Annotated in this window: 40 protein-coding genes; 14 read left to right on the top strand and 26 right to left on the bottom strand. The window is 71.8% G+C overall.

Features of this window, described 5'->3' with window-relative positions:
* Positions 1–272: 272 nt before the first annotated feature.
* The 9 genes from HAV40_RS36325 to HAV40_RS36285 all read right to left on the bottom strand — a co-directional run bounded on the left by HAV40_RS36325 (position 273) and on the right by HAV40_RS36285 (position 11967).
* A complete protein-coding gene (locus tag HAV40_RS36325) occupies positions 273–1289 on the bottom strand; it encodes a LacI family DNA-binding transcriptional regulator (protein WP_166388843.1) in 1017 nt (338 codons plus the stop codon).
* Between the two features lie 115 nt (positions 1290–1404).
* Positions 1405–2907, bottom strand: coding sequence for an L-arabinose isomerase (araA, locus tag HAV40_RS36320; protein ID WP_166388842.1), 1503 nt, complete (start codon positions 2905–2907; stop codon positions 1405–1407).
* A 28-nt stretch (positions 2908–2935) separates the two neighbouring features.
* Entirely contained in the window at positions 2936–3925 is a 990-nt protein-coding gene (gene yjfF, locus HAV40_RS36315) for a galactofuranose ABC transporter, permease protein YjfF (RefSeq protein ID WP_166388841.1), read from the bottom strand.
* Positions 3922–4992 carry an ABC transporter permease gene (locus HAV40_RS36310; RefSeq protein WP_166388840.1) on the bottom strand — a complete coding sequence of 357 codons (1071 nt, stop codon included), beginning with the start codon at positions 4990–4992 and terminating at the stop codon, positions 3922–3924. The genes yjfF and HAV40_RS36310 overlap by 4 nt, the downstream gene beginning before the upstream one ends.
* A 67-nt stretch (positions 4993–5059) precedes the next feature.
* The gene (locus HAV40_RS36305; protein WP_166388839.1) at positions 5060–6604 is read right to left on the bottom strand and encodes a sugar ABC transporter ATP-binding protein; all 1545 of its coding nucleotides are present in this window, start codon (positions 6602–6604) and stop codon (positions 5060–5062) included.
* Between the two features lie 171 nt (positions 6605–6775).
* Positions 6776–7777 (bottom strand): ABC transporter substrate-binding protein, encoded by a 1002-nt coding sequence (locus HAV40_RS36300; RefSeq protein ID WP_203671496.1) that lies wholly within the window; start codon positions 7775–7777, stop codon positions 6776–6778.
* 128 nt (positions 7778–7905) lie between these two features.
* Positions 7906–8586, bottom strand: coding sequence for an L-ribulose-5-phosphate 4-epimerase (locus HAV40_RS36295; protein WP_166388838.1), 681 nt, complete (start codon positions 8584–8586; stop codon positions 7906–7908).
* The gene (gene araB, locus HAV40_RS36290) at positions 8583–10250 is read right to left on the bottom strand and encodes a ribulokinase (RefSeq protein WP_166388837.1); all 1668 of its coding nucleotides are present in this window, start codon (positions 10248–10250) and stop codon (positions 8583–8585) included. Before araB ends, HAV40_RS36295 begins: the two co-directional genes overlap by 4 nt.
* A 433-nt stretch (positions 10251–10683) precedes the next feature.
* Positions 10684–11967 (bottom strand): L,D-transpeptidase, encoded by a 1284-nt coding sequence (locus HAV40_RS36285; protein WP_166388836.1) that lies wholly within the window; start codon positions 11965–11967, stop codon positions 10684–10686.
* 294 nt (positions 11968–12261) lie between these two features.
* Between HAV40_RS36285 and HAV40_RS36280 the strand changes: the two genes are divergently transcribed.
* Positions 12262–12819, top strand: coding sequence for an RICIN domain-containing protein (locus HAV40_RS36280; protein WP_166388835.1), 558 nt, complete (start codon positions 12262–12264; stop codon positions 12817–12819).
* A gap of 31 nt (positions 12820–12850) precedes the next feature.
* Here HAV40_RS36280 and HAV40_RS36275 read toward each other — a convergent pair whose 3' ends face one another.
* From HAV40_RS36275 to HAV40_RS36265, 3 genes are all read right to left on the bottom strand, one after another.
* The gene (locus tag HAV40_RS36275; RefSeq protein WP_166388834.1) at positions 12851–15199 is read right to left on the bottom strand and encodes an ATP-binding protein; all 2349 of its coding nucleotides are present in this window, start codon (positions 15197–15199) and stop codon (positions 12851–12853) included.
* 114 nt (positions 15200–15313) lie between these two features.
* A complete protein-coding gene (locus HAV40_RS36270; protein ID WP_166388833.1) occupies positions 15314–15685 on the bottom strand; it encodes a hypothetical protein in 372 nt (123 codons plus the stop codon).
* 129 nt (positions 15686–15814) lie between these two features.
* Positions 15815–19813, bottom strand: coding sequence for a choice-of-anchor A family protein (locus tag HAV40_RS36265; RefSeq protein ID WP_166388832.1), 3999 nt, complete (start codon positions 19811–19813; stop codon positions 15815–15817).
* 462 nt (positions 19814–20275) lie between these two features.
* Here HAV40_RS36265 and HAV40_RS36260 point away from each other — a divergent pair, with 462 nt between their 5' ends.
* From HAV40_RS36260 to HAV40_RS36240, 5 genes are all read left to right on the top strand, one after another.
* Positions 20276–22933, top strand: a complete 2658-nt coding sequence (locus HAV40_RS36260) for a ricin-type beta-trefoil lectin domain protein (protein WP_166388831.1) — start codon at positions 20276–20278, stop codon at positions 22931–22933.
* Positions 22934–23083: 150 nt separating this feature from the next.
* The gene (locus tag HAV40_RS36255) at positions 23084–24403 is read left to right on the top strand and encodes an alpha-lytic protease prodomain-containing protein (RefSeq protein WP_239086430.1); all 1320 of its coding nucleotides are present in this window, start codon (positions 23084–23086) and stop codon (positions 24401–24403) included.
* A 211-nt stretch (positions 24404–24614) separates the two neighbouring features.
* Positions 24615–25661, top strand: coding sequence for a hypothetical protein (locus tag HAV40_RS36250; protein WP_203671498.1), 1047 nt, complete (start codon positions 24615–24617; stop codon positions 25659–25661).
* Between the two features lie 148 nt (positions 25662–25809).
* Positions 25810–27843, top strand: a complete 2034-nt coding sequence (locus HAV40_RS36245) for a vWA domain-containing protein (RefSeq protein WP_166388830.1) — start codon at positions 25810–25812, stop codon at positions 27841–27843.
* A 59-nt stretch (positions 27844–27902) separates the two neighbouring features.
* Positions 27903–28451 (top strand): DUF1440 domain-containing protein, encoded by a 549-nt coding sequence (locus HAV40_RS36240; RefSeq protein ID WP_166388829.1) that lies wholly within the window; start codon positions 27903–27905, stop codon positions 28449–28451.
* Between the two features lie 35 nt (positions 28452–28486).
* Here HAV40_RS36240 and HAV40_RS36235 read toward each other — a convergent pair whose 3' ends face one another.
* The 8 genes from HAV40_RS36235 to HAV40_RS36205 form a co-directional block, all read right to left on the bottom strand.
* Positions 28487–29098 carry a TetR/AcrR family transcriptional regulator gene (locus tag HAV40_RS36235; protein WP_166388828.1) on the bottom strand — a complete coding sequence of 204 codons (612 nt, stop codon included), beginning with the start codon at positions 29096–29098 and terminating at the stop codon, positions 28487–28489.
* A gap of 20 nt (positions 29099–29118) precedes the next feature.
* Entirely contained in the window at positions 29119–30273 is a 1155-nt protein-coding gene (locus HAV40_RS36230) for an acyl-CoA dehydrogenase family protein (protein ID WP_166388809.1), read from the bottom strand.
* A complete protein-coding gene (locus tag HAV40_RS36225) occupies positions 30270–32249 on the bottom strand; it encodes an acetyl/propionyl/methylcrotonyl-CoA carboxylase subunit alpha (protein ID WP_166388827.1) in 1980 nt (659 codons plus the stop codon). The genes HAV40_RS36230 and HAV40_RS36225 overlap by 4 nt, the downstream gene beginning before the upstream one ends.
* A gap of 4 nt (positions 32250–32253) precedes the next feature.
* Positions 32254–33849 (bottom strand): acyl-CoA carboxylase subunit beta, encoded by a 1596-nt coding sequence (locus tag HAV40_RS36220; RefSeq protein ID WP_203671501.1) that lies wholly within the window; start codon positions 33847–33849, stop codon positions 32254–32256.
* Complete coding sequence (locus HAV40_RS38205) at positions 33846–35540, bottom strand: acyclic terpene utilization AtuA family protein (RefSeq protein WP_203671503.1); 1695 nt, start codon at positions 35538–35540, stop codon at positions 33846–33848. Before HAV40_RS38205 ends, HAV40_RS36220 begins: the two co-directional genes overlap by 4 nt.
* A gap of 34 nt (positions 35541–35574) precedes the next feature.
* Complete coding sequence (locus HAV40_RS36215; protein WP_166388825.1) at positions 35575–36387, bottom strand: TIGR03084 family metal-binding protein; 813 nt, start codon at positions 36385–36387, stop codon at positions 35575–35577.
* 112 nt (positions 36388–36499) lie between these two features.
* The gene (locus HAV40_RS36210) at positions 36500–36901 is read right to left on the bottom strand and encodes a YchJ family protein (protein WP_166388824.1); all 402 of its coding nucleotides are present in this window, start codon (positions 36899–36901) and stop codon (positions 36500–36502) included.
* A gap of 99 nt (positions 36902–37000) precedes the next feature.
* The gene (locus HAV40_RS36205; protein ID WP_239086434.1) at positions 37001–37495 is read right to left on the bottom strand and encodes an anthrone oxygenase family protein; all 495 of its coding nucleotides are present in this window, start codon (positions 37493–37495) and stop codon (positions 37001–37003) included.
* A gap of 186 nt (positions 37496–37681) precedes the next feature.
* On the opposite strand from HAV40_RS36205, the gene HAV40_RS36200 reads away from it, so the two are divergent.
* On the top strand, positions 37682–38584 hold the full coding sequence (locus HAV40_RS36200) for a carbohydrate kinase family protein (protein WP_166388823.1): 903 nt from the start codon (positions 37682–37684) through the stop codon (positions 38582–38584).
* Between the two features lie 67 nt (positions 38585–38651).
* Here the strand turns inward: HAV40_RS36200 and HAV40_RS36195 are convergent, their stop codons facing one another.
* Both HAV40_RS36195 and HAV40_RS36190 read right to left on the bottom strand, forming a co-directional pair.
* Positions 38652–39482: an oxidoreductase gene (locus HAV40_RS36195; RefSeq protein WP_166388822.1), complete on the bottom strand. Its 831-nt coding sequence runs from the start codon at positions 39480–39482 to the stop codon at positions 38652–38654.
* 32 nt (positions 39483–39514) lie between these two features.
* Positions 39515–40138 carry a TetR/AcrR family transcriptional regulator gene (locus HAV40_RS36190; protein ID WP_166388821.1) on the bottom strand — a complete coding sequence of 208 codons (624 nt, stop codon included), beginning with the start codon at positions 40136–40138 and terminating at the stop codon, positions 39515–39517.
* Positions 40139–40210: 72 nt separating this feature from the next.
* On the opposite strand from HAV40_RS36190, the gene HAV40_RS36185 reads away from it, so the two are divergent.
* Both HAV40_RS36185 and HAV40_RS36180 read left to right on the top strand, forming a co-directional pair.
* Complete coding sequence (locus tag HAV40_RS36185) at positions 40211–41203, top strand: aldo/keto reductase (RefSeq protein ID WP_166388820.1); 993 nt, start codon at positions 40211–40213, stop codon at positions 41201–41203.
* Between the two features lie 138 nt (positions 41204–41341).
* Positions 41342–41887 carry an EF-hand domain-containing protein gene (locus HAV40_RS36180; protein ID WP_166388819.1) on the top strand — a complete coding sequence of 182 codons (546 nt, stop codon included), beginning with the start codon at positions 41342–41344 and terminating at the stop codon, positions 41885–41887.
* A gap of 70 nt (positions 41888–41957) precedes the next feature.
* Here HAV40_RS36180 and HAV40_RS36175 read toward each other — a convergent pair whose 3' ends face one another.
* Positions 41958–42404: a hypothetical protein gene (locus HAV40_RS36175; protein WP_166388818.1), complete on the bottom strand. Its 447-nt coding sequence runs from the start codon at positions 42402–42404 to the stop codon at positions 41958–41960.
* Positions 42405–42586: 182 nt separating this feature from the next.
* Between HAV40_RS36175 and HAV40_RS36170 the strand changes: the two genes are divergently transcribed.
* Positions 42587–42919 carry a DUF952 domain-containing protein gene (locus tag HAV40_RS36170; protein WP_166388817.1) on the top strand — a complete coding sequence of 111 codons (333 nt, stop codon included), beginning with the start codon at positions 42587–42589 and terminating at the stop codon, positions 42917–42919.
* Positions 42920–42923: 4 nt separating this feature from the next.
* Here the strand turns inward: HAV40_RS36170 and HAV40_RS36165 are convergent, their stop codons facing one another.
* Entirely contained in the window at positions 42924–43307 is a 384-nt protein-coding gene (locus HAV40_RS36165; RefSeq protein WP_166388816.1) for an MmcQ/YjbR family DNA-binding protein, read from the bottom strand.
* Between the two features lie 41 nt (positions 43308–43348).
* Positions 43349–44677, bottom strand: coding sequence for an MFS transporter (locus HAV40_RS36160; RefSeq protein ID WP_166388815.1), 1329 nt, complete (start codon positions 44675–44677; stop codon positions 43349–43351).
* Positions 44678–44743: 66 nt separating this feature from the next.
* On the opposite strand from HAV40_RS36160, the gene HAV40_RS36155 reads away from it, so the two are divergent.
* The 3 genes from HAV40_RS36155 (at position 44744) to HAV40_RS36145 (ending at position 47631) form a co-directional block, all read left to right on the top strand.
* The gene (locus tag HAV40_RS36155; RefSeq protein ID WP_166388814.1) at positions 44744–45388 is read left to right on the top strand and encodes a TetR/AcrR family transcriptional regulator; all 645 of its coding nucleotides are present in this window, start codon (positions 44744–44746) and stop codon (positions 45386–45388) included.
* Positions 45389–45454: 66 nt separating this feature from the next.
* Positions 45455–46819, top strand: a complete 1365-nt coding sequence (locus tag HAV40_RS36150) for a flavin-containing monooxygenase (protein WP_166388813.1) — start codon at positions 45455–45457, stop codon at positions 46817–46819.
* Positions 46816–47631 carry an SDR family NAD(P)-dependent oxidoreductase gene (locus tag HAV40_RS36145; RefSeq protein ID WP_166388812.1) on the top strand — a complete coding sequence of 272 codons (816 nt, stop codon included), beginning with the start codon at positions 46816–46818 and terminating at the stop codon, positions 47629–47631. The genes HAV40_RS36150 and HAV40_RS36145 overlap by 4 nt, the downstream gene beginning before the upstream one ends.
* Before the next feature lie 226 nt (positions 47632–47857).
* On the opposite strand, the gene HAV40_RS36140 is transcribed toward HAV40_RS36145, so the two are convergent.
* The gene (locus tag HAV40_RS36140; RefSeq protein ID WP_166388811.1) at positions 47858–48208 is read right to left on the bottom strand and encodes a S24 family peptidase; all 351 of its coding nucleotides are present in this window, start codon (positions 48206–48208) and stop codon (positions 47858–47860) included.
* Between the two features lie 156 nt (positions 48209–48364).
* Here HAV40_RS36140 and HAV40_RS36135 point away from each other — a divergent pair, with 156 nt between their 5' ends.
* Complete coding sequence (locus tag HAV40_RS36135) at positions 48365–49396, top strand: extracellular catalytic domain type 2 short-chain-length polyhydroxyalkanoate depolymerase (RefSeq protein WP_166388810.1); 1032 nt, start codon at positions 48365–48367, stop codon at positions 49394–49396.
* Positions 49397–49644: the final 248 nt, after the last annotated feature.

The following is a 49644-nucleotide window of genomic DNA, read 5'->3' as shown; positions in this document are numbered from 1 at the left end:
GTCGCGGCCTCAGGGTCTGCCTGAGGCCGCGACTCTTTAAGAGTTGCGGCAGGGGGTGGGGGCGAGGCGTCGTTGACGCCGCGCGGAAGGCCCGCCGGGGCGCGGGCCGGGCCGTGTCGGTTGGAGATCGCCGTTTCGGGTCGGGACCTCGGGTCCAACCGCAGATCTTGACCCAAAACAGCGATCTTGTATCGCACGAGCCAGGGCATCCGCGGAGCGAGGGCGTTGCGGGCGCGGATTACGCAATCGGCGCGACGCGGAGCTGGGGTGGGTCAGGAAGGGGGGCCGCTGCTGGCGCGGACCATGAGGGTGGGGGCGACGCGGGGGTGGGGTGGGGCGTCGAGGGTGTCGTGGGCGTCGAGGAGGTCGAGGAGGGCGGCGAGGCAGCGGCGGCCCACCTCGTCGAAGTCCTGGCGGACCGTGGTCAGCGGCGGGGACAGATACTCGGCTTCGGGGATGTCGTCGAAGCCGACGACGCTGACGTCCTCGGGCACCCGGAGGCCGCGTTCGTGCAGCGCCCGCAGCATGCCCAGGGCCTGCTGGTCGTTGGCGCAGAAGACGGCGGTGACGTCGGGGCCGATCCGGTGGCCCGCCTCGTATCCCGAGCGCGGGCTCCAGTCCCCGACGATCGCCGCGGGCACCCGGCGGCCAGCGGCCTCCAGTGCCTGCCGCCAGCCGTCGACGCGGTCGCGGGCTTCGAGCCAGTCGCGCGGCCCGGTCAGGTGCCAGACGGTCTCGTGGCCGAGTGCGAGCAGGTGCTCGACGGCGAGCCGGGCCCCGGCGACCTGGTCGACGGAGATGGTGGGCAGGTCACCGGCGATGTCGGACTCGACCACCACGGCGGGTACGCCGGTCGGCAGGCTGTGCGCGGCGGCGGCCGCGGTGAGCAGCGGCGCGATGATGACGACGCCCGCGACGGACTGCTCGGTGAGCCGGTTGACGGCCTCGGTGACCCCGGCCCGGTCCAGTTTCTCCAGCGCGACGATGCTGATGCCGTATCCGGCGTGGCGGGCGGCCCGCTCGACGCCGAGCAGGGTCGCGGCGGGGCCGTACAGGATGGTGTCGAAGCTGACCACGCCGATGACGCGCGAGCGCCGCCCGGCCAGGCCCCGGGCCAGCGCGTTGGGGCGGTAGTTGAGCTGCTTGACGGCCACCAGGACGCGCTCGCGGGTCTCGTCGCGTACGCTCGGGTGGTTGTTGAGCACGCGGGACACGGTCTGGTGCGAGACCCCGGCGAGGCGGGCGACGTCGTTCATCACCGCCGCGCGGGCGGCCGGCTGCTGGCTCATCGTGACTCCCCTGACGGCACATCGTATCGCATGTTGATCATCTTTCGTCGCGGACGGCCGACAGTGCCGGTGGACGCGCACGGGTGCGCATCCACCGGTCAGGGGCGGTAGGGGGTCAGAAGCCGCGGGCCAGCCGGTAGTAGGCCTGGTTCCAGCGGATCTCGTCGGCGAACCGGCGGGTGGTGGTGTCCGCGTCGATGACGACGAGTTCGGTGCGCGACATCTCGGCCAGGTCGTGCAGCTCCTCGACGCCGACGGCCTGGGACAGCACGGTGTGGTGCGGGGCCCCGGCGGTGATCCACGCCTCGGCGGATCCGGCCAGCGACGGCCGGGGCCGCCACACGGCGCGGGCGACGGGCAGCTTCGGCAGCGGCTGCGGCGGGGGCACCACGTCGATCTCGTTGGCGACCAGCCGGAACCGCTCGCCCATGTCGGCCAGGCCCATCACGACGGCGGGGCCGGGCTGGGCGTCGAACACCATCCGGACCGGGTCCTCCCGGCCGCCGATGCCGAGCGGGTGGATCTCGACGTGCGGGGTGTCGGCGGCGATCGTCGGGCAGACCTCCAGCATGTGCGCGCCGAGCACCAGCTCCTGGCCGGGGGTGAGGTCGTAGGTGTAGTCCTCCATGAACGAGGTGCCGCCGGTGGTGCCGACCGACATCGCCTTGAGGGTGCGTACCAGCACCGACGTCTTCCAGTCGCCCTCGCCGCCGAAGCCGTAGCCGTCGGCCATCAGCCGCTGCACCGCGATGCCGGGCAGCTGGCGCAGGCCGCCGAGGTCCTCGAAGTTGGTGGTGAAGGCGCGGAAGCCGCCCGCTTCGAGGAAGTTGCGCAGGCCCGCCTCGATCCGGGCGGCGTAGCGCAGCGAGTCGTGGCGCTCGCCCCCGGCGCGCAGCTCGGCGGTGACGCGGTAGCTGTCCTCGTACACCTTGACCAGGTCGTCGATCTGCGAGGCGGGCACCGCTTCGACGGCGTCGACCAGGTCGTTGACGCCGTACGTGTTGACCGAGACGCCGAAGCGCAGCTCGGCCTCGACCTTGTCGCCCTCGGTCACCGCGACGTCGCGCATGTTGTCGCCGAACCGGGCCAGCCGCAGCGAGCGCATCGCCGACCAGCCGATCGCCGCGCGGGTCCACGCGCCGACCCGGGCGACGACGCGCGGGTCGGACACGTGGCCGGCGACGGTCTTGCGGGCGACGCCGAGCCGGGTCTGGATGTACCCGAACTCGCGGTCGCCGTGCGCGGCCTGGTTGAGATTCATGAAGTCCATGTCGATCTCGTCCCAGGGCAGCAGCACGTTCGCCTGGGTGTGCAGGTGCAGCAGCGGCGTCGTCAACGCATCCAGCCCGGAGATCCACATCTTCGCCGGGGAGAAGGTGTGCATCCACGCGATCACCCCGACGGCGCCCTGCGCGGCGGCCTCGCGACACACCTGCAGGATCTCGCCGCTGGAGGTGAGCACGGGCTTCCAGACCACCCGCGCCGGGATGCCCGGCGACTCGTCGAGGATGCGGGCGATCTCCCGGGACTGTCCGGCGACCTGGCGCAGGGTCTGCTCGCCGTACATGCCCTGGCTGCCGGTGAGGAACCAGACCTCGGGCTGGGAATGCGTTGTCATGTTCGTGCCTTCCGCGAAACGGGTGGGGTTACTTCTTGCGGATGCCGATGAGGCGTTGGAGCAGGATGAACGCGAACAGCAGCCCACCGATCACGATCTTGGTCCACCAGGAGTTGAGGCTGCCGTCGAAGGTGATCAGGGTCCGGATCACGCCGAGCACCAGCACGCCCAGCACGGTGCCGAAGACGTAGCCGGAGCCGCCGGTCAGCACGGTGCCGCCGATGACGACGGCGGCGATGACGTCGAGTTCCATGCCGACGGCGATCAGCGGGGCGCCCGACAGGGTGTAGAACGACAGCAGGATGCCGCCGATCGCCGAGCACAGGCCGCTGATGGCGTACACCGCGATCTTGGTGCGGCCGACGGGCAGGCCCATGAGCAGCGCCGACTGCTGGTTGCCGCCGAGCGCGTAGACGTTGCGGCCCAGCCGGGTGTACGCGAGTACGAACGCCCCCACCAGCACGACCACGAACGCGATCAGCACGCTCGTCGACACGAAGTTGCCCTTCGGGTCGCCGATGCGCTCCTGGGCCATGGAGGTCCAGAACGGATCGGTGATCGGGATCGACGACTTGCTGATGAACGTGCACATGCCGCGGGCGAAGAACATCCCGGCCAGGGTCACGATGAACGGCTGGATCTCGAAGAAGTGGATGACGCAGCCCATGCCGAAGCCCAGCGTCGGGCCGACGAGCAGCGCGATCAGCAGCACCGGGGCGGGATGCATGCCGCCCTGCAGCAGCCACGCCGACATCATGGCCGTCATCGCGACCACCGAGCCGACGGACAGGTCGATGCCGCCGGTGAGGATCACGAACGTCATGCCGACCGCGACGACGAGCAGGAAGCCGTTGTCGATGAAGACGTTGAAGACGACCTGGATGTTGGAGAAGGCGCGGTACTGCGAGACGCCGACGGCGTACATGACCAGCAGCAGGGTGAGCGTGGCCAGCACCGGAACGTACCGCTGCGGGATGCGCCACCAGGCGCGGGTGGGGGCCAGTGAGGTCGTGGTCATGCCGGCACCTGCTCCTTGGGCTGGTCGGCCGCGATCGGGGCGGCGGGCGCGGCGGGTCGGCGGCGCGCGAACTTGGCCCGGAAGGCGGGGGCCTGGACGAGGCAGACGATGATCACGACCACGGCCTTGAACAGCAGCGCCGTCTGCGGCGAGATGTTCATGGCGTACACGGTGGTGGTCAGGGTCTGGATGAGCAGCGCGCCGAGGATCGTGCCGCCGAGCGAGAACCGCCCACCGGCCAGCGACGTGCCGCCGATCACGACGGCGAGGATCGCGTCGAGCTCGATCCACAGCCCGGCCGCGTTGCCGTCCGCACTGGACACGTTCGCGGTGACCATGAAGCCGGCGATACCGGCGCACACGGCGCTGATGACGTACACCAGGAAGGTGATCCGGCCCGAGCGGATGCCGGCCAGACGGCTGGCCTCGGCGTTGCCGCCCACCGATTCGATGATCATGCCGAGCGCGGTGCGCCGGGTCACCGCGGCGACCAGCAGCGCGACGCCCGCCGCGATGAAGATCGCCAGGGGCAGGGTGAGCAGGTAACCGACGCCGACGGCCTTGTACGGCTCGGAGTTGATGGTGATGATCTGGCCCTCGGTGATCAGCTGGGCCAGGCCGCGCCCGGCCACCATGAGGATCAGCGTGGCGATGATCGGCTGGATGCCGATGATCGAGACGAGTGCGCCGTTCCACGCGCCGAGCACCAGCGACAGCCCGACGCCCAGGGCCAGCGCGACGAGCACGCCGCCGAGCGCGTTCTGGTCGGGCTGCCCGCTGATGTGCAGGCAGGCGATGGCGCCGCTGATCGCGCACATCGAGCCGACCGACAGGTCGATGCCGCCGGTCGCGATGACCAGCGTCATGCCCATGCCGACCAGGATCAGCGGCGCGGCCAGCCGCAGGATGTCGATGAGGCTGCCGTACAGGTGGCCGTCCTTCATCTCCACCGACAGGAACCCGGGGCGGTAGATCGTGTTCGCCACCAGCAGCGCGATCAGCGCGACGACGGGCCAGAACAGGGCGTGGCCGGTGACGGCGGCCCACCGTGCCTTCGAGGTGCTCATGCCTTCTCCTCGCTTCGCTCGTCGACGGCATGTGGGCTGAGCCTGCTGATTCGCTCGCTGCGCTCGCTCATGCCTTCTCCGGCCCTTCGTGGCGCGTGCCGCTGGCGATGGTCTGCATGACGCGGTCGGCGTCGACGGTGTCGTCGTTGGCCAGCTCGGTGACCAGCTGCCGGTCGCGCATGACGGCGATCTTGTGGCTGAGCCGCAGCACCTCCTCCAGCTCGGCGGAGATGAACAGCACCGCCATGCCGCCGTCGGACAGCTGCACCACCAGCTTCTGGATCTCGGCCTTCGCGCCGACGTCGATGCCGCGGGTGGGCTCGTCGAGGATCAGCAGCCGCGGTTCGGTTATCAGCCAGCGGGCCAGCAGCACCTTCTGCTGGTTGCCGCCGGACAGGTTGCGGACCGGGATCTCGGGGTCGGCGGGGCGGATGCTCAGCGCCTTGACGTACTTGTCGACCAGCTCGTCCTGCCTGCGGCGCGGGATCGGGCGCAGCCAGCCACGGGCGGCCTGCATGGCCAGGATGATGTTCTCGCGCACGCTCAGCTCGCCGACCAGGCCCTCGGTGCGCCGGTTCTCGGAGCAGAACGCGATGTCGTAGCCGATGGCGGCGATCGGGGTGCGCAGCGCGGTGGGCTTGCCGTCGACGGCGATCCGGCCGTGGTCGGCCCGGTCCGCGCCGAACAGCAGGCGGGCGACCTCGGTGCGGCCGGAGCCGAGCAGCCCGGCCAGGCCGACGACCTCGCCGGAGTGGATGGTCAGGCTGAACGGCGCGACCGAGCCCTTGCGGCCCAGCTCGTCGGCCTGCAGGAACGGGGTGCCCGCCTCGATCGCGCGTACGTCGCGCTTGGACTGCTCGTCCAGGCTCTCCAGCACGTCGAGTTCCTTGCCGATCATCTTCTCGACCAGGGCCAGCTGCGGCAGCTCCGCGATCGGGTACTCCCCCACCAGGCGGCCGTTGCGCAGCACGGTGATCCGGTCGGCGATGCCGTACACCTGGTCGAGGAAGTGCGTCACGAAGATGATCGCGATGCCCTCGTCGCGCAGCTGGCGCATGATGCGGAACAGCTGCTCGACCTCGGTCGCGTCCAGGCTGGAGGTGGGCTCGTCGAGGATGAGCACGCGGGCCTGGATGTCGATGGCGCGGGCGATGGCGACCATCTGCTGCACGGCCAGCGAGTACGTGCCCAGCAGCTGCGTCACGTCGATGTGCAGGTCGAGTTTCGTGAGCAGGTCACGGGCCCGGCGGCGCATCTCGCCCCAGCGGATCGCGCCGAGGGTGCGCGGCTCGCGCCCGATGAAGATGTTCTCCGCCACCGACAGGTTGGCGCAGAGGTTGACCTCCTGGTACACGGTGCTGACCCCGGCGGCGGCGGCCTGCATGGGGCCGGTGAACGACACCTGCTGCCCGGCGAGGTCGATGCTGCCCGCGTCGTGGGCGTAAACACCGGTCAGCACCTTGATCAGGGTGGACTTGCCGGCGCCGTTCTCGCCCATGAGGGCGTGCACCTCGCCGGGGAACAGCCGGAAGTCCACGCCGTCGAGCGCGCGTACCCCCGGGAAGGACTTGCTGATGGCGGTCATCGTCAGGACCGGTTGCCTACCCGACATCCCATCCGACCTTTCACTGAGTTCTGGGTAAGGGTCGCCGCGGCCGTCCGCAAGGGGCCGGGCTCGGCGCAGCGGCGAGGACGTCTGCCCGGCGCGGGTGCGCGCCACGGCTCCGTCTGGCGGTGAGTGAGACGGGGCCGCCGCACGGTGTGCGGCGGCCCCGGGGGTGGATCAGTACTTGCGGGTCGGCAGCGCGGCCTTGGCCTGCTCCGGCGTGAAGGTGCCCTCCTCGGTCTCGATGCGCTGGGGGATGGTCTCCCCCTTCGAGACCTTCTTGACCAGGTCCATCAGCTGGGGCCCGAGCAGCGGGCTGCACTCGGCGATGAAGTTGAACTTGCCGTCGGCCAGGGCCTGCATGCCGTCCTTGACCGCGTCGATCGTGATGATCTTGATGTCCTTGCCCGGTACCTTGCCCGCGGCGGTGATCGCCTCGAGCGCGCCCAGACCCATGTCGTCGTTGTGCGCGAACAGCACGTCGATCTTCGGGTTGGCCTTCAGGAACTGCTCCATGACGGCCTTGCCGCCGGCGCGGGTGAAGTCACCGGTCTGCGACGCGATGACCTTCAGGTTCGGGTTGGCCGCGATGGCCTCGGCGAAGCCCTTCTTGCGGTCGTTGGCCGGGGCCGAACCCGTGGTGCCCTGCAGCTCCACGATGTTCACCGTGCCGGTGGCCGACTTGGTCTCGTTGACCAGCCACTCGCCGGAGAGCTTGCCCTCCTTGACGAAGTCCGAGCCGATGAACGTCTTGTAGAGCGACTTGTCGGCCGAGTCCACCGAGCGGTCGGTCAGGATCACCGGGATGCCGGCGTCCTTGGCCTCCTTGAGCACGGTGTCCCAACCCGACTCCACGACCGGCGAGAAGGCGATGACGTCGACCTTCTGCTGGATGTAGTTGCGGATCGCGGTGATCTGGTTCTCCTGCTTGCCCTGCGCGTCGTCGAACTTCAGCTCGATCCCGGCCGCCGTCGCGGACTCCTTGATCGAGTTGGTGTTCGCGGTGCGCCAGCCGCTCTCCGCGCCGACCTGCGAGAAGCCGAGCGTCAGCTTGCCGTCGTCGGCCGGCTTGTCGCCGGTGTCGCTGTTGCCGCACGCGGCCAAACCGGTCGCGAGCAGAGTTGCGGTCAACACCGCGACGGCGCGGCGTCGCGTGATGGCCTTGCCCATGGTGAGCATGCGATCTCCTTGGATGAGGTGGGCCTACCCCCGCGCGCCGGGTGGGAGCTCGGCGCGCGGCCTGCGCTGTGGTGCTGGTGGAGCGGTGATGCTGCGGTGAGAGGATCGGGTGGTGCCACCGCCGGTACCTAATCGGCGGACAACTGGCGGCCGGGCTGGCCGTACACGTTCTGGTAGCGGTCGTAGAGGGAGTCGACGTCGGCCTGCGCCATCGGCACCGGCTGCCCGAGCACCCGGGCCAGGTGCGCGGTGCGCGCGACGTCCTCGCACATCACGGCGGCCTTCACGGCGGCGCGGGCGTCCTTGCCGATGGTGAACACGCCGTGGTTGCGCATCAGCACCGCCGGGGAGCGGTGGCCGGACAGCGTGGCCACGATGCCCTTGCCGATGTCGTCGCCGCCGATCAGCGCGAACGGCCCGATCGGGATCTCCCCGCCGAACTCGTCGGCCTGCGCGGTGAGGTGGCACGGGATGGCCTCGCCCCGTGCCGCCCAGGCGGTGGCGTACGTGCTGTGCGTGTGCACCACCCCACCGACCTCGGGCATGGCCCGGTAGACGTAGGCGTGCGCGGCGGTGTCGCTGGACGGCGACAGGTCGCCCTCGACGACCACACCGTCCAGATCGCAGACGATCATGTTCGCGGCCGACAGGTCGTCGTAGGACACCCCGCTGGGCTTGATGACCAGCAGCTCCTGCCCCGGCACCCGCGCCGACACATTGCCCGCCGTCCAGGCCACCAGGCCGTATCGCGTCAGCTCCGCGTGCAGCGACGCGACGGTCTCCCGCAGCGCCCCGATGACCTCGCTCATGCGGCCACCCCCAATGCCACCGTCGGCTCGTCGGCCGAACCCGTGCGGGCCTCGTTGCGGATGGCGCGCAGGCGGAGCATCACGTCGTTCGCGCCGCGGCCGAAGTGGTCGTGGAGCTGCTTGTACTCGGCATACAGCGCGTCGTAGGCGCGGGCGCGGGCCGGGTCGGGCTGGTAGACGCCCCGATCGACACGGCCCATCGCGTCGGCCGCCTCGTGCACGTCGGCGTACGCCCCGGCGGCGACCGCGGCGTGGATCGCCGAGCCGAGCGCGGGGCCCTGTGCCGAGCCGATGATGCTCAGCGGCCGGTCGGTCACATCAGCGTAGATCTGCATGAGCAGCCGGTTGGTGGTAAGCCCGCCCGCGACGACCAGTTCGGTGACGGGCACCCCCGCGTCGGCGAACGCCTCGATGATCATGCGGGTGCCGTACGCGGTCGACTCCAGCAGAGCCCGGTAGACGTCGGCCGGGCGGGTGGCCAGGGTCAGGCCGACGATCAGGCCGGACAGGTCGTGGTTGACCAGCAGCGAGCGGTTGCCGTTCCACCAGTCCAGCGCGATCAGGCCGTGCCCGCCGACCGGCTGCGCGGCGGCCAGCTCGGACAGCCGCTCGTGCGAGTCGAAGCCCGCCGGGGCGGCCTGGTCGACGTACCAGCCGAAGATGTCGCCGACGCCGCTCTGTCCCGCCTCGTAACCCCACGCGCCCGCGCTGATGCCGCCGTCGACGACGCCGCACATGCCCGACACCTCGGCCGGGACGGTGCCGTTGACGACGTGGCAGGTCGAGGTGCCCATGATGGCGACCAGCCGGCCCGGATCCAGGGCCTGCGCGGCGGCGGCGGTGACGTGCGCGTCGACGTTGCCGACCGCGACCGCGATGCCCTCCGGCAGCCCGGTCCACGCGGCGGCCTCGGCGGTCAGTGAACCCGCGCGGCCGCCCAGCGGCAGCAGCCGGCCGTCCAGTTTGGCCACGAACCCGGCGAAGCCGGGGTTGAGCGCGGCCAGGTAGTCCTTGGACGGGTAACCGCCGTCCTGGAAGATGCCCTTGTATCCGGCGGTGCACACGTTGCGGGTCTCGACGCCGCACAGCTGCCAGATGATCCAGTCGGCGGCCTCGATCCAGCGCTCGGCCCGGTCGTAGACCTCCGGGTCCTCCTCGAGCAGCTGCAGGCCCTTGGCGTACTGCCACTCGGCGGAGATCTTGCCGCCGTAGCGGCCGATCCACGGCTCGCCGCGCTCGTGGGCGAGGGCGTTGATCCGGTCGGCGTGCGGCTGCGCGGCGTGGTGCTTCCACAGCTTGACCCACGCGTGCGGGCGGTGGCGCAGCTCCGGCAGCTCGCACAGCGGCGTGCCGTCGGCCAGCGCCGGCAGCACCGTGCAGGCGGTGAAGTCGGTGCCGACGCCGATCACGTCGGCCGGGTCGACGCCCGCCGCTGCCAGCGCCGCCGGGACCGCGTGGCGCAGCACGTCGCGGTAGTCGTCGGGGTCCTGCAGCGCCCAGTCCGGCGGCAGCGGCGCACCGGAGGCGGCGAGCACACCGTCCATGACGCCGTGGCGGTACTCGTGCACCGCCGTGCCGACCTCGGCGCCGTCGCTGACCCGGACCACCAGGGCCCGGCCGGACAGCGTGCCGTAGTCGACGCCGACGACGTACCGGTCGCTCATGTCTTCCTCCGCTCGGTTGCTGGGACACAGTGTTAGCGCTCACATCCAGAGGCGTCAAGACATGCCATCGCAACAGATGCGTAACGGCGGTTCGCACAGAGCGTGCGAAGAATTTGCGCAACTCGGGATCTGAACGGCACACCGATGGCCAGCCGGTTTCCGGCGTCCCTTGACGACACCCGATGTGTGCGTTAACACTATCGCTGCAAATCGAGTCCGGCGTCAGGCCGGATCGAGCCCGCGGACATGCCGTGCGCCCGGCCGGCGGCGGCAGCTCGACGGCGGGCGGGGGTGGCACTTCATGCGGTGAGAGCGGCACCCCCGCCCGCTCCCACGACCGGTCCCGCTGTGGACGACCGGCCGCGGGCATGCTTCACACCCGCAGGCCCGGAACGGACCTGCGGGTGGAGGGGGATGAAAAGGAAGCTTCCGGTCAGGCGACCGGCGAGGCGGAGGGACTGGGCGACGCGTCCACCGGCGGCGGCGTGTACGGGATCGCGCTGCCCTTGACGTACTCGTCCCAGGGCTTGTCGAAGTCGGTCCAGCCGTTGCCGTACTGCAGCTTGCGGGACGTGCCCTTGGTGGTCAGCGGGTCACCGATCATCGTCTGCCCGAACAGCCACTTCGCGTCCGCCAGGGACATGTTCACGCAGCCGTGCGAGACGTTGCGGACGCCCTGGTCCTTCACCGACCACGGGGCCGCGTGGATGAACTCCCCGCCCCAGGTCAGCCGCTGGGCGTACTCGATGTTCGTCCGGTAGCGGTTCGACGGGTTCGGGTCGCTGGTCGTATCGAACACCGTCTTGGCCAGGCGCTCGATGATGACCGTGGTGCCGCTCGACGACGGCATGTTCGCCCGGCCCAGGCTGACCCGGATGGTGCGCACGGTGACGCCGTCCTTGACGACCTTCATCACCTTCGGCTTGGCCTTGTCGTCGATCACCATCACCAGCGACCGTCCGATGGAGCAGGTCAGCGTCGCGTTGCGCTTGCCGAAGTAGCCCTCGCCCAGCGGCAGGCCACCGGCGCGCACGTCGACGAACACCTTCGTGCCCGCCTGCCAGAACTCCCGGGGCCGCCAGTGCAGCTCGTCGGGGGTGTACCAGGTCCAGATGCCCTCCTGCGCCGGAGTCGTCCGCACCAGCAGTCGCCGCTGCAGGTCCGCCCGCTGCGCCTGGGGGATCTTGCGGCTCAGCCGGAAGATCAGCGGCATGCCGACGCCGACGACCGCGCCGTCGGGCAGGAAGCTGACGACGCTGACGACCTTGTCCGGCTGGGCCATCGTCGTGAACGTCGAGGTCGCCGTCGCGGCCCGCCCGTCACTGTCAGTGGCGGTCACGGTCACGGTGTACGCCGTGCCGTAGGCCAGCGCCTTCGCGGGCAGCCAGCCCCTGCCGTCGGGGTGCGGCTCGCCGGGCACGTCGGCACCGGCCGCGTCCTTGAGCGTCACCTGTGTCGAGGCGGCGTCGGTGGCCGTGAACACGATCTCGGCCGAGGCCGGGACCTCCGTCGCGGCGGCGGCCGGCTCGGTGATCGTGACCTTGGCTTTGGACGGCGGGGCGTCCGGGCTCTGGCTGGCCCCGGGCGAGCCGTTCCCGGACGGCGCCTTGCTGCCGGTGCAGGCGGCCAGGCCGATCGCGGCACCCGTCAGGCCGAGCGTGGCCAGGGCGGAGCGGCGCGTGAGCGGGCCGAGGTCGGGGCGGGGGAAGGAGGGCATGCGTTCCTCACCAGCTAGTACGGGGCGGACGCCGGTCCGCCGCGGGTGCGGGCCGGGCCTCGGTGATCCCGGACAACTGTACGCGGCGATACGCGAGACCCCCTCATGCCCGCCGTGCCGCCGCCCGCCGGGCGTCCGGTCGTGTCCGGCGTCCGGCGACCGGACGCACCCCGGTGAGCTGCACGGACGTCCTCAGATCCGACCGTCCTGTCCGGACACGACGGTGCCCGCGCGGCCCCGGTGACACCGTCATCTCACGACATCCGAGCAGAACAGAAGGAGACCCGGATGAACATGCGACGCAGACTCGTCGCGCTCCTCTTCGCCACGGCCGTGTCGGTCGGGGCGGGGCTGGCCACCGCCGCGCCCGCGAGCGCGGCGCCGGCGGGGCTGGACGACCACCAGACCTTCGGGGTCGGCACCTTCGAGACGATCCGCAACGAGCGGTCCCTGAAGTGCCTGATCCCGAAGGGCAACTCCAACAACGCCAACGCCCCGATCGTGCAGCGCGGCTGCGAGAGCCGGACGCAGCACCGCTGGGCGCTGTTCCCGACCAGCAACGGCTACTACTGGATCGTCAACCAGGGCAGCGGGCTGTGCCTGGACCTCGCGGCCAACAGCGAGGACGAGGTCGTGCCGGGCACCCGGGCGCAGCAGTTCCCCTGCGACGCCGCGTACAGCAGCGAGGAGTGGACGCCGATCTCGTACTTCGGCACGGGACGATTCCTGTACCAGAACAAGGTCAAGGGCCTCTGCCTGGAGGTGCTGGGACGCTCGTACAACAACGACGCCCCGCTGCAGGTGAACAACTGCAACCTCTATGAGACCGCGCAGCAGTTCTACTTCCAGTGAGCCGCTGAGCCCGTGCCCGGCCGGACCCGCCTCAGGCGGTGTCCAGCCGGGCACGCACCGCGTCCGCGCTCGCGTGCCCGATCCGGTCCAGGATCCCCCACGCCTCCCGCAGCGCCTCCCGCGCGGCGGCGGCCTCGCCCGCGGCCAGCCTGCTCTCGGCGAGGTTCTGCAGCGTGCAGGCCACGCCGAACCGGTCGCCGTCGGCCCGGAACATCGCCAGCGCCTGCTCGTAACTCGCTATCGCCGCCGGGAGGTCCCCCAGGTGGTGGTACGCGTAGCCGAGGCTGTCCAGGGTGTCGGCGACGCCCTGCGGATCGGCGACCTGCTCCAGCCGCTCCAGCGCCCGCCGGCAGTAGGCGACCGCCCGGCCGTGGTCGCCGAGCAGCCCGAGCTGCCAGCCGACCGCGTTCAGGCTGTACGCCTCGCCGGCCGTGTTACCCGAGGTGGTGAACAGTTCCAGGGCCCGCCGCGAATGCTCCAGGGCCTCCGGGTGCCGCTGCGCCCGCTCCAGCGTCTGGCCGAGGTTCAGGTGCGTCTGGGCCAGGCCGTCGGCGTCGCCGAGGGCGGTGAAACCGTCCAGTGCCCGCCGCAGCCGCCCGTGCGACTCGTCGTGACGGCCCAGCCGCGAGAAGACCCGGGCCAGATCGCGGTGCCCGTGCGCCTGCCCCGGCAGGTCGGCGTCGCGCTCCGCCGTGCTCAGCACGAGTTCCTGCACCTCGTGCCAGCACGCCCACATCGCCCGCCGGTCGAGATAGCCGGACAGGGCCCACGTCAGCTGCCAGGCATGCCGGCCGAAGCCGCTCGCGCAGGCCCGGGACGTCTCGGCGAGCAGCACGGCGTGCTCGGCGTCGAACCACGCCTGAGCGGCCGCGCCGTCGGCGAGGTCCAGGGCGGTCGCACCGTCGCCCGGCGGGTCCGGCGCGATGTCACTGAACGGCGGGTGCAGCAGCACCGCGGCCCGGTGGGCGGTGTGCAGGTAGTGGTCGAGCAGCCGCCGCACGGCCTGCTCGCGCTCGGCCGCGCTGTCGGTGTCGTGCGCCAGTTCCCGCGCGTACGCCCGGACCAGGTCGTGCATCAGGTAGCGGCCCGGCCGGTGCTCGCTGAGCAGCCCCGCGTCGCTCAGCTCGGCCAGCGCCCGCCGGGTCGTGCACAGCGGCACCGCGGCCAGACTCGACGCCGCCGCGGGAGCCAGGTCGCAGCCCGAGGTCAGGCCGAGCAGGCGCAGCAGCCGCGCGGTGTGCGGGTCGAGGGTCCGATACGACCACGAGAAGACGGCCCGCACGTCGGTGGACTCGTCCCCGGTCCGCAGCGCCTCCAGCTCGCCCGGCTCCACGCACAGTTCCCGCACCAGCTCCGCCAGCGACAGCGCGGGCTGCAGCGCGACCCGGCTGGCCGCGACGCTCAGCGCCAGCGGCAGCCGGGCACAGGCGCGCACGATCCCGTCGGCGGCGTCGGGTTCGGCGCGCAGCCGCTGCTGCCCGATGCGCGCGGCGAGCAGGTCCGCCGACTCCTGCGCGCTGAGCGGGTCCAGGTGCAGCACCTGCGCGGCCTGCGCCACCACCACCCCGGCCAGGCGGCTGCGGCTGGTCACCACCGCCAGGCAGCCCGGCCCGCTCGGCAGCAGTGGGCGCACCTGCTCGGTGTCGCGGGCGTTGTCGAGCACCACCAGCACCCGCCGGTCGGTGAGCAGGCTCCGGTACAGCGCGAGCTGGGCGTCCGGGCTGGCCGGGATCCGGTCCGGGGCCACCCCGAGCGCTTCGAGGAAGCCGCGGGTCGCCCCGTCCGCCGTCAGCACGGCCTCGGAGGGGCCGAATCCGCGCAGGTCCACATACAGCTGGCCGTCGGGGAAGCGGTCCGCGGCCCGGTGCGCCCAGTGCACGGCCAGCGATGTCTTGCCGATGCCGGGCGGGCCGGTGACGATCACGGTGCCCTCGGCCGCCGTCAGCGCGGCCAGCTCCGCCTCGCGGCCGATGAAGTGACGGCCGCCGGGCGGCAGCCCGCGCGGGCGCATCGGCTCCTGCTCGGCCTCCGGCTCGGGCTCGGCCGTCTGCGCGACCGGCGGCGACTCGCTGAGTAGCTGCTCCACCGCGGTATGCCGGCGACGCCAGTACTCCTCGACGCCGAACCTGGCCGACAGGGTGGCCGACCGCCCCTGCTCCCTGGCGTACGCGTGGCAGTGCGCCGCCACGGCCCGCACCACCCGCCACTCGGGCAGGCGCTCGACCCGGCCGTTGAGGATCGCGCCGAGCTGGCTCTTGCCGAGCCCCACCTCCGCCGCGAGCACCCGCAGGCTCGGGCCCCCGGCTTCGGCACGCAGCTGGCGCAGGTCGCCGCAGAGCCTGGCCAGCAGTTGCTGGGCGGCTCCGCCCGGGACAGACATCGCACTCCCCCAGATCGATGACTGTCATCAGCCTAGGGAGGCGGCATCGGGGAGGCGAAACGATTATCGAACTTTGTCACATTGCCGACAATCTGTCGCGGATCGCCGCCGATGTCAGCGGAAGCCGTCGCGCAGGCGGCGGAAGAAGCCGCCCTCCATCGGCAGCCCGGGCGCGGGCGGCGGAGCCACCGCCCGCTGGCGAGCGATCGGCTGGTCGTAGTCGGTGCGCGCGATGGCGTCGATGACCTGCTCCTCGCTGAAGTCCTCCGAGCCGGTGATGTGCGGGACGAACCCGACCAGCATCCCGTCGCGCAGGACCTGCGCCTCCAGCCCGGCGGTGCCGTCGGTGTCCCAGAGCGCCTCGCGGCCGTCCGGCAGCGCTATCCGGACGCCGACCTTGCGGTCCCCGCCACCGAGCGACAGGTGCGCGGGCACCCCGCGGTCCCGCAGCCGGTCCACCACGCGCCGAGCACGGTTCTCATCCATCCGCCCACGGTAGCCAGCCACGCTGGGCAGACGCTGGGAACCACGCCGAACCGCCGGACAACGGGCGATGCACGCCGGCCGTGGGGCCGACGTGCACCGTCCTGGATCACCTAGGCGTCAGGCTCCCGGTCAGGGCCGGGGCTTGCCGCCATACGGTCCCTTCTTCTTGACCACGACCTGCTCGGCCGGGTCGCCGCAGCTGGTCTGCACGGCCTGGTTGGCGTCGTCGCCGCTGTAGCTGGCCACCCACTGGTAGGTGCCCGGCTTCTTGGCCCGGAAGGCGTCGGAGCGGTAGTCACCGTTGCCGGAGACGTCGACGGTGGTCGTGAACACCGGTCGGCGCGAGCAGGTCGCGTCGCCGGGGCCGTACAGGCGGAACGTGATCGTGCCGGTCGGCGCGTTGCCACCGGCCAGCGTGGCCGTGTCGTAGATCTCCTTGCCGACGTAGGTGTCCCGCGAGGCCCGCGTGGTCAGCGTCGGCGTCCCCTGGCCCGCGGTGACGACCACGGACTCGCCCGGGGCGTTGCACTCGTCGCCGACCGCGGCGTTGTTCGCGTCGCCGCTGTAGCTCGCCACCCACCGGTAGGTGCCGGCCAGGGTCGGCGTGAACTGCTGCGACGGGTAGACGCCGTTGCCGGTGACCGGCACCGTCGAGGTGAACACCGGGTCGTCGCCGCAGGTAGCGTCGTTCGGACCGTACAGGTTGAACGTGATCGAACCGGTCGGGCTCTGGCCGCCGCGCAGCGTCGCGACGTCGTTGATCTGGCCGCCGAGCGTGATGTCGTCCGAGGCGTCGGTCGACAGCGTCGGGGTCACCACGGCCGGGTTGACGACCACGGACTCGTTCGCGTCGTTGCACTCCATGGCCACGGCGTTGTTGTTGCCGTCGCCGGTGTAACTCGCGATCCACCGGTAGGTGCCGGTCTGCGTCGGGGTGAACGGGCCCGACGGGTAGGCGGCGTTGCCGGTCACCGGCACCGTCGCCGTGAACACCGGGTCGTTGGAGCAGGTCGCGTCGTTCGGGCCGTACAGGTTGAACGTGATCGAACCCGTCGGCGCGTTGCCACCGGCCAGGGTCGCGGTGTCACTGACCTGGCCGCCGAGCGTGACGTCGTCGGAGGCGTCGGTCGACAGGGTCGGCGTGACGACCGCCGGGTTGACGACCACGGACTCACCCGGGTCGTTGCACTCCATGGCCACCGCGCCGTTGTTGCCGTCGCCGCTGTAGCTCGCGATCCAGCGGTAGGTGCCCGCCTGCGTCGGCGTGAACGGACCCGACGGGTAGGCCGCGTTGCCGTTCACCGGCACCGAAGCGGTGAAGACCGGGTCGTTGGAGCACGTGGCGTCGTTCGGGCCGTACAGGTTGAACGTGATCGTGCCGGTCGGCGCGTTGCCACCGGCCAGCGTGGCCGTGTCACTGACCTGGCCGCCGAGCGTGACGTCGTCGGAGGCGTCGGTGGTCAGGGTCGGCGTGATCGAGCCCCGCAGGACGGTGACCGACTCGTTGTCGTCGTTGCACGCCCCGGCCACCGCCGCGTTGCCGGCGTCGCCGCTGTAGCTCGCGATCCACCGGTACGTGCCCAGCAGCGGCGGCGTGAACTGCTCCGACGGGTAGTCGCCGTTGCCGGACACGGGCACCGTCGAGGTGAACACCGGCAGGCCGGCGCAGGTCGCGTTCTCCGGGCCGTACAGGCTGAAGGTGATCGTGCCGGTCGGGTTCTGGCCACCGGCCAGGGTCGCGACGTCGTTGACCTGCCCGCCCAGCGGCACGTTGCCGGAGGCGTCGGTCGACAGCGTCGGGGTCACCACGGCCGGGTTGACGACCACGGACTCGTTCGCGTCGTTGCACTCCATGGTCACCGCGGCGTTGCCCGCGTCACCGCTGTAGCTCGCGATCCACCGGTAGGTGCCGGTCTGCGTCGGGGTGAACGGGCCCGACGGGTAGGCGGCGTTGCCGGTCACCGGCACCGTCGCCGTGAACACCGGGTCGTTGGAGCAGGTCGCGTCGTTCGGGCCGTACAGGTTGAACGTGATCGAACCCGTCGGCGCGTTGCCACCGGCCAGCGTGGCCGTGTCGCTGACCTGCCCGCCGAGCGTGACGTCGTCGGAGGCGTCCGTCGACAGCGTCGGCGTGACCTGGCCCTGGCTCACGACCACGGACTCGTTCGGATCGTTGCAGGAGGTCGTCGCGGCAGCGTTGTTGGCGTCGCCGCTGTAGCCGGCGGTCCACCGGTAGGTGCCCGCCTGGGTCGGCGTGAACTGCGCCGACGGGTAGGAGCCGTTGCCGGACACGGGCACCGTCGAGGTGAACACCGGCGTGCCGGTGCACGTCGCGTTGTCCGGGCCGTACAGGTTGAACGTGATCGAACCGGTCGGCGCGCTGCCGCCGGCGAGCGTCGCGACGTCGTTGACCTGCCCGCCGAGCGTGATGTTGTCGGAGGCGTCGGTGGTCAGCGTCGGCGCGACCGCGGCGACCGCCACGGACTCGTTCGGGTCGAGGCAGGCCGTGGTCACGGGCGCGTTGCCGGCGTCGCCGCTGTAGCTGGCGACCCACCGGTAGGTGCCCGTCTGGGTGGGCGTGAACTGCTGCGAGGCGTAGTTGCCGTTGCCGGAGACCGGTGCGGCCGAGCTGAACACCGGCGTGCCCAGGCAGGCGGCGCTGTCCGGGCCGTACAGGCTGAAGGTGATCGTGCCGGTCGGGTTCTGGCCGCCGGTCAGGGTCGCCGTGTCGCTGACCTGCCCGCCGAGGGTGACGCCGTCGGAGGCGTCGGTGGTCAGCGCCGGGGTCACCACCGCCGGGCCGACCACGACCGACTCGTTCGCGTCGTTGCAGAGCGTGGACACGCCCGCGTTGTTGGCGTCACCGCTGTAGCTGGCGATCCACCGGTAGACGCCGGTCGCCGTCGGGGTGAAGTCGTCCGACGGGTAGACCCCGTCGCCGTCCACGGTGACCGAGCTGGTGAACACCGCGGGACCCGCGCAGGTGGCGTCGTCCGGGCCGTACAGGTTGAACATGATCATGCCGGTCGGGTCCTCGCCACCGGCCAGCGTGGCCGTGTCGCTGACCTGTCCGCCCAGCGTGACGTTGCTGGACGCGCTGGTGGTCAGGTCCGGCGTGGGAACTCCGGCGCACGACAGGGTCGCGGTGAACGGGAAGTGGTGCATCTCGCCGCCGTTGTTGGCGGCGGTGCCGTGCACGAGGGTGTCGACGATGACCTGGCCCTCGATGTTCGAGGAGCTCAGGTCGGTGAGGCCGGCGTTGGGGGCGTACAGCGTGCCCTCCAGCGTCGCGCCGTTCTGCGCCAGGGTCAGCGTGGTCACGGTCGGGAAGTTCCACAGGATGAACGGGGCGTTGCCGCCGCTGACGCCCGCCTGGGTGGGCACGGTCCAGTTGAAGACGTTGCCGACGCCGCCGGTGTTCACGTTGATCAGCAGGGGTGAGGTGGCGGTCGGCTGGTTCTGGTACGTGAGGGTGGCGATGTTGGCCAGGTTGGCGGCCGAGATGTTGAGAACGTTGGTGACGTTCGGGGCGAGGGTGATGAAGGCGTTGGTGCCGGGCGGCAGGTTCGCGGGCAGTGGGACGCCCTGGGCGTCGGTGAGGGTGACGGTGTTGTCGCAGGTCGCCAGGTCGGTCGCGGAGCTGCGGAAGTCCTGGAACGCGGTGGCGAAGTCGATGGGGGTGGCCGGGCCGACGGAGGCGACCGGCTGCTGGACGTTGAGCTGCACCCGGGGCTGGGAATCGTAGGACGCCCCGTCGGCCACGATGCGCGTGTTCACCGACGCGTGGTTGTCGTCGGTGTCGCGGACGTCGGCGTTGCTCAGGTCACCCACCTTCGCATACCCCTGGCTCTGCACCTGAACGACGGCGGGCGCGCTGCCGGCGAAGTTGACCGCGCCGCCGATGACCAGGGCGCTGGGGCGGGCGTCGCCCGCGACCGTGAAGGTGCCGGCCGTCGCGCCGCCGACCTGGTAGTTGCCGCCGATGGTCAGGTTTCCGCCGATCGCCACCGGCCCTTCACTCTCGTTGCTGGTGAGGGTGGTGTTGCCCCGCGTGAACACGTTGAATCCGAGCGCCGCGGCGGTCGGCGCGGACGGGCTCACGGCGGCGGCCGACGCCGCTGGGATCATGACTAGCATCGCGGAGGCTGTCGCGCTCAGCAATGCGGTGGCGGCGACTATGCCGCGCATCCGAGTTATCTGCATGTCTGAGATATATAGGCCGTTAGGCCATGAGTGGGCGATTATCCTCATTTGTGAGTAGCAGCGATGTTACAGCGCTAATGTCTCATTTTGGTACCCCGCTGCCGGTCGGCACCCGCCAGACCGCCGGCTGGCGATGTCGGCGTGCCATCCTGCGCGCCGCGCCCCTGATCGCAGCGCCGAGCCGCCGCCCAGGGTGCTTCCCGGCGATGCCCAGACCTTGACAGTCGTATATCTATACGAGTATCAATTAGCTGCAAATAACGTTATAGAGCCGGTGAGCTCTGCGACGGCGTCACTCCACTACGGACTTTCGCCGCCGCCTTCCCCGACCACGGCGAGGCTTTCGGTGACGCCTCGTCAGGCCCGGTAACGATCCTGGGAGACCCCATGCACCCAGCACGTCATCGACGGCGCCTGCTGAAAGCCGTCCTGCACGGCGCCCTCGGCGTCCTCACCGTCCTCGGCGGACTCGCCGCCGCCACGGCTCCGGCAACGGCCGCCCCCGCGCAGCCGTCCCCGCTGACCACCCCGTGGACCAGCCAGGCGCTCAACGGCACCCCGCTGCCGGAGTATCCGCGCCCACAGATGACCCGCCCCGACTGGCTGAACCTCAACGGCGAGTGGCAGCTGGGCCAGTCCACCACCAACGGCGCACCCGTGTTCGGCCAGAACCTGCCCGAGCGGGTCAACGTGCCGTTCCCGGTCGAGTCGGCGCTGTCGGGCATCAAGCGCGCCCCCAACGACAACCGCTACTACCTGACCTACCGGCGTACGTTCACCGTCCCGGCCGCCTGGGCGGGACGCCGGGTGCAGCTGCACTTCGGCGCGGTCGACTGGCGCACCACGGTATGGGTCAACGGCGTCCAGGTCGGCACCCACACCGGTGGCTACGACCGGTTCGAGTTCGACGTCACGGCGCAGCTCAACGGCGGGACCAACGAGCTGGTCGTGCGGGTCTTCGACCCGACCGACTCCGGTGCCGAGGGCACCAACCCGGCCCGTGGCAAGCAGGTCCGCAACCCCGGCGGCATCTTCTACATCCCCACCTCGGGCATCTGGCAGACGGTCTGGATGGAGCCGACGCCGACGTCGTCGATCTACAGCGCCGACCTGTACGCCAACCTGGCCAGCAACACCCTGCGCATCCGCGTGTTCACCCGCGGGGACGTGACCGGGCACTCCGTGTACGCCGAAGCCCTCAACGGCAGCACCGTCGTCGGCACCGCGACCGGCGGCTTCACCGAGTTCACAGTGCCGGTGCCCAGCGCGCGGCGCTGGTCGCCCGACGACCCGTTCCTCTACAACCTGCGGCTGTCACTGCGCAACAGCGCGGGCACGACCGTCGACCAGACCATGCACTACTTCGGCATGCGCGAGGTCGGCAAGGCCATGCTCAACGGCAAGCTGATGCCGACTCTGAACGGCCAGTTCGTCATGCACAACGGCACCCTCGACCAGGGCTTCTGGCCCGACGGCCTGTACACCGCGCCGACCGACGCGGCGCTGGCCGGCGACCTGCAGAAGATCAAGGACCTGGGCTTCAACATGGTCCGCAAACACATCAAGGTCGAACCGCAGCGCTGGTTCTACCACGCCGACCGCCTCGGCCTGCTGGTCTGGCAGGACATGCCGAGCAAGGGCGACCCCGGCAACGCCGCGCAGCAGGCCCAGTGGGAGACCGAACTGCGCGAGGTCGTCGACGAGCACCGCTCGTCGCCCGCTGTCGTGGTGTACGTGCCGTTCAACGAGGGCTGGGGCGAGTGGAACCTCGCCGACACGTCCCGGATCGCGCAGAACGTCAAGAACCAGGACCCGACCCGCCTGGTCAACCCGCACAGCGGCTACAACTGCTGCAACTCCAAAGGCGACCCCGGCAACGGCGACATCATGGACTGGCACGTGTACGTCGGCCCCGACTCGCCCGCCCCGACGCCGACCCGCGTCGCCATGCTCGGCGAGTACGGCGGCATGGGCCTGCGCAGCCCCGGCCACGAGTACAGCCCCAACGGCAACTTCGGGGCGTACGAGATGCACACCAGTACGCAGTCCATCACGGACCGGTTCGTGGGCCTGATCAACTCGTCGACGAACCTGATGTACACGCGGGGCCTGTCCGGCCTGGTCTACACGCAGCCGTTCGACGTCGAGGGCGAGGTCAACGGGTTCTGGACGTACGACCGGCAGGTGCTGAAGTTCGACGCGGCCCGCGTGCGCGCGGCGAACCAGGCCATCATCGCCGCGTCCAAGGCGCTCAACACCAGCCCGCCGCCCGGCCAGCGCATCAGCGGCCCCGGCGGCAAGTGCGTCGACGTGGCGGCCGACGACACGGGCGGCAACGGCGCGGCCGTGCAGCTCTGGGACTGCCAGGCGGCCTCCGGCGACCAGCGCTGGACCTGGAACGGCAGCACGCTGCGCACCCTGGGCCGGTGCATGGACGCCACCGGCAACGGCACCGCCAACGGCACCGTCGTCCAGTTGTGGGACTGCAACGGCGGCGGCGCCCAGCAGTGGGTGCAGCAGGCCAACGGCTCGCTGCGCAACCCGCAGTCCAACCGCTGCCTCGACGCGACGGGCGGCTCCACCGCCAACGGCACCCGGCTGCAGCTCTACGACTGCAACGGCAGCGTGGCGCAGGTCTTCCGGGTCGGCGGCGGGTCCACCGCGGCCAGCAGCATCGTCGGCCCCGGCGGCAAGTGCGTCGACGTGGCCGCCGACGACACCGGCGTCAACGGCGCCGCCGTCCAGTTGTGGGACTGCCAGTCCGCCGCCGTGGACCAGAAGTGGGCCTGGGACGTCACGGCCCTGCGTACCCTGAACCGCTGCATGGACGCCACCGGCAACGGCACCGCCAACGGCACGCTCATCCAGTTGTGGGACTGCAACGGCGGCGGCGCCCAGCAGTGGATCCCGCAGGCCGACGGCTCGCTGCGCAACCCGCAGTCGGGCCGCTGCCTGGACTCGCCCAACGGGTCCACCGCCAACGGCTCGCGCCTGCGGCTGTGGGACTGCAACGGCAGCCCCGCGCAGCAGTTCCTGAAGCAGTAGAGCCTCTGGTGGCGGCGCTGCCCGCGCCGCCACCACCGCCCGTTCACTACGGTAAAGAGTATGACCTGTTTGGAACTACAAGGTTTACAGTGGTCTTCCTAGATTCACCATGTGGTAAAAACATCGAGAGTTCTCACTACTCTGATCGCCGTGGCGGCGCTCTCCGCCGCCATGGCCGTCACGTCGGCGGCCACCGCCGACTCGGCTTCGACCGTTCCCGCCGCGCTGCCCGTGGCGGCCGACCGTGGCATGGTCACCGAACTCGCCCGCACCCTGCGGGTCAGTCCTGATCAGGCACTGGCCCGGCTGGGCCGGGAGGCGGCGTTCGCCCGCACCGAGCAGAACCTGCGCCGCACCCTGGGCGACGGCTTCGGCGGCGCCTACCTCGACGACGACGCCTCGACCCTGACCGTGGCCCTGACCAGGACCGCCGACAGTTCGCGGGTACGCGCCGCCGGGGCCGTCCCGGTCACCGTCACCTACAGCGAGGCCCGGCTCGCCGACGGCGCGGCCCGCCTCGACCGCCGCGCGGCCGACGCCCCGCAGCAGGTGCCGGGTTGGTATCCGGACGTGCGCACCAACCGCGTCGTCGTGCTCTACCGCGACGGCGCGCTCGACGCGGCCCGCGCGTGGACGGCGGCCGTCGGCGTCGACCCGGCCGTCGTGCGGTTCGCGGCGAGCACCGAGCAGCCCCGGCCGCTGATCGACATCGTCGGCGGCAACGCGTACTACATCGGCAGCGGCACGCGCTGCTCGGTCGGGTTCGCGGTGACAGGCGGCTTCGTCACCGCCGGCCACTGCGGCACCACCGGCGCGACGACCACCCAGCCCAGCGGCACGTTCGCCGGGTCGAGCTTCCCCGGCAACGACTACGCCTGGGTGCGCACCGCCGCCGGGAACACCCCCCGAGCGCAGGTCAACCGCTATCCGGGCACCGTGCCGGTGGCCGGTTCGCAGGCCGCCGGGGTCGGCGCGTCGGTGTGCCGGTCCGGTTCCACGACCGGCTGGCACTGCGGCACGATCAACGCGCTCAACAGCTCGGTGACGTACCCGCAGGGCACCATCACCGGGCTGATCCGCACCAACGTCTGCGCCGAGCCCGGCGACTCGGGCGGCTCGCTGATCGCCGGTGACCAGGCGCAGGGCGTGACCTCCGGCGGCTCGGGCAACTGCAGTTCCGGCGGCACCACGTACTTCCAGCCGGTCAACGAGATCCTGCAGGCCTACGGCCTCACGCTGACCGTGAGCGGCGGGACCCCGCCGACGAACCCGCCGAGCCCGACCGCCGGGCCGACCGGTCCGCCGCCGGGCTGCGGTGGGCTGCCGGGCTGGAGCGCGACGACGGCGTACGCGCCCGGTGCGACCGTCGCCCACAACGGCCGCCGCTTCGAGTCGACCTGGTGGTCGACCGGCGCGGTGCCCGACGCGCCCGGCTCCTGGGCCGTCTGGGCCGACCGCGGCTCCTGCTGACGGACTACCGGGGCGGGCACCCGCTCGCCCGCCCCGGTCTGCTGTGGACGGTGCCCTGTCTCATCGCCATCGGCGCGGGAATACGATGAGACAGGCCATCCTCATGGAAAACGGCGTTTCGCCCACCGGAACGATTGCGCTCGGGGCGCGCGGGTAGAAGGCTGGCGGAACCGCGCGACACGCGGCTGCCGGACCACGGAGGGCGTTGGCGATGAAGGTGACCGACCTGCGGGCGAGCCGGGCGCTGCTCGGCGCGATCGCCGCCGGGCTGCTCATGACGGGGCTCATCGCGGTCAGCGCGACCTGGCTGGTGCGCCCGGACCTGCTCCCTGACGCCGGATCCTCCTGGTATGTCTGGCAGCGCCCCGAACGGTCCACCATGATCATGGCGGGCGTATGGGCGCTGTACGCCCTGCACCAGGTCGGCTTCTGGGCCCTGATCTGGTACGGCCAGCAGCGCGTACGCAGATACAGCGACCGCCTGCACGTGGTCAACGCCGTCGCGCTGGCCTTCAACCTGGTGTTCGTCCTGCTGCACTTCGCGCAGACCCAGCTCTGGTATGACGCCCTGGCCCAGGACGTGTCGATCTGGTCGTCGCAGTTCTCCGTCATCATCCTGCTGGTCTGGGTGCTGTTGATGGAGAACGACCGGCGCGGGCTGGCCTTCGGCAAAAAGGTCCCCACGCCCGGCGGCGTCGGTGTGCGCGCCTGGGCCCGCAAGTACCACGGCTACTACTTCGCCTGGGCGGCCGTCTACACGTTCTGGTACCACCCGATGGAGACCACGACCGGGCACCTGATCGGGTTCCTCTACATGTTCCTGATCCTGGTGCAGGGCAGCCTGTTCCTCACCCGCGCGCACGTGAACCGCTGGTGGACGGTGACCCTGGAGGTCATGGTGCTGTTCCACGGCGCGATCGTCGCCCTGAACAGCCCGAAGCAGCTGTGGTTCCAGTTCGGCTGGGGCTTCGCCACCATCTTCGTGATCACCCAGATGCACGGACTCGGCCTGGCCCGGTGGGTCAAGTGGCTGATCGGCCTGGCCTACGTCGGCTCGGTCGGCCTGGTGGTCTCTCAGCTCGGCATGGCGAAACTCGCCACCCTGCCCCGGGTGCCCGCCGCCGAGTACGTCGGCGTGTTCATCCTCGCCGCGATCTTCGCGCTCGGCCTGTGGATCGCCCGCCGGATCGGGTCACGCCGCACGCCCACCCCTGACCCGGTGCCCGCGACCCCGGCGGACGCGCCGGTGGGCGTCTGATCCCGGCTCCCGCGTACCGGCCGATCCGCAGTCGGTTACCAGACTCTGCCCGATTTGCGTCTTTACCAATCGAACATCCGATGTCACAGCGCGACACGGTTCGATACCGTTCCATGGGTTCGTCCGATGCGGTGTGGGCAGAGGAGTCATGGACAGTACGGTCGTCGCTGCACTGATCGGTGCCGCCGGCGCGGTGGTCGCCGCCCTGATCGGCCTGGTCGCGGTGCTGCTCGGCGCGCGCCGCGCCGGCCCCGGCGCCCCGCCGGACCAGCCCGTGCCTGTTCCGGGCGCGCCCGGCCGACCTGGTCGCGGTGGCGGTCAGCGCGGGCCGCGCCGCGCCTGGTGGCCGCCGAACCGGGTAACCGCCGTCGTCGCCCTGACCACCGTCGCGATCGTCGGTCTGGTCGTGCTCGTCGTGGTCGTCGTCGCCCCGCCGGGCGGCTGCCAGCAGGTCGTGCCACTGAGCATCGCGTCCTCCACCGAGAAGGACGAGCTGCTGCGCGAACTGGCCACCGCGTACGGCAGCGACGGCGAAGCCGTCGACGGCGTGTGCGCGAAGGTCACCGTCACCCCGGTCAGCTCCGGCGACGCCCTGGAAGGCCTGACCCAGGGCTGGGGCAGCACCGAACGCACCGAGCACCGGCCCGCGCCCGACGTGTGGACCCCGACGTCGAGCATGTGGGTCTCGCTGTACTTCGACCACCTCGGCAAGCCCGCCCCCGCCCCGTCCCCGATCACGCGCAGCCCCGTGGTGATCGCGCTGCCGAAGACGATCGCGCTGGCGCTGGGCTGGCCGGACAAGCCGATGAACTGGAAGGACCTGCGCGCGCTGGTCACCGATCCCGCCCCGTGGCTGACCTGGCCGGGGCTGCCCGCCGGGCAGCCGTTCACCATCGGCAAGGACAACCCGAAGTACTCCACCTCCGGGCTCGGCTCCACCGTCGCCGCGTACTACGCCGCCAACCAGGAGCTGAACGCCTCGCACGACATGGGGCGGGCCGTCGCCGACGAGAAGGTGACCAACTACGTACGCAGCCTGGAGTCCGGCGTCACCTACACCCACGACGTGATGGACCTGCTGGCCAACCTGGGCCACCACGACGCGCTCGGCGACGCGACGCGGTTCCTCAGCGGCATCGTCATGCAGGAGGAGCTGGTCTACCTCTACAACAGCCGCGACCGGGAGGTCTTCGGCACGTCGGTGCCCGACCGGCTCAACGAGCCGCTGTACACCTTCCTGCCCGGTGACGGCCTGCTCGACCTCGACCACCCGTACCTGGTGCTGTCCGACGACACCCGTACGCAGTCGGCCGCCGAGAGCTTCCGGCGCTTCCTGGTCGCCGATGAGCAGCAGGCCGCGTTCACCGGCCGCGGTTTTCGCGACCTGGCCACCGACCAGCTCGACCCGCGCGCCCAGCAGGTCATGAACGTGCCGACCGGCGCGCTGCCCCCGGCGATGGCCGCCCCGGACGGCGCGACGTTGGCGAAGATCCTCGCGCAGACCGACAAGCTGCGGCGCAAGGCACGGGTGCTGCTGGTGCTTGACGTGTCCGGCTCGATGGGCGACGTGCCACCCAGCGGCGAGCTGTCCAAACTGGCGCTGGTCAAGAACGCCGTGGTGGCGGCGCTGGACCAGCTCAACCCGTTCGACGAGGTCGGCCTGCTGGTGTTCTCCAGCAAGGGCAGCCAGACCGGTGGCCGGTCCTACACCGTCCTGCAGGAGACAGCCCCGCTCAAGGTGGTGAAACAGCGGCTCGTCGCCACGCTCACCAAGCCCGACGGCATCGTCGCCGATGGCGGCACCGCGCTCTACGACGCCGTCCGCACGGCCGTCGCCCGCATGTCGACGCCGCGCACCGCCGACTGGGTCAACGCCGTGGTCGTGCTGTCCGACGGCAAGGACACCGCCTCCCCCGCCGGGCAGGTCAAGGCCCTGGCCGGCCTGGCTACCGAGCTGCGGCAGAACGAGCTGAAGGTGCCGGTCTACACCATCGGGTACGGGCTGAACAACTCGCCGAACCCCGAGTGCGCCGCACCCGAGTCCGAGGACCCGGAGGCCAAGGAGGCCCGGCAGGCCCTGGTGGAGATCGCCTCGGCGACCCTGGGCGGCTGCTACAACGCCTCGGCGGACCGCCCCACCTACATCAACAAGGTGTTCGTCGACGTCTTCCGGCACTTCTGAGCCGGGCACCCGGCATACTCGACGGCAGGGGAGGTCGGCCGCCGGGACGGGAGCCGGGCATGCGCAGCCGGGAACACTCGCTGACCCCCGTCGCCGCGCTGGTGGCGGGGCTGCTGGCCGGGGTCGTGGGCACCGTCTGCATGGACGCGTTCCGCTACCTGGCCTACCGCCGGTCCGGGGGTGGGGACAGCCCGCTGGGCTGGGAGTTCGCGCCGGTCGAGGACTGGGCGCAGGCGCCCGACCCCGGGCAGGTCGTCAAACGCGTCGCCGAGGGCTTCACCCAGCGCGAACTGTCCGACCGCTGGGCTTTCCCGGCCAGCACCGCCGCGCACTGGGGTTACGGATCGAGCTGGGGCGCGCTGTACGGCATCGCGGCCGGTTCGCTGCACGACCCGCGCCCGCTGTACGGGCTGCCGTTCGGCGCGGCCGTGTGGGGCAGCGACTACGCCGTGCTGCCGCTGGCCGGGCTGTACAAGCCGATCTGGGAGTACGACGCGAAGACGCTCGCGACCGACCTGACCGGGCACCTGGTCTACGGCCTGGGCACCGGCACAGCGTTCTGGCTGATCACCAGATGGTGGTCGGGTGCGGCCCGCGAACGCCGCTGACCACGGTCCGCGCCGGGAGTGCGGTGCGATAGACGTCAGGAGGTCGGTGGCAGGACCGTGTCCAGGGTCGCGGCCCACTGGCGCAGCACGCGGGCGCGGCGGGCGGTGTCGTCGTGCAGCAGCTCGCCCAGGCCGAGGCCGCGAGCCAGGTCCAGGGTCGCCTGCACGGTCTCGCGGGCGCCGGGGGTCTGCTCGTCGACGCGCAGCAGCTCGACGGCCATGCCGTGCGCGGTGCGGCCGAGCGCCGCCTCCAGCGGGCGCACCTGCGCGCGCAGCGACGCGTCGACCGCCGCCGCCGTCCACACGTGCAGCGCGGCCCGGAACAGCGGCCCGCGATACAGGCCGACGAGCACGACGAGCACCTGCTCGGTGCGGCGCGGCCCGCTGCGCAGCCCGGCGACGGCCGTCTCGATCTCGGTGGCCCGCACCTCGGTCATGTACTCGATCAGGCCCGTGACCAGGTCCTCCCGGGTCGGGAAGTGGTGCTGGGCGGCGCCGCGCGACACGCCCGCCCGCTCGGCGACGACCGCGACCGTCGTGCCGGACCACCCCAGGTCCGCCATGGCCTGCACCGAGGCTTCCAGCAGCCGCTGCCGGGTGGCACGGCTGCGGTCCTGCTGCGGTTCACGGGCGGGGGTGGTCGGCACGGCGATCACGCTACCTGGGCTCAGTAGGACCGGGGCAGGCCCAGGCTGTGCTGGGCGACGAAGTTGAGGATCATCTCGCGGCTGACCGGGGCGATCCGCCCGAGCCGCGACGCGACCAGCAGCGTGGCCAGGCCGTACTCGGTGGCCAGGCCGTTGCCGCCGTGGGTCTGGACGGCCTGGTCGACCGTCTTCACGGTGGCCTCCCCGGCCGCGTACTTGGCCATGTTCGCCGCCTCGCCCGCCGCCTGGTCGTCGCCGCTGTCGTAGAGGTGGGCCGCCTCGCGGGTCATCAGCCGGGCCAGCTCGACCTCGATGTGGCAGGCCGCGAGCGGGTGGCTGATGGCCTGGTGCGCGCCGATCGGCTGCCCCCACACGTCGCGGGTCTTGGCGTACTCGACGGCCCGTGCCAGCGCGTACCGGGCCATGCCCAGCGCGAACGCCGAGGCCATGATGCGCTCCGGGTTCAGGCCGGCGAACAGCTGCAGCAGCCCCGCGTCGGCGCTGCCGACCAGCGCGTCGCCGGGCAGCCGTACGTCGTCGAGGAACAGGTTGTACTGCTTCTCCGGCGCGACGAGCTCCGTCGGGATGTGCTGGGCGGTGAAGCCGGGCGCGTCGGTCGGCACCACGAACAGCACCGGCTTGAGCCGCCCGGTGCGCTCGTCGGCGGTACGCCCTACGACCAGCACCGCCTCGGCCTCGTCGATGCCCGAGATGTAGGTCTTGCGGCCGGTCAGCAGCCAGCCGTCGCCGTCGCGGGTCGCGGTGGTGGTGAGCTTGTGCGAGTTCGATCCGGCGTCGGGTTCGGTGATCGCGAACGCGAAGATCTTCGTCCCGTCGGCCAGGCCGGGCAGCCAGCGCTGCTTCTGCTCCGGGGTGCCGAAGCGGGAGATCACCGTGGCGCAGATGGCCGGGGAGACGACCATCATCAGCAGCGGGCACCCGGCCGCGCCCAGTTCCTCGCATACCGCGGCCAGGTCGCCGATGCCGCCACCACCGCCGCCGTACTCCTCGGGCACGTGTACGCCCAGGTAGCCCAGGCGGCCGGCCTCCTGCCACAGCTCGGTGGTCTTCTCCCCCGCGCGGGTGCAGCGCAGGTAGTAGTCGTGGCCGTACTTTCCGGCCAGGTCGGACACGGCGCGGCGCAGGGCCTGGCGCTCGTCGCTCTCAAGGATCACGGTCGGGCCTCCGGCGGGGTGACGACCGCGAGCACCGCGCCGACCTCGACCTGGTGGCCGACGGCCACGGGCAGGTGGGTGACGGTGCCGTCGGTCGGGGCGGTGATCTCGTGCTGCATCTTCATGGCCTCCAGCCACAGCAGCGGCTGTCCGGCGGTGACCTGCTCGCCCTCGGCGACGGCGACGCGGATGACGGCTCCGGGCAGCGGCGCGAGCAGCGACCCGCTGGCGACCTGGACCTCGGCCTCCGGGAAGCGCTCGACCGGCCGCAGGCTGACCGGCCCGAGCACCGAGTCGACACAGACCAGGTCCGGGTACGCCGCGACCGTGAACGCGTGCCGCACGTTGCCGCGACCCAGCTCCACCCGTGTCGCCGTGACCTCACCGACGACCAGTCCGGGCTCCCCCTCGATCAGGAAACCGTCCCGGGTGCGCCGGTAGCCGACGTCGATCCGCCCGGACGCGGCCTGGTAGGCGCGGGTCTGCGGCGCGGAGGCGACATTGCGCCACCCGCTCGGCAGTCCGGTCACGACGGTCGCATCCGCGCGCTCGGCGGCCGACGCGGCCAGCGCCGCCGCGATCGCCGAAAGCCCCTGCGCGTCCTCGTCGGCCAGCGGCCGGGCCAGCATGTCCAGCCCGTGCTGCTCGAAGAACGCGGTGTTGATCCGCCCCGCCAGGAACGCCGGATGCCGCAACACGTTGACCAGCAGATCCCGATTCGTGACCAGCCCATGGATCCGCGCCTGCACCAGCGCCGCGGCCAGCGCCCGCGCCGCCTGCCCCCGCGTCGGCCCCCACACGATCACCTTCGCCAGCATCGGGTCGTAATACGGCGTGACCACGTCCCCACCGGCGAACCCACTGTCGAGCCGCACCACGACCGCGCCTTGCCCCGGCACGGCCGCGCCGAACTCTGACGTCGTGGTGGGGAGGGTGAACGTGTGGAGAGGGCCGGTCTGGGGGCGCCAGGTGTGGGCGGGGTCTTCGGCGTAGAGGCGGACCTCGATGGCGTGGCCGTGGACGGGGGGCGGGGTGGTCGGGAGGGCGGCGCCTTCGGCGATGTCGAGCTGGAGGGCGACCAGGTCGAGGCCGGTGACGAGTTCGGTGACGGGGTGTTCGACCTGGAGGCGGGTGTTCATCTCCAGGAAGTGGAAGGAGCCGTCGTCGGCGGCCAGGAACTCGACGGTGCCCGCGCCCCGGTAGGCGATCGCCGCCGCCGCCGCGGTGGCCGCGGTGTGCAGGCGGTCGCGCATCGCCGGGTCGACCATCGGCGACGGGGCCTCCTCGACGACCTTCTGGTGGCGGCGCTGGATCGAGCATTCGCGCTCGCCGAGAGCCCAGATGGTGCCGTGGGTGTCGGCCATGACCTGGACCTCGATGTGCCGCCCGGTGGCCAGGTACGGCTCGCAGAACACGGTCGGGTCGCCGAACGCGGCGGCCGCCTCGGCGCGGGCGGCCTCGACCTGGTCGGGCAGCTCGGCGAGGGTCCGCACGACGCGCATGCCCCGGCCGCCGCCGCCCGCCGACGTCTTGATCAGCACGGGCAGGTCGGCCTCGGTGACGGTCGCCGGGTCGAGTTCGGGCAGCACGGGCACGGACGCCGCGGCCATCAGCTTCTTCGACGCGATCTTCGAGCCCATCGCGTCGATGGCGTCCGGCGACGGCCCGACCCAGGTCAGCCCGGCGTCGATGACGGCCTGGGCGAACGCGGCGTTCTCGGACAGGAAGCCGTAGCCGGGGTGCACCGCGTCCGCGCCCGCCGCGAGCGCGGCCTCGATGATGAGGTCGGCGCGCAGGTAGGTGTCGGCGGCGGTGACGCCGGGCAGGCGTACCGCGATGTCGGCTTCGGTGGTGTGCAGGGCTCGGGCGTCGGCGTCGGAGTACACGGCGACGGTGGTGATGCCGCGTTCGCGGCAGGTGCGGAACACGCGGCGGGCGATCTCGCCCCGGTTGGCGACCAGCAGTCGGGAGATCATCTGTTCACATCCGGAAGACGCCGTAGGGACCCGGGCCGGGGTCGGGTGCCGATTGGACCGCGCTCAGGCACAGACCGAGCACCGTGCGGGTGTCGCGGGGGTCGATGACGCCGTCGTCGTAGCCGAGCCCGGACAGGACCATGGGCAGCGACTCGGCCTCTATCTGGTTCTCGACCATGGTGCGTACGACCTGGTCGGCATCCTCGTCGTAGGGCCGCCCGGCCGCGGCGGCGGACTGCCGCGCGACGATCGACAGCACGCCCGCGAGCTGCGCGCCGCCCATCACGGCCGACTTCGACGACGGCCACGCGAACAGGAAGCGCGGGTCGTACGCCCGCCCGCACATGCCGTAGTGCCCCGCGCCGTAGGACGCCCCGATCAGCACCGAGATGTGCGGCACCGTGCTGTTGGACACCGCGTTGATCATCATCGCGCCGTGTTTGATGATGCCGCCCTGCTCGTAGTCCTTGCCGACCATGTAGCCGGTCGTGTTGTGCAGGAACAGCAGCGGGGTGCGGGTCTGGTTGGCGAGCTGGATGAACTGGGCTGCCTTCTGCGACTCGGCGCTGAACAGCACACCGCGCGCGTTGGCCAGGATGCCGACCGGGAACCCGTGCACGCTGGCCCAGCCGGTGGCCAGGCTCGCCCCGTACTCCGGCTTGAACTCCTCGAAGTCGGAGCCGTCGGCGACGCGGGCGATCACCTCGCGCGGGTCGAACGGGGTGCGCAGGTCCGGCGGCACGATGCCGAGCAGCTCCTCGGCGTCGAACAGCGGCTCGGCGGCGTGCGGCGACGGGGCCGCGCCGAGCTTGCGCCAGCGCAGCGACGCGACGATGCGCCGCCCCATGCCGATGGCCTGCACCTCGTCGTCGGCCAGGTAGTCGGCCAGGCCCGAGACGCGGGCGTGCATGGCCGCACCGCCCAGCGACTCCTCGTCGGCGTCCTCGCCGGTGGCCATCTTGACCAGCGGCGGCCCGGCCAGGAACACCTGCGACCGCTCTTTGATCATGACGACGTGGTCGCTCATGCCCGGCACGTACGCCCCGCCCGCGGTGGAGTTGCCGAACACCAGCGTCACGGTCGGGATGCCCGCCGCGGACAGCCTGGTCAGGTCGCGGAACAGCCGGCCGCCGGGGATGAAGATGTCCTTCTGGCTCTGCAGGTCGGCCCCGCCCGACTCGACCAGGTTCACCAGCGGCAGCCGGTTCTGGCGCGCGATGTCCATCGCGCGCAGGGTCTTGCGCAAGGTGTACGGATTGGACGCGCCCCCGCGCACCGTCGGATCATTCGCGATGATCATGCATTCGGTGTTCGCGACGACCCCGATCGCGGTGACCACACTCGCCCCGACCGGGTAGTCCGTGCCGTACGCCGCCAGCGCGGACAGCTCCAGCAGCGGCGAGTCCCGGTCCACCAGCAGCTCGATCCGCTCGCGGGGCAGCAGCTTGCCCCGGTCGTGATGCCGCTTGACGTACTTGGCCCCGCCCCCGCCCAGCGCCTTGGCGTGCTCGGCATCGAGCACGGCGAGCTTGTCCAGCAGCGCGTCCCGGTTGCCCGCGTACGCCGACGCTCCGGTGTCCAGGGTGGATCTCAGGATCACAGCAGTTCCTCCGGGATGTCGACATACCGCGAGCGCAGCCACTCGCCCAGCCCCTTGCCCTGCGGGTCGAACCGGGTGCCCGCCGAGACGCCGTCGCCGAGCAGCCCGTCGACGGTGAAGTTCAGCGCCCGCAGGTTCGGCAGCACGTGCCGGACGACCGGCAAGCCGGCCGCCTCGGGCAGCAGCTCCACCAGCGTGTCCACGGTCAGCGTCGCCGCCAGCCACGCGTACGCCGCGTCGCCGCGCGCCCATACCCCGATGTTGGCGCTGCCGCCCTTGTCCCCGCTGCGCGCCCCGACGACCAGCCCCAGCGGCCCACGCCGCGTCGGCCCGCTCCCGGTCCACGCCGGAACCGTGTCGTGCAGTGGCTGCACGCCCTCGTCTCGCCCGCTGAACGGCTCGACGGCATGCTCGGTGCCGTCGGGCAGCACCACCGTGTGCGGGACCAGTTCGGCTTTGACGGCCGCCGCGGTGAACACCCCGAACGGGGTCGCCTCGCCGGGCGGGGCGAGCAGCGTGAAGCCGGGATAGCTGGACAGGGCCAGCTCGACGGCGGCCCCGCTGAACGCGCGCCCGGCCACAGCCGGGTCGGTGTCCTTGACGGTGGCGTGCAGCAGCGCGCTGGCCTCCTCCTGCCCGTCGGCGTCGGGATGGTCGGTGCGGGCCAGCCGCCACACCAGCTCGGCGGGCGGGCGCCGCTTCAGCGAGGCATCGAGCTGCTCGCGGGCCAGCGCGGCCTTCGCCGCGACGTCGAGGCCGGTGATCAGGAACGTCACGTCGTTGCGGAACCCGCCGAGGGAGTTCAGCCCGACCTTCAGCGTCGGCGGCGGCGCTTCACCGCGTACCCCGCTGATGCGCACCCGGTCGGGCCCGTCGTCGGCGAGCGCGACGGTGTCGAGTCGGGTGACGACGTCGGGGCCGAGGTAGCGCGGACCGTCCACCTCGTACAGCAGCTGGGCGGTGACCGTGCCGACGTTCACGACGCCACCGGTGCCGGGGTGTTTGGTGATGACGCTGCCGCCGTCGGCGTACACCTCGGCGATCGGGAATCCGGGCAGGCCGATGGCGTGCTCGGTGAAGAACGCGTAGTTGCCGCCGGTGGCCTGCGCCCCGCACTCGATCACGTGCCCGGCGGCGACGGCCCCGGCGAGGGCGTCGAAGTCGTCGCGCGCCCAGCCGAAGTGGGCGGCGGCGGGTCCGACGACCAGCGACGCGTCGGTTACCCGCCCGGTCACCACGAGGTCGGCCCCCTCCCGCAGCGCGTGCGCGATGCCCCATGCCCCGAGGTACGCGTTCGCCGCCAGCGGTGTGCCGAGGCCCAGCTCGTCGGCGCGGGCGAGCAGGTCGTCCCCGGTCACGTACGCGATACGCGGGCTCAGCCCGAGCCGCCCGGCCAGCGCGCCGAGCGCCTGCGCGAGCCCCGCCGGGTTGAGCCCGCCCGCGTTAGTGACGATCCGGACGCCCCGGTCCAGCGCGGTGCCGAGGCACTGCTCCAGCTGCCGCAGGAACGTCTTGGCGTAGCCGGTGGACGGGTCCTTCATCCGGTCCCGGGCCAGGATGAGCATGGTCAGCTCGGCGAGGTAGTCGCCGGTCAGCACGTCGACCGGGCCGCCTTCGAGCATCTCCCGCATCGCCGAGGCCCGGTCGCCGTAGAACCCGGACATGTTCGCGATCCGCAGCGGCGCGCTCATGCCCGCGCCTGCCCTGCGGCCGTGGTTCGCCTGCTCATGCGGCGGCCCCTGGGGCGAACTGGCCGGGAGCGCGGCCGACGCCGGGCGGCCCCGCGAAGGCCTGCGCGATGTCCAGCCAGCGGTCGGCGTCGGCGCCCTCCGCGCGCAGAGCGAGGTCGGCGCGGTGCCTGCGCTGGGTGACCAGCAGGCAGAAGTCGAGCGCGGGGCCGGTGACGTGCTGAGCGGCGTCCGCCGGTCCCCAGCTCCACTCGTCGCCGTCCGGGCCGGTCAGGCAGACGTGGAACGGCGCGATCGGCGCGTCGAGACCGTGGGCGGCGTACGCGAAGTCGCGGGCGCGTACGCCGATGTGGGCGACGTGGCGCAGCCGCCCGGTGGGTGTCCGGGTCACGCCGAAGGTGTCGGCGAGGTCCTGGCCGTGCGCCCAGGTCTCCATGATCCGGGCGGTGGCCATGGACGCGGCGCTCATCGGCGGCCCGTACCAGGGCAGCCGGGTGCCGGGCGGGACGGCGGCGAGCGCGGCCCGCAGCGCGGTGCGGGTCTGCCGCCAGCGGTCGAGCAGTTGCTCGGGCGGGAGCACGGCGAGCTGCTGCGCCCCGGCGTCGACGAACCGCAATGGGTCCGGCGAGTTCGCGATCTCCTCCAGCGCGCCGGCGAACCCCGCCGGGTCGGTGGCGGCGAGCAGGGAGCGCTCGTCGGTCCACAGCAGGTGGCCGATCTGGTGGGCGACGGTCCAGCCCGCAGCGGGCGTGGGGGTGGCCCACTGCCCGGGTGCGAGGTCGGCGACGAGCCGGTCGGCGTCGGCGCTCTCGGCGTCGAGATCAGCCAGCAGCGCCTCTAGTTCGGCCATCAGGGGTGCTCCCTCCCAGTCGGCTCCACCCTTCCTCCGGGCCACAAAAAAGTCAAGCGTGCTTGATTTTATTCGACGGAGTCGTCTGCGGTCCGCCGAACGCACGACCGGATCAGAGGGGTCTCAGGTAACGCCAGTGCCCGTCCTCGCGCAGGAACCGGCTGTGCTCCTCCAGCGCGCCCGGCCGGCCGCCGTCGCGGTAGTGGGCCCGGAACAGCACCGTGCCCTCGGTGTCGAACATGCTCCCCCGGTCCGTGGCCAGCACCTCCAGCCCGGTGTAGCGCGGGCCGGTGTCCAGTTCCAGCTCCCGCGGCCGGGTGCTGGAATGCCACGTGCGCAGCAGGTACGCGGCATCGCCGAGCGCGAACGCGCTGTACCGCGAGCGCATCAGCTGCTCGGCGGTCGGCGCCTCACCGCCCTGGTGCCAGCGCCCACAGCACTGCTCGTACGGCTGCCCCGTCCCGCACGGGCAGGCGGTGGGCTGCGGATCGGGCTTCCTGCGTGCTCGTGCCATGGTCTCCATGGTGGCTCATCGACCTGTCGACCTCGCACGAGACACCCTCCGGACCTGTTCGATCCGGCGAGCAGGCCGCCCTCGACCTGCTCGGTCGGCTCAGCGGCCGTAGCGCAGCAGCGCGACGGCGAGGCAGATCAGCGCGACGGTGGTCGCCACGGTGCGGACGTGGTTCCACCGCGACCACCTGGCCTCGTCGAACGCGGCCCGCAGCCCGGCCAGGTCAGCGATCCCGTCCGGGTCGCCGGCGGCCTTGATCGCGTTGTTCATCGGCACGTTGACGGCGACCGTGACGACGAAGGCCACCAGGTACAGCACGAGCGCCGCGACGGTCCAGGCCAGCGCGGAACCGCCCGCCCCCAGCAGGAGCAGCGCCGATGCGGCAGTGAACACGAGCGCGCCGAGGAAGCCGCCGAGCATGAACCACGGGTTGATGATCGCCCGGTCGAGCGCCTGGAACGCACCGACGAACGTCCGGTCGTCAGTGCGGCGCAGACCTGGCATGACGGTGTGGGAGTAGAGCCCGAACACGCCTGCCATGATCCCCATCGTCACCGTCGCCGCGATCGGCACGACCATCCTGATGATGTCCACATCGCCCCCTTGGTGGCCGCCTGGCCGCCGCGATCCTATGCCGGGCGGGAAATCGGCGCTGTCGCGGCGGCGCGGCTCGACTGGGCGAGAATCCGGTCGGGGACTGCGGGAAGATCTAGCCGGGGTTAGGGTGGGTCAGCCCGCCGCTCCGGGTGCTTGGACCACACATCGGGGAGGCGGTCTGTCATGTCCGGGTACGACGTTCTGGTGCTCGGCGGCGTCGGTGTGGACACCATCGTGCAGGTGCCGGAGCTGGCGGTGCCGCCGGGCGACTTCCTGCCGGTGGCGCCGATCCGCGACTACGTCGCGCACTCCGGCAACGGCGTCGCACTGGGTTTCCACGCCCTGGGCCTGCGCACCAAGCTGATCGACTTCCTCGGCGAGGACATGCTCGGCGCGCTGGTGCTGGCCCGATACGCCGAACTGGGCCTGGATTTCAGCCATGTCACCGCCCCGAACGGCACGCCGCGCGCCGTGAACCTGGTCGACAAGGCGGGCCGCCGGTTCTCGTTCTTCGACGGCCGCCACCCGCACGACCTGGTGCTGCCGCAGGACTTCTACCTGCCGTACCTGCGGCGCGCCCGGCACGCCCACGTCGCCGGGTTCCGGGCCGCCGGAGCGTTCGCCGACGCCCGGGAGCTGGGCGTCACCACCTCCACCGACCTGCACGCGTGGGACGGCGAACTCGACTGGGTATGGCCGCTGGCCCGCGCCGCCGACCTGGTGTTCTTCAGCGCCGAGGCGGCTCCCGAGCGCGTCGACGAGACCATGCTCGCGGTGCTGTCCAGCGGCCGGGCGCAGGTGGTCGTGGCGACCGCGGGCGCGGCGGGGTGCCGCGTCGCGACCCGGGACTCCCCCGAGGTGCGGCGGTTTCCGGCGGTCTCCCCCGAGCGGCCCGTGATCGACAGCAACGGCGCGGGCGACGGATTCAGCACCGCGTTCATGAGCCGCTGGCTGACCGGCCGCCCGATCGAGGAGTGCGTGCTGGCCGGATCGGTGTCCGGCGCGTTCGCGTGCGGCGCGGCCGGGACGCACGAGGAGCTGATCACCGCCGACCAGCTCGCCGCGGCCGTGGCGCGCGCCGCCTGAGTCGCGGGCAGCCTGCGTGCCTCGACCGGCGATGGGCCACCCCGGCGCGGAGCGGCCCATCGCATGATCAGGCGGGGAAGTCCGTGGACACCGTGACGTCGGCCCACTTCTCCGTCTCGGCGGCGCGGGCGGCCGAGGACTCCCGTGCCCGCTTCAGCGCGTCGGAGCCGAGCAGCAGCCGCAGCGGCGGGTCGTCGGACCCCGCGATGTCGATGACCGCCTTCGCCGCGCGAACCGGGTCGCCGGGTTCGACATACTGCTCCCGGAATTTGATCATCGCGCCTACCGACGCCTCGTAGTCCGGGCCGACCGGGGCCGCCAGCTGCGCCGCGCCACCGCTCCATTTGGTGCGGAACCCGCCCGGCTCCACGATGGTGACCTTCACCCCGAACGGCCTGACCTCGTTGGCCAGCACCTCCGAGTAGCCCTCCACGGCGAACTTCGCGGTCTGGTATGCCCCGAGCCCCGGCGTGCCGCCGACCCGCCCGCCGATGGACGAGTACTGGATGACGTGCCCGTGCCGTTGCCCGCGCAGCACCGGCAGCGCGGCCCTGGTGACGTTCACGACGCCGTACAGATTGGTCTCGATCTGGGCCCGGAAGTCGGCGTCGGGCGTCTCCTCCAGCGACCCGGACACCGCGTAGCCCGCGTTGTTGACGACGACGTCGAGCGTGCCGAACGCGTCCACGGCGGCCTGCACCGCGGCGCGGGCCGCGTCGGGGTCGGTGACGTCGAGCGCCACCGCCCGGACCTGCTCGCCGTACTTGTGTACCAGTTCGTCGAGGGTTTCGGGCCGCCGCGCGGTGGCCACCACGTTGTCACCGTGCTCCAGCACCGCCTTGGCCAGCTCGTATCCGAGCCCGCTGGACGTTCCGGTGATCAGCCAGTTCTTCGCCATGAGTCCCCCCTGTTGCTCCTGCTGTGCTGCGGTCAGCGTGGGACCGACGCGTCCACCCAGGACGGCACCAGGCCGACCAGGATCTCGATCAGCTCCTCGCGCGGGCACGGCGCGGCGGCGGTGAGCCGGTCCACGATCGCGGCCGCCAGGCCGTGGCCGAGGAACACGGCGGTCGTCGCCAGCTCGCCGGGCGGGCGTGTCGGTGCGAACCGCAGGCGCTGGAAGTAGTACGCGATGTTGTCGGCGAGCTGCCGCCCGAACCGCGCCGTCGCGGCCCCGCCCTCTGCCGAGCCGAACACGGCCAGCAGCTCACCGCGCTGGCTGTCCACCTGGTCGACGATGTGCCCGAGCACGATCCGGGACGCGTCGCGGCCGGTGGCCCGGCCGACCAGCCGGACCTGGACGTCCTGCTCGGAGATGGCCCGCAGGGCCTGCTCCAGCACGTACACGGCCAGGCTGCCGGTGGTGTCGAAGTGCGCGTAGAAGGAGGACCGGTTCAGCCCGGCCTCCGCGACGATCGCGCTGACCGACACCGGCGCTCCCGGCTGACGGCCCGCGACGGCGGTGAACGCCTCAGCGAGCCTGGCCCGGGTGCGTACGGCCCGGGGATCACGGCTGTGCGTGCCCCCCTGCCCGGTCCTGACCTCGCTTCCCACCAGGCCAGCGTAGCGAGCCTCAGGGCTACTTCGCCAACAAATGTCGGAGAAGGCTGGCCCTAGGATGGCCAGGTGGACAAGCGCACACTGGGCACCAGCGGCCTGGCGGTCTCCGCCCTCGGCCTCGGCTGCATGGGCATGAGCCAGAGCTACGGCCCGAACCCCGGCGACCGGCACGAGATGATCGCGCTGATCCGCGCCGCCGTGGAGCGCGGGGTCACCTTCTTCGACACCGCCGAGGTGTACGGCCCGTTCGTCAACGAGGAACTGGTCGGCGAGGCTCTGGAACCGTTCCGGGGCGAGGTGGTCATCGCCACCAAGTTCGGCTTCGCGTTCGACGGTGACGGTCGCCAGACCGGGCTGTCCAGCCGCCCCGAGCACATCGAGCAGGTGGCCGAGGCGTGCCTGCGGCGGCTGCGGGTCGACGCGATCGACCTCTTCTACCAGCACCGCGTCGATCCGGATGTGCCGATCGAGGACGTCGCCGGAGCCGTCGGCGAGCTGATCCGGGCAGGCAAGGTCAAGCACTTCGGGCTGTCCGAGGCGAGCGCGCAGACGATCCGGCGTGCCCACGCGGTCCAGCCGGTCACCGCGCTGCAGAGCGAGTACTCGCTGTGGACCCGTGGCCCGGAGGCCGAGATCCTGCCCACGCTGGCGGAACTGGGCATCGGCTTCGTGCCGTTCAGCCCGCTGGGCAAGGGCTTCCTGACCGGCGCGATCGACCAGAACACCACGTTCACCAGCGCCGACATCCGCGCCGGGATCCCGCGCTTCACCGAGGAGAACCGCAAGGCCAACCAGGCCCTGGTCGACCTGCTGGCAACGATCGCCGCAGCCAGGGGCGCGACGTCCGCGCAGATCGCGCTGGCGTGGCTGCTCGCGCGGCAGCCCTGGATCGTGCCGATCCCCGGCACCCGCCGGGTCGATCGGCTCGCCGAGAACCTGGGCGCGGCCGACATCCTGCTGACCCCCGCCGACCTGGCCGAGATCGAGCGGGCGACCGCGCAGATCGAGGTCGCCGGGGAGCGCTACCCCGAGCACATGGAACGTATGACAGGCCTGTGAGCCCGGGAAGCCGACCGGCGAGTTCACGCTCCACACACGGCGGGCAGGTCAAGAACCTGACCGGGCAAGCCACACTTCCGAATGAAGAAGGTTTGCCCGATATCGACATTATGTGCATTCTCGGAATAGATTTCCGGCATGGCTAACGAGATGCAGCTCCGCAAATTGGACAAGGCCTTCGGCCACCTCGACAACGACCGCAGCGGCTTCGTCGAGCAGCAGGACCTCACCAATCTCGGCCTGCGCCTGCTGGCGGAGTTCGGGGCCGCGCACGACGCGCCCAAAGCGCAGCGCATCGCCGAGGACTTCTCCACGTTCTGGCAGGAACTGGCCAAGGCGCTCGACGTGAACGACGACCAGAAGCTCAGCCCGCAGGAGTGGCGTCAGGGGTTCACCTCGGCGTTCGTACACGGCGACGCCTTCGACCGCAGTTTCCGGCCCGGCGCGCTGGCGGTGCTGCACCTGGCCGACACCGACGACGACGGCCGGGTCAGCCGGGACGAGTTCGCGACCATGCAGCGCGCCTTCGGCACCCCGGTCGGCGAGATCAACCTCGCCTTCGACAAGCTCGACGCCGACGAGGACGGCTACCTCACCATCGAGGAGCTGATGGTCGGCGTACGCCAGTTCTACATCGGAGCGGACGAGACCGCCCCCGGCAACTGGTTCTTCGGCCGGGTCTGACCGCGACCACACGTCAGGGCCTGCCCCGGCCACCTCGCCCCGGCAGGCCCTGACGTCGTCACGTGCATGATCAGACCTGGTCGAGCAGCAGGCCGCTCGGGCCGTAGCCGATCTTCCAGTCCTCGTAGACGCCGATCTCCTGGCAGGACTCGCAGCGCAGCGCGACGTACACCCAGCGGACGTCGTCGGACTCGCCGTCCTCATACAGCGAGAAGCCCGCCGCCGCGGCGAACTCCTCGTGCCCACAGGTGCAGGCGCAGACCTCGATCTCCTCGTCGTCGTCCCAGAACTCGGCGCTGTCGGCGATGAACCCGTGCGTTCCACACGACACGCAGGTCCGGCGCACCGAACCCTCGTCCTCGGCCATGACCGCGACCTTGAACGACCGGCCGCCGCACTGCCTGCACACGCAGCCGCGCACCTCGTGCACCGGGTGGGCGTCCTCCTCCGGCAGCAGCAGGAACTCCGACAGCTCCTCGTACGCGGTCTCGTGTGCCATCGCGGCGGATCCGGTCATGTCGTGCCTCCCTGAGCGGTGAACACGCCGGCCGCGCCCACCGCGTGGATCATGCCCGTGCCGTCCGACGGAACACCGGGCGGGTTCCACACGGGGCGGTCAGGCAACGCGCCCCGGTTCGCCCGCGTAGGCGCGCTCGACCGGGCTGCCGCCGGTCAGGAGCCTTCTGACATGGTGGTCCGGTGCTGATCTACAAGATCTTGCTGCCGTCCGAGTGGGCGGCGCTCGAGCAGGCCGGGCAGTTCGACGGTTCGCCGTTCGACCACGCGTCCGGGTTCGTCCACCTCTCGTCGCGCGATCAGGTCGCCGCCACCGCGCTGCGGGTGTTCGGCGGCGAGCCGGAACTCGTCGTGGTCGCCGTCGACCCGCGGGCGGTCACGGAGACGCTGCGCTGGGAGGAGTCCCGCGACCGGGGCGTCTTCCCCCACGTGTACGGGCCGCTGCTGCGCAGCGCCGTCGTCGCGGTGTACCGCGTCGCCGGGGCGGCCGCCGTGGACGAGGCCCTGCCGCGCTAGCCGGCTACGGGAGGCGGGAGTCGGCGTCGTCGTACTGCCGCGCAAGATCGTCCGGGGCGCGCATGCGCCACGCGTCGGTGACGAGTTCGGTGAGCCGGGCGACGTCGACGCGGGGCAGCCGCAGCATCACCAGCGGGAAGCCGTCGTAGCCGGGCGTGGTGAAGAACAGGTCGGGCTCGCCGAGCAGCAGGGCCTGCTTCTCCGCCTCGTCGCCGACGTACAGCACGGCCACGTCGGTGCGGATGACGCGCGGCCGGCCGGGTCGGCGCTCGGGGTAGGACCAGACGAAACCCTTGTTCGCGACCCGGAAGTCGAAGCCCTCGCTGTCGATCTCGGCCACCTCGGGCAGGGCGAGTGCCAGCCGGCGTACGTCGTCGGCGTCAGCCACCGGTGCGCCCTGCTGTCTGCATACGCACAGGTTAGCCGGGTTCAGCGCAGCGTGCGGTCCAGGGTGTAGCGGCGCTGCAGCAGCATCGCTACGACCATCAGCACCGCCGGGACGACGCCGAAGCCGAGCCGGATCATCGTGTGCGCGGTCTCGGACTGCACCACGTCGGTGCCCGCGCTGCTGGCCACGAAGCCGCCGATGGTCAGGCAGGCCGCGTACACGTACGGGCCGAGCGCGCCGCCGGTGGCCTCCGCTGCGGTCCACACGCCGGTGTAGGTCCCCGCGCGGGTGGTGCCGTCGGCGCCGCTCGCACGGATCACGTCCGGCATCATCGAGAACGGCAGCAGCTGCATCGCCGCGAACGCGATGCCGAGCACCGCGACCGCCCCGATCAGCGCGGGCAGTCCCACGGCGCTGCCGAAGGCGAGCACGACCGACCCGGCCACGAACGCGCCCTGGGCGATGAGCAGGCCGGGCTGCTTGCCGATGCGGCGGGCGACGACGACCCAGACCGGGGTGGCCAGCAGTGCCGGGGCGACGAACGCGGCGACCAGCACGGTGGTCAGGCCGGGGCGGCCGAGTTCGTATTCGGCGTAGTAGGGCACGGCGGCCAGCACCAGGTGACTGGTGGTGGACATGGCGAGGTAGGAGCCGACGAGCCAGCGGAACTGCGGGTCGCGCAGGGCGACCAGCAGGGTCCGCAGACCGGCCTTGCCGTGAACGGTGGTCGCCGGGCTCGGCGCGAGCGCGGTCAGCCGCCGCACCCCGCCGATCCCGATCAGCATGGTGACCAGCATCGACGCACCGAGAACCAGACCCATCAGCGCGTATCCGGACCGGGTCGGGTCCCCCTTGCCCGCGATCATCGGCGCGAGCACCCCGCTGAGCAGGATGCCGACGGTCAGCACGACCATCCGGAAGCCCATCAGGCGGGTGCGCTCGTGGTAGCCGATGGACAGGTCGGCGGGCGTGGACAGGTAGGGCACCTGGTACGCGGCGAACAGCAGGTTGCCCGCGATGAAGGCGACGGCGACCCAGGCGGCGGCGGAGTTGCCGAGCAGCCCGCCGGGCACCAGGAACAGGGCGGCGAAGGCCAGCGGCAGGCCGCAGCCCAGCATCATGAGGCGGCGGCGGTGGCCACGGCGGGCCAGGTCGGCGTCGGAGAGGTGGCCGACCCACGGGTGCAGCAGCACGTCGGCGATCTTGGGCAGCAGCAGCACGAACCCGGCGACCAGCGGCGAGACGGCGAGCACGTCGGTGAGGAAGTAGAGCAGCAGCAGGCCCGGTACGGTGACCCAGGTGCCCATGCCCAGTGACCCGCTCGCGAAGGCCAGCATGCCGCCGCGGGGTAGCCGCGCCGCCTCGTCCATACCCTCTCCTCGCCCGTCCGCGGGTGTAATCCAACGCTTGCTGGATAGTAGGGCACGATGGAGCGCATGACTACACCCCGACGGGGACCGGGCCGCCCCCGGCGCGCGGACCAGCGCACCACGCCCGAGGTGATCGTCGAGGCGGCGGCGGGGCTGTTCGCCCGGCGCGGCTTCGACGCCGTCGGCATGCGCGAGGTCGCGGCCGCGTGCGGCGTGGACGTCGCCACCGTGCACCACCACGTCGGCACCAAGGCGGCGCTGTACGAGTGCTGCTTCGCGCGCGTGTTCGCGGCCGAGAGCGAGGCGCTGACCAGGGCCGTCGCCACCGCTCGGGCCGGGCTCGCCGACGGGCCCGGCCCGGCCATGGCCGCGCTGCACGAGCTGGTCGACGTGTTCATCGACTTCCTGGAGGACCGGCCCGAGGTCACCGGCCTCTGGCTGCGCCGGTGGCTGGAACCGGACCGGCACGCTGAACTGGACGCCCGCTACAGCGAGCCGCTGTACCACGCGGTCGAGCAGGTGCTGGCCGAGGCCGACGCCGCCGGGGTGCTCAGCGAACCCCAGCCGCACCTGGCCGTACGCAGCCTGGTCTGGTCCGTGCACGCCCACGTCGTCGGCCTGCTCTCGGGCGCGAACGGGGCCCGCCAGCGCCGCGAGTTCCGCACCTTCGCCCACCGCTGGCTCGACCGCATGTACCCGCCGCCCGCCTGACCGCTTGACGCGGGGACCCTGTCCGACGCAATATCCAACGGACGTTGGATATTGGGGAGGGTACGTATGACGCCACGTGTCGCCGTGATCGGCGCCGGGCCGGCCGGGCTGGCCACGCTCAAGGCGCTGGCCGACAGGGGCGTGCCCGCCCTCGCCTTCGACGCCGCGGCGCAGGTCGGCGGCCTGTGGGTGTACGGCGCACCGCACTCCTCGGCGTACCGCACGCTGCACCTGAACACCTCGCGCACCCGCACCGAGTTCGCCGACCTGCCCATGCCCGCCGACTGGCCCGACTACCCCGACCACAGCCGCATCGCGGGCTACCTGCACGACTACGCGACGCGCTTCGGCCTGCTCGACGCGGTACGCCTGCGGCACACGGTCACCGAGGTGGTCCGCGTCGGCGACGGCTGGCGGGTCACCGCGCTCGGCCCCGACGGCACCACCACCGTGCACGTCGAGGCGGTGGTGGTCGCCAACGGCCACAACAGCCGCCCGAAGCTGCCCTCCCCCGCCTACCCCGGCGAGCTCGGCGTCGCGCAGCTGCACAGCCACGACTACCGCGGGCCCGAGCAGCTCGCCGGGCGGCGGGTGCTGGTCGTCGGCGGCGGCAACTCGGCCATGGACATCGCCGTCGACGCCTCCCACGTCGCCCCGCGCACCCTGCTGTCGCTGCGCCGCGGCGTCTGGATCGTGCCCAAGCACCTGCTCGGCAAGCCGTCGGACACCCTCAACGGGGCGCTGGCCAAGCGCCTGCCGTGGCGGCTGCGCCAGCGCATCAGCCAGACCATGCTGCGCTTCGCGGTCGGCAAGCCCGCGTCCTACGGCCTGCCCGCCCCCGAGCACGGCTTCCTGCAGGACCACCCGACCCTGTCGGACTCCCTGCTGTCCCGCATCACCCACGGCGAGATCACCGTCCGGCCCGCGATCGAGCGCTTCGACGGCGACCGCGTCCACTTCACCGACGGCACCGCCGACGAGATCGACCTGGTCGTCTGGTGCACCGGGTACGACATCGACCTGCCGTTCCTCGACCCGGCACTGCTCGGCGACGGCGCGGACCGGCTGCCGCTGTTCCGGCACGTGTTCCACCAGCAGGCGGCCGGGCTGATGTTCGTCGGCCTGATGCAGTCCACCGGCTCCGCCCTGCCCGTCGTCGAGGCCCAGGCCCGCCTGGCCGCCGCCCACCTGGCCGGGCAGTACGCGCTGCCCGACGCCACGGCCCAGGCCGCCGACATCGCCGCCGAGCACCGCGCCGCCCGCGACCGCTGGGCCGAGCGCCGCCCCGCGATGCGCATCGACTTCGACGCCTACCTCGCGCTCGCCGCGAAGGAACTGACCGACGGGGCCGCCCGCGCCCGGAGAGGCCAGGGCGTCACCTGGACCGCCAGAGCGAGCGTCAGCGGCGACCACAGGGAGACAGCCCGATGAGGACCCTCGACGGCCAGCGCGTCATCGTCACCGGCGCGAACGGCACCTTCGGCCGCCTGCTGTGCGCACGGCTGGAACTCGCCGGAGCCCGCGTGGTCGGCCTCGACCTGCGCGCCGACACCGTCGGCACGACCCCCGTCATCGCCTGCGACCTGACCGACGGCGGCGCGGTGCCGGGCGCGGTCACGCAGGCCGTGGACACCCTCGGCGGGCTCGACCTGCTGATCAACAATGCCGGGGTCGGCGGCCCCGCGCCCGCCGAGCTGCCGCCCGGCGACGCCGCCCGCAGGCAGCTGGAAGTCAACCTGATCGCGGCCTGGCACACCACCGCCGCCGCGGTGCCCGCGCTGGAGCGCAGCCGGGGCCGCGTCGTGTTCGTGTCCAGCCGGATGGCCCTGCTGCCGCTGCCGCTGGCCGCCGCCTACGGCGTCAGCAAGCGCGCCCTCGTGGCGTACGCCGACGCGCTGCGCCTGGAGGTCGGCTCCCACATCGGCGTGAGCGTGGTCTACCCGAGCATGGTCGCGTCCCCGATCCACGACGCCTCCGCCGAGGCGGGACTGTCCCTGCAGGGCGTCTCCCGGTACGAGCCCGCCGACGGCGTGGTCGCCGCGATCCTCGGCGCGGCCACCGCCCGCAAGGCCCCCCGCGACGTGGCGACCACCGGACGTGGCCGCGTCGAGCTGTTCCTGGCCCGCCACCTGCCCTCGCTCGCCGCCGCGATCGTGCGCCGCACCATCACCGCCCGGCTCGCCGCCGGTGACCTGGACCAGGCCCCGCTGGCCGCGGGCATGCGCCGACGCGCGGGCCGCTGACCCCGACACTGTCACCGCCGGAGGACGTCGACGTGGCCAGGTCCGGGTCCGCGTTGATGATCGCCGTCTCGGGTCATGATCTGCGGTCAGACCGCAGGATGTGACCTGAAACGACGATCATCGCCTCCGGTAGCCGGCGGCGACCTGGCCGGGGGTCGCGCCCGTCGCGGTCTGCCACTCGCCGTTCACCCCGCCCCCGACGACGAACTTGTCCATGGCCGCCCAGTCAAGGCTGGCACCTGAGTTTGCCGTCCAGCCGGGGCCGGGCCGCGCCCTCGACCTCGGTGCAGATGCCGAAGACGCGGGCGTGGCCGGTCCAGCCGTTGACCCGGCCACGGTTGTTGCTGATCTGCACCCGCCCGCCCGTGGCGTCCACCGCCGACACCAGGTGCAGGTAGACCGCGCCCGCGACGCGGACCAGCACGATGTCGCCGGCCTGGACCGCCGCCGGGTCCACCGGCGCGACGGTGACCAGGTCACGGCTGCGGATCAGCGGGGCCATCGAGTTGCCGGTGGGCCGGAACCGCACGGTCGCGCCGGCGGCGACCCGGGTGGCGACGCTGTCGAGCATTCCCATGCGCGACAGGATGCCCGGCCGGGTCCGCCGGGGCCACCGATTTGCATGGCGGCGCGAGCCATGCGCATCCATCGAAATGTGTGCCCGTCGCGGCTGGAGGCGGGCCCGAACCGCGCCTACGGTGACGCCACCCCCTGTCACCGGAAGGAGTCGGTCATGTCACCACGTGTCCGCGCCGCCGCCGCGGCCGCCGCCGCGCTGCTGGTCGTCCTCGGATCGGCCGCACCCGCCACCGCCGCGACGCCGTACACGGTGCCGCCCGTCGCCGGCACCCTGAAGCCCTACAACATCTCCAGCGTGTACGTCGCCGGCGTCTCCTCCGGCGGATACATGGCGACCCAGCTGCACGTGGCCTACTCGGGCCGGATCAAAGGCGCGGCCGTGTTCGCCGCCGGGCCCTACTACTGCGCGCAGTACAACGCGAGCCGCGCGCTCAACGCGTGCGGCGACAACCTCTGGTCGACGCAGCTGAGCAGCCTCAAGTCGTACACGTCGCTGTGGTCGGGCTACGGCTGGATCGACCCGCCGTCACAGCTGTCCGGCGACCCCGTGTACGTCTTCCACGGCGACAACGACAGCACCGTCAAGAAGTCGGTCACCGACGACCTGGTCAGCTACTACCAGCACTTCGGTGCGAGCGTTTCCTACAACGCGGCCAGCTCCGCCGGGCACGCCTGGGTCACCCCGTACGGCACCGGCGGCTGCACGGCCACCGCGTCGCCGTTCCTCAACGACTGCGGCACCGACCCGCAGAACGCCATGTTCGCCAAGCTCTACGGCTCGGTCAGCGCCCGCAACACCGGCCCGCTCACCGGCTCGCTGATCCGCTTCGACCAGAACACGTTCGCGGTCAACGGCTTCGCGGCCGGGCTGAGCATGGGCGCCAGCGGCTTCGCGTACGTGCCGAGCGGTTGCGCGTCCGGCCAGAGCTGCCGCCTGCTGGTCGCCCTGCACGGCTGCGCCCAGGGCTACAACGCCGTCGGCACCGCCTTCGTCGACCGCGCCAACCTCAACCAGTACGCCGACACCAACAAGACCGTCGTCCTCTACCCCCAAGCCACCGCCTCCGCCGTGAACCCTTACGGCTGCTGGGACTGGTGGGGCTACCTCGGCTACACCAACTACCCCATCAAAGGCGGCCCCCAACTCGAATCCCTCATGAACATGATCCGCCGCCTCGCCCCCTGACCCACCCTCCCCCTCCTCGCGCAACTCTTAAAAAGTCGCGGCCTCCAGGCGGTCTGGAGGGCGCGACTTTTTAAGAGGGTGTCTGGTTCGGGTTGGTGTTGGTTTGTGATCGGCGGGGTGAGTGTCGGGCGTGAAGGTCCCACACATTTGTGGTGGGGGCTGGTAGGACCGCGTGTCGTGACGTCTTCGCGGCGGGCCCGGCCCTATCCTTCCGATCTGTCTGATGAGCGTTGGGCGCTGATCGAGCC

This window comes from Catellatospora methionotrophica (genome assembly GCF_011297335.1).
Classification (GTDB): Bacteria; Actinomycetota; Actinomycetes; order Mycobacteriales; family Micromonosporaceae; genus Catellatospora; species Catellatospora methionotrophica.
This window is presented reverse-complemented; position numbering and strand designations above follow the sequence as displayed.

Excerpts from the sequence above, each read along its gene's own strand:
- HAV40_RS36325 (WP_166388843.1), bottom strand. The coding sequence starts at position 1,289 with ATGAGCCAGCAGCCGGCCGCCCGCGCGGCGGTGATGAACGACGTCGCC.
- HAV40_RS36195 (WP_166388822.1), bottom strand. The coding sequence starts at position 39,482 with ATGGCGAAGAACTGGCTGATCACCGGAACGTCCAGCGGGCTCGGATAC.
- HAV40_RS36150 (WP_166388813.1), top strand. The coding sequence starts at position 45,455 with ATGACGCCACGTGTCGCCGTGATCGGCGCCGGGCCGGCCGGGCTGGCC.
- HAV40_RS36140 (WP_166388811.1), bottom strand. The coding sequence starts at position 48,208 with ATGGGAATGCTCGACAGCGTCGCCACCCGGGTCGCCGCCGGCGCGACC.
- HAV40_RS36305 (WP_166388839.1), bottom strand. The coding sequence starts at position 6,604 with ATGTCGGGTAGGCAACCGGTCCTGACGATGACCGCCATCAGCAAGTCC.
- HAV40_RS36270 (WP_166388833.1), bottom strand. The coding sequence starts at position 15,685 with ATGGATGAGAACCGTGCTCGGCGCGTGGTGGACCGGCTGCGGGACCGC.
- HAV40_RS36210 (WP_166388824.1), bottom strand. The coding sequence starts at position 36,901 with ATGGCACGAGCACGCAGGAAGCCCGATCCGCAGCCCACCGCCTGCCCG.
- HAV40_RS36295 (WP_166388838.1), bottom strand. The coding sequence starts at position 8,586 with ATGAGCGAGGTCATCGGGGCGCTGCGGGAGACCGTCGCGTCGCTGCAC.
- HAV40_RS38205 (WP_203671503.1), bottom strand. The coding sequence starts at position 35,540 with ATGAGCGCGCCGCTGCGGATCGCGAACATGTCCGGGTTCTACGGCGAC.
- yjfF (WP_166388841.1), bottom strand. The coding sequence starts at position 3,925 with ATGACCACGACCTCACTGGCCCCCACCCGCGCCTGGTGGCGCATCCCG.
- HAV40_RS36265 (WP_166388832.1), bottom strand. The coding sequence starts at position 19,813 with ATGATCCCAGCGGCGTCGGCCGCCGCCGTGAGCCCGTCCGCGCCGACC.
- HAV40_RS36180 (WP_166388819.1), top strand. The coding sequence starts at position 41,342 with ATGGCTAACGAGATGCAGCTCCGCAAATTGGACAAGGCCTTCGGCCAC.
- HAV40_RS36135 (WP_166388810.1), top strand. The coding sequence starts at position 48,365 with ATGTCACCACGTGTCCGCGCCGCCGCCGCGGCCGCCGCCGCGCTGCTG.
- HAV40_RS36215 (WP_166388825.1), bottom strand. The coding sequence starts at position 36,387 with ATGGCCGAACTAGAGGCGCTGCTGGCTGATCTCGACGCCGAGAGCGCC.
- araB (WP_166388837.1), bottom strand. The coding sequence starts at position 10,250 with ATGAGCGACCGGTACGTCGTCGGCGTCGACTACGGCACGCTGTCCGGC.
- HAV40_RS36310 (WP_166388840.1), bottom strand. The coding sequence starts at position 4,992 with ATGAGCACCTCGAAGGCACGGTGGGCCGCCGTCACCGGCCACGCCCTG.
- araA (WP_166388842.1), bottom strand. The coding sequence starts at position 2,907 with ATGACAACGCATTCCCAGCCCGAGGTCTGGTTCCTCACCGGCAGCCAG.
- HAV40_RS36280 (WP_166388835.1), top strand. The coding sequence starts at position 12,262 with ATGCGACGCAGACTCGTCGCGCTCCTCTTCGCCACGGCCGTGTCGGTC.
- HAV40_RS36300 (WP_203671496.1), bottom strand. The coding sequence starts at position 7,777 with ATGCTCACCATGGGCAAGGCCATCACGCGACGCCGCGCCGTCGCGGTG.
- HAV40_RS36245 (WP_166388830.1), top strand. The coding sequence starts at position 25,810 with ATGGACAGTACGGTCGTCGCTGCACTGATCGGTGCCGCCGGCGCGGTG.
- HAV40_RS36250 (WP_203671498.1), top strand. The coding sequence starts at position 24,615 with ATGAAGGTGACCGACCTGCGGGCGAGCCGGGCGCTGCTCGGCGCGATC.
- HAV40_RS36240 (WP_166388829.1), top strand. The coding sequence starts at position 27,903 with ATGCGCAGCCGGGAACACTCGCTGACCCCCGTCGCCGCGCTGGTGGCG.
- HAV40_RS36160 (WP_166388815.1), bottom strand. The coding sequence starts at position 44,677 with ATGGACGAGGCGGCGCGGCTACCCCGCGGCGGCATGCTGGCCTTCGCG.
- HAV40_RS36275 (WP_166388834.1), bottom strand. The coding sequence starts at position 15,199 with ATGTCTGTCCCGGGCGGAGCCGCCCAGCAACTGCTGGCCAGGCTCTGC.
- HAV40_RS36200 (WP_166388823.1), top strand. The coding sequence starts at position 37,682 with ATGTCCGGGTACGACGTTCTGGTGCTCGGCGGCGTCGGTGTGGACACC.
- HAV40_RS36285 (WP_166388836.1), bottom strand. The coding sequence starts at position 11,967 with ATGCCCTCCTTCCCCCGCCCCGACCTCGGCCCGCTCACGCGCCGCTCC.
- HAV40_RS36145 (WP_166388812.1), top strand. The coding sequence starts at position 46,816 with ATGAGGACCCTCGACGGCCAGCGCGTCATCGTCACCGGCGCGAACGGC.
- HAV40_RS36175 (WP_166388818.1), bottom strand. The coding sequence starts at position 42,404 with ATGACCGGATCCGCCGCGATGGCACACGAGACCGCGTACGAGGAGCTG.
- HAV40_RS36260 (WP_166388831.1), top strand. The coding sequence starts at position 20,276 with ATGCACCCAGCACGTCATCGACGGCGCCTGCTGAAAGCCGTCCTGCAC.
- HAV40_RS36155 (WP_166388814.1), top strand. The coding sequence starts at position 44,744 with ATGACTACACCCCGACGGGGACCGGGCCGCCCCCGGCGCGCGGACCAG.
- HAV40_RS36225 (WP_166388827.1), bottom strand. The coding sequence starts at position 32,249 with ATGATCTCCCGACTGCTGGTCGCCAACCGGGGCGAGATCGCCCGCCGC.